The organism is Citrobacter sp. S46_ASV_140 (assembly GCF_018919545.1).
GTDB classification, from domain to species: Bacteria; Pseudomonadota; Gammaproteobacteria; order Enterobacterales; family Enterobacteriaceae; genus Citrobacter; species Citrobacter braakii.
On the sequence record NZ_JAHLRC010000016.1, the window covers coordinates 1 to 57,671 of the forward strand.

Below are 57,671 nucleotides of genomic sequence, written 5' to 3' on the forward strand. Positions count from 1 at the left end.
CATCCGGTTATTACCGGACATGAATGTGCTGGTATTATTGTTGAGGTGGGGAAAAACCTGACGGATAAATATAAGAAAGGTCAGCGTTTTGTGTTGCAACCCGCGATGGGATTGCCAAGTGGATATTCAGCAGGATACAGCTATGAATATTTTGGCGGCAATGCGACATATATGATTATCCCGGAAGTGGCGATTAACCTGGGATGCGTTTTGCCTTACCACGGCTCTTATTTTGCTGCCGCCTCATTGGCAGAACCGATGTGCTGCATTATTGGCGCGTATAACGCGAATTTTCACACCACGCCTTACATTTATGAGCATCGCATGGGGATTAAGCCAGGGGGGAACATTGCGCTTCTGGCCTGCGCCGGGCCGATGGGTATTGGTGCAATAGATTATGCCATTAACGGGAATATTCAGCCGTCGCGCGTGGTGGTGGTCGACATTGACGAAGCACGACTGGCGCAGGCTAAAAAACTGTTGCCCGTTGAGCGGGCGGCAGAAAAGGGGATTGAGCTCATCTATGTGAATACTACTGGCATGGATTCTCCGACAGCGATGCTGCGAGCGTTAACTCATGACGCAGGTTTTGATGATGTCTTTGTGTATGCGGCAGTGCCTGCAGTTGTTGAGATGGCTGATGATTTACTCGCGGAAGATGGTTGCCTGAATTTTTTTGCCGGTCCTACGGACAGTAACTTCAAAGTGCCGTTTAATTTTTATAACGTGCACTACAACAGCACTCACGTTGTCGGGACATCCGGTGGTTCAACGGATGATATGAAAGAGGCCATTGCGCTCAGTGCAACTGGCCAATTGCAACCGTCGTTTATGGTGACGCACATTGGCGGCCTTGATGCAGTTCCGGAAACTGTATTGAATTTACCGGCGATCCCCGGCGGTAAGAAGCTGATATATAACGGCGTTACCATGCCACTAACCGCCATTGCTGATTTTGCCGAGAAAGGGAAAACTGACCCATTATTCAAAGAACTGGCGCTGCTGGTGGAGGAGACGCACGGTATCTGGAATGAAAAGGCAGAAAAATACCTTTTGGCACACTTTGGCGTTGATATCGGGGAGGCGGCGATATGATGTCGCTGGCATGGCCGCTATTTCGTATCACGGAGCAGGCTGCACTGGCAGCCTGGCCGCAAACCGGGTGCGGCGATAAAAACAAGATTGATGGTCTGGCTGTGACGGCAATGCGGGAAGCATTGAACTGTATTGCCATTCGCGGACGCATCGTTATTGGCGAAGGGGAGATTGATCAAGCCCCGATGCTGTGGATTGGTGAGGAAGTGGGAACCGGCACCGGACCTGAGGTAGATATCGCCGTTGATCCTATCGAAGGAACCCGAATGGTGGCTATGGGGCAAAGCAATGCGCTGGCCGTCATGGCGTTTGCCCCTCGCGGTAGTTTGTTACACGCTCCTGATATGTACATGAAAAAACTGGTTGTTAATCGGTTTGCGAAAGGGGCGATTAATCTGGCGCTGCCGTTGGCAGATAATTTGCGTAATGTGGCAGAGGCATTGGGTAAACCGCTGGAGCGACTGCGGATGGTGACGCTGGATAAACCGCGCCTTCAACCTGCGATTGCCGAGGCGACACGGCTTGGCGTCAAGGTCTTTGCTCTGCCCGACGGCGACGTGGCCGCCAGCGTGCTGGCCTGTATGCAGGAGAATCCTTATGATCTGATGTATACCATTGGCGGCGCGCCTGAAGGGGTTATTTCAGCCTGTGCGGTTAAAGCGCTGGGGGGCGATATGCAGGCTGAACTGATTGATTTTTGCGAAGCGAAAGGAAATAACGCAGATAATCGTCTGATTGCGGCACAGGAACATCAGCGCTGCGCGGAAATGGGCGTTGAGATCAACCGGATCTACGCGCTGGACGAACTGGTAGGAGGAAATAAGATCCTCTTCAGCGCGACAGGGGTCACGGGCGGCGATCTTGTTAAAGGGATCCAACAGGTTGCGAATGGTGTGCGCACGCAAACTTTACTGATCGGCGGCGCGGATCGAACGTGTAATATAATAGACTCTCTGCATTCATGGTGATTTATCGAGAAACGAATGACGACGCTGACAGAAGACGATGTGCTTGAGCAACTGGATGCTCAAAATAATTTACTCTCGTTTATGACGACGGCACATAACATTTTGCTCCAGGGCATTAAGCGCTTTCTACCGTCGCTGTTCGTTAATAACGATGAAGAGATCGTGGAATATGCAGTGAAGCCGTTACTCGCCCAGAGTGGACCGCTTGACGATATCGACGTTGCGTTACGTCTGATTTATGCGTTGGGAAAAATGGATAAATGGCTTTATGCCGACATCACCCATTTCTCTCAGTTTTATCAGTACCTGAACGAGCAGGATAATATCCCCGGTTTTGCCGATGACATTACCTGGGATTTTGTCAGCAACGTGAACAGTATCACCCGCAACGCAACGCTCTACGGTGCGCTGGAGTCGATGAAATTTGCCGACTTTGCTGCGTGGTCCGAAGTGCGCTTTAGCGCAATGGTCAAGACGGCAATGACGCTGGCAGTGACGGCGATTTTAAAGGAATTAACGCCGTGAAAATCAAACTAACGGTGAATGGGCTACAGGTTGAAGCACATTACCGTGATGATGAGATAGAGAACGTCCACAAACCGTTATTACAACAGCTGGCAAAAATACACGCCACTCACCCGCAGCGACGAACGATCGTTTTTCTCAGCGCACCGCCTGGTACGGGTAAATCGACGCTGACCACCTTCTGGGAATATCTCTCCCGTCAGGATCCTGGCCTGCCGGAGATCCAGACGCTGCCGATGGATGGCTTCCATCACTACAACACCTGGCTGGATGCTCATAACCTGCGAGCATACAAAGGTGCGCCGGAAACCTTTGATGTGGATAAGCTTGCGCAGAATCTACGTCTGATAAGGGAAGGGGAGGGCACCTGGCCACAGTACGACCGGCAAAAACACGATCCGGTAGAAGCGGCCATAACAGTGAGCGCGCCGATTGTGATTGTGGAAGGCAACTGGTTATTACGCGATGATGAAAGGTGGCGGGCGTTAGCTGAGTTTTGTGATTACTCGCTGTTTATTCGTGCACCTGCCAACGCGCTCCGTACACGACTGGTAGGCCGTAAACTGGCGGGCGGACTATCACAAGCTGACGCTGAGGCGTTTTATGAGCGTACCGACGGACCGAATGTTCATCGGGTACTGGAAGCGAGTCTGCCAGGTGACCTGACGCTGGAGATGCTGGAATCTGGTGAATATCGGATAGCGTGAAGGCCAATTATTCCTGTTAAGGCGTAATGATTATTACGGCTTACTGGAATAATTTCCCCCGGTCTTAGCGGGAAAAGTGTGATGTACGTCAGATAACTGTTTTCTTTGGCTGGACAATCATTCCTTTTATTCCGCGTTTCGCTTATTCTAGCTGAAGCGTTTCAGTCGATTAAATGTTCGACAATTAACCAATTAGTCGCAGTTTGCGACAGGTAAGGTTTCCCTGAGCGATTTGCTGCATTACTCTGTCTGCCACATCGTTTCTGAGAAATCCTTGCAGGAGACCTATGACCGTACGCGTAGCGATTAATGGTTTCGGTCGCATCGGACGCAACGTGGTTCGTGCTTTGTATGAATCCGGGCGTCGGGCGGAAATCACCGTGGTGGCAATCAACGAACTGGCGGATGCTGCAGGCATGGCGCATTTGTTGAAATATGACACCAGCCATGGACGTTTTGCCTGGGATGTTCGTCAGGAACGTGACCAGCTCATCGTTGGCGATGACGCGATCCGCATTCTGCATGAGCGAACGCTCGATGCGCTTCCCTGGCGCGAACTGAGTGTCGATGTTGTGCTGGACTGTACGGGGGTTTTCGGCAACCGCGAACACGGCGAGGCGCATATTGCCGCTGGTGCAAAAAAAGTGCTCTTTTCACATCCTGGTAGTCACGACATCGACGCAACCGTTGTGTATGGCGTTAATCAGGATCAGCTGCGCGCTGAACACCGGATCGTTTCCAACGCCTCCTGCACCACGAATTGCATAATACCCGTCATTAAATTGCTGGATGATGCTTACGGCATTGAGTCTGGTACCGTCACCACGATCCACTCCGCGATGCACGATCAGCAGGTTATTGATGCCTATCATCCTGACCTGCGTCGCACGCGAGCGGCCAGCCAGTCTATTATTCCGGTTGATACCAAACTGGCGGCGGGAATCACGCGAATTTTCCCGCAGTTTAACGATCGTTTTGAAGCGATTGCGGTGCGTGTACCGACCATAAATGTGACGGCGATCGACTTAAGCGTGACGGTGAAAAAACCAGTAAAAGCCAGTGAAGTCAACCAGTTGCTGCAAAAAGCAGCACAAGGTGCATTTCATGGTATAGTTGACTATACGGAATTACCGTTGGTCTCTGTAGATTTTAACCACGACCCGCACAGCGCCATCGTTGATGGTACGCAAACGCGCGTGAGTGGCGCTCACCTGATCAAAACGCTGGTCTGGTGTGATAATGAATGGGGCTTTGCTAACCGTATGCTCGACACCACGTTAGCGATGGCTGCTATTGGTTTCAGGCTCGACGCTTGAGCGTCGACAAAACTTTATGAATCAACGAGAGGATTCACCATGTCTGTAATTAAGATGACCGATCTGGATCTGGCTGGTAAACGCGTTTTTATCCGTGCGGACCTGAACGTACCAGTTAAAGAAGGGAAAGTAACCAGCGATGCGCGTATCCGTGCTTCCCTGCCGACCATCGAACTGGCCCTGAAACAGGGTGCTAAAGTGATGGTAACTTCCCACCTGGGTCGTCCTACCGAAGGCGAGTACAACGAAGAATTCTCTCTGCTGCCGGTTGTTAACTACCTGAAAGACAAACTGTCTGCTCCGGTTCGCCTGGTAAAAGATTACCTGGACGGCGTTGAAGTCGCTGCCGGTGAACTGGTTGTTCTGGAAAACGTTCGCTTCAACAAAGGCGAGAAGAAAGACGACGAAGCACTGTCCAAAAAATACGCTGCGCTGTGTGACGTATTCGTAATGGACGCTTTCGGTACCGCTCACCGTGCGCAGGCTTCTACCCACGGTATCGGTAAATTCGCCGACGTAGCTTGCGCTGGTCCGCTGCTGGCTGCTGAGCTGGATGCGCTGGGTAAAGCGCTGAAAGAACCTGCTCGTCCGATGGTGGCTATCGTTGGTGGTTCTAAAGTTTCTACCAAACTGACCGTTCTGGACTCTCTGTCAAAAATCGCTGACCAGCTGATCGTTGGTGGTGGTATCGCGAACACCTTCGTTGCTGCTCAAGGCCACAACGTCGGCAAATCCCTGTACGAAGCTGACCTGGTTGATGAAGCTAAGCGTCTGCTGACGACTTGCGATATCCCGGTCCCGACTGACGTTCGCGTAGCGACTGAATTCTCTGAAACTGCACCGGCTACGCTTAAATCCGTTAGCGATGTAAAAGAAGACGAGCAGATCCTGGATATCGGCGACGCTTCTGCACAGCAGCTGGCTGACATCCTGAAGAATGCGAAAACCATTCTGTGGAACGGCCCGGTTGGCGTGTTCGAATTCCCGAACTTCCGCAAAGGTACTGAAATCGTTGCTAATGCTATCGCAGACAGCGAAGCATTCTCTATCGCAGGCGGCGGTGACACCCTGGCAGCAATCGACCTGTTCGGCATTGCTGACAAAATCTCCTACATCTCTACTGGCGGCGGCGCATTCCTCGAATTCGTGGAAGGCAAAGTACTGCCAGCAGTAGCCATGCTCGAAGAGCGTGCTAAAAAGTAAGACATTGATGGGCAGGGAAACCTGCCCAATTATTAGCGCGCTGTCGAGCGCGCCCCCTTTCCAAGGCCGAAGATACAGGACTCGCAACATGTCTAAAATTTTTGATTTCGTAAAACCAGGCGTAATCACTGGTGATGACGTACAGAAAGTTTTCCAGGTAGCTAAAGAAAACAACTTTGCTCTGCCAGCTGTTAACTGCGTTGGTACCGACTCCATCAACGCCGTTCTGGAAACCGCTGCAAAAGTTAAAGCGCCGGTCATCGTCCAGTTCTCCAACGGTGGTGCTTCTTTCATCGCGGGTAAAGGCGTGAAGTCTGACGTTCCTCAGGGCGCTGCAATCCTGGGTGCTATCTCTGGTGCGCATCACGTTCACCAGATGGCTGAACACTATGGTGTTCCGGTTATCCTGCACACTGACCACTGCGCGAAGAAACTGCTGCCGTGGATCGACGGTCTGCTGGACGCGGGTGAAAAACACTTCGCAGCAACGGGCAAACCGCTGTTCTCTTCTCACATGATCGACCTGTCTGAAGAGTCTCTGGAAGAGAACATCGAAATCTGCTCCAAATACCTGGCGCGCATGTCCAAAATGGGCATGACTCTGGAAATCGAACTGGGTTGCACCGGTGGTGAAGAAGATGGCGTGGACAACAGCCACATGGACGCTTCTGCACTGTACACCCAACCGGAAGACGTTGACTACGCATACACCGAGCTGAGCAAAATCAGCCCGCGTTTCACCATCGCAGCGTCCTTCGGTAACGTACACGGCGTTTACAAGCCGGGTAACGTAGTTCTGACCCCGACCATCCTGCGCGACTCTCAGGACTATGTTTCTAAGAAACATAACCTGCCGCATAACAGCCTGAACTTCGTCTTCCACGGCGGTTCCGGTTCTACTGCTCAGGAAATCAAAGACTCCGTAAGCTACGGCGTAGTGAAAATGAACATCGACACCGATACCCAATGGGCTACCTGGGAAGGCGTTCTGAACTACTACAAAGCAAACGAAGCTTACCTGCAGGGTCAGTTGGGCAACCCGAAAGGCGAAGATCAGCCGAACAAGAAATACTACGATCCGCGCGTATGGCTGCGTGCTGGTCAGGCAACCATGATCACCCGTCTGGAACAGGCTTTCAAAGAACTGAACGCGGTTGACGTTCTGTAATTTACGCCGTCCAACGTGACATGAGGCCCGCAAATGCGGGCCTTTTTTATTGCCATTTCAATGTGCTGCTGACAGAGAATTCTGTGATCTGTTTGGCAAAATCTGAGTTTATTGTTTACCCTTGTCAGGTTGCCAGTCCCGTTAGGGCGGCTTTATTTCTCCCGTTTGGGTAAGCAAAAAAGGAATATTGAATGGAAGATTTGAATGTTGTCGACAGCATAAACGGTGCGGGCACCTGGCTGGTCCGCAATCAGGAACTACTGTTGAGCTATGCCGTCAACATCGTTGCGGCTCTCGCGATTGTCATTATCGGTATGATCGTGGCGCGTATCGTATCAAACACCGTTAACCGCCTGATGCTGGCGCGTAAAATTGATGCCACCGTTGCCGACTTTCTTTCTGCACTGGTGCGCTACGGTATTATCGCTTTCACGCTGATTGCCGCGCTGGGTCGCGTTGGGGTGCAAACTGCCTCCGTGATCGCCGTTCTCGGTGCCGCAGGTTTAGCTGTCGGTCTGGCACTGCAAGGGTCGCTGTCCAACCTCGCCGCAGGCGTGCTGCTGGTGATGTTCCGTCCGTTCCGCGCGGGTGAATATGTAGACCTTGGCGGCGTTGCGGGAACCGTGCTTAACGTGCAGATTTTCTCCACAACTATGCGTACCGTAGACGGTAAGATTGTGGTGATCCCAAACGGTAAAATCATTGCCGGGAACATCATTAACTTCTCTCGCGAGCCGGTCCGTCGTAACGAATTTATTATCGGCGTGGCCTACGACTCCGATATCGATCAGGTGAAAAAAATCCTCACTGATATCATCCAGTCTGAAGATCGCATCCTAAAAGACCGTGAAATGACGGTACGCCTGAATGAGCTGGGCGCTTCCTCGATTAATTTCGTCGTACGCGTCTGGAGCAACAGCAGCGATCTGCAAAGCGTCTACTGGGATGTACTGGAGCGTATTAAGCGCGAGTTTGACGCCAACGGTATCAGCTTCCCGTACCCGCAGATGGATGTGAACTTTAAACGCGTGAAAGAGAACGCGACCGAGTAACTTCAGCTAAAAACGCCCGCCAGAGAGAGGCGGGCGTTGATTTATCTCGTCTTGTTAAGAATTGCGCTGACACCCTGCATCAGCTCGCCAACATCGTTTATTCCTTTACTTTCCTGTTGGGCAATCCATTCGGCCTGAACGTGCTGATACCCGGTAGCGGCTTGCCACGCATTCAGCTCGCTGTTGGTCAGGTAATGAACGTGTGCACCCTCTTTTGCCATCTTTTTCGCCATTGCGGTCAGGCTTGCGTCCTGCACTGCGCCAATACGCTTTTGCGTCATGGCGGCGGCCCGATTGATGGCTGCGCGATCTTTCACGTCCAGGCTATCCCAGACGTCTTTATTCATCACCAGAAGATAAACGTGTCCGAGCCAGAGCGAAGGGGAGAGCTGAATATAGGGGGCCGCCCGCTGGGCATGGATATCATCTCCGCTGTCGAGGTTAACCATCAGGCCGTCAAGCTGTCCGGTCTGAAGCGCATCGGTAATTTTTTCATTCCATGGCATGCTGACCGGCACGCCGCCCGCGTTGCGTAAAAATGATTGATGCCAAAAGCTGGCGGTCCGCCATTGGCTTGCATTCAGCTGTGCCAAATCGACGTTCGGCCTGGTAGTAAAAAATCCAACCGGATAGCCGAGGAAAAACTGAAGATTCACCAGATTGTTGTTTTCCAGCTCGCGACCAAACTGGCGATACTCGCGGAAAATCCGCTGAAAGGCGTTAACCTGCGCTTCACCACGACCCGGTCCGAGGGGGAAGCTCTTAAAAATCTGGTGTCGCGGCAGTTGTTCGGGCGTGTACTCAGGGACCACGATCCCCATATCCGCCACGCTGCCCTGGCCGATCGTTTTTAAGGCGTCATAGCTGGTGGACAGCTCGCCGTTCCAGTGAGCGTCGATTTTCAAACGTCCAAGCGACTCTTGTTCGATCGCGCGAAAAAAAGTCTCTTTTATGAGCCGGGTACGCATGTTGCCATATGGCTCGTGATCGGTATAGCGCAGCGTTCTGTCTGCGCTGGCGACAGTGGGCCACAAACTGGTAACTACCAGCGAGGCACAGAAGAGAAAAATGTTCGCGTTATGCTTCATACCCATTCCTTTGGTATAGACAGACTTATCTTTCAGCATACCTCGGGTAACGCACAATCGCTATTGTCAGAGACTGAATATGGAGGGGAGTGTGCGCGGTATTATTAATAATGCTAATTACTGATTAATATTATCCATTTCCTCTAATGAATCCCGCGCAGTATAGTCTGCCCACAAGACAATTATGTGAGATGCTTTACATGTTATCCTACTATTTTCAAGGGCTTGCGCTTGGTGCAGCCATGATACTTCCGCTTGGTCCACAAAATGCCTTCGTGATGAACCAGGGGATCCGTCGTCAGTATCACATCATGATTGCTTTACTCTGCGCTATCAGTGATTTAGTGCTGATTTGCGCGGGGATCTTCGGCGGTAGCGCCTTGCTGATGCAGTCGCCATGGCTGATGGCGCTGGTCACCTGTGGCGGGGTCGCATTTTTACTCTGGTACGGATTCGGTGCGCTAAAAACGGCGATGAGCAGTAATCTGGAACTGGCCAGCGCCGAGGTGATGAAGCAGGGGCGCTGGAAAATCATCGCCACTATGCTGGCGGTGACATGGCTCAACCCACATGTTTACCTGGATACCTTTGTGGTGCTCGGGAGTCTGGGGGGACAACTGGACGTTGAGCCTAAACGCTGGTTTGCACTGGGAACCGTCAGCGCTTCGTTCCTGTGGTTCTTCGGTCTGGCATTGCTGGCGGCCTGGCTGGCACCGCGTCTGCGAACTGCGAAAGCACAGCGCATCATCAATACGCTGGTAGGATTAGTGATGTGGTTTATCGCTTTTCAGCTGGCAAAAGAAGGTGTTGCGCACGTTCATGCGCTGTTCAACTAAGTGTTGTCTGATGGACAACGCAGCGAGATCGGCTAAGCTTGCCTGCATGTGCCCTGAGTTTTGGGGTAATTAATGAAACATGGAGGAACGACCGTGAAGTTCAAAATAATGGCCCTGGCGGCATTAGTCGGATTCAGCGCACTATCGGTACAGGCAAATGAGTTGCCAAATGGACCGCACATCGTGACTTCCGGAACGGCAAGCGTAGATGCAACACCAGACATCGCCACCCTGGCGATTGAAGTGAACGTTGCTGCAAAGGATGCGGCTTCCGCGAAGAAGCAGGCCGATGAGCGCGTGGCGCAATATCTGTCTTTCCTTGAACAGAACCAGATAGCGAAGAAAGACATTAGCGCTGCAAACTTGCGTACGCAGCCGGACTACGACTACCAGAACGGCAAAAGCATCCTCAAAGGTTATCGTGCAGTGCGCACCGTTGAAGTCACGCTGCGTCAGTTGGACAAACTCAACGCTCTGCTTGATGGCGCGCTGAAGGCCGGTCTGAATGAGATTCGTTCGGTATCGCTGGGCGTTGCCCAGCCGGATGCTTACAAAGACAAAGCGCGTAAAGCGGCGATTGATGATGCTGTTCATCAGGCTGAACAGCTGGCAGCGGGCTTTAATAGCAAACTGGGTCCCGTTTACAGTGTGCGTTACCACGTTTCCAATTATCAACCGAGCCCGATGGTACGGATGATGAAAGCAGATGCAGCGCCTGCAACCTCTGCTCAGGAAACCTACGAACAGCCGGTTATTCAGTTTGACGATCAGGTTGATGTCGTCTTCCAGATTGAGCCTACAGTAACCAATAAGTAGTCTTGATATAGGCGTAAGTCGCCATCCGGCAAGTTTTTAGCCTGATGGCGATGCTTACGCGTCTCATCAGGCCGACAAAACATTCCAGCCGGTTTTTCTGTGAGCAACTGTAAAAATGAGACCTCACATTCAGTCTTTTTTTTCGTGGTAATGAGGATAGGCCATAGCGATTTTTAAGGGGACGCTATGGATATTTTTATCTCGAAAAAGATGCGTAATTTCATTCTGCTGGCGCAAACCAATAACATCGCCAGAGCGGCAGAAAAAATACATATGACCGCATCGCCTTTCGGTAAAAGCATTGCTGCACTGGAAGATCAAATCGGCTATACGCTGTTTACCCGTAAAGATAACAACATCAGCCTGAATAAAGCCGGACAGGAGCTGTATCAGAAGCTGTTTCCTGTCTATCAGCGCCTCTCTGCCATTGATAACGAAATCCATAACGCCTCTTGTCGCTCGCGGGAAATCGTCATCGGTATCGATAATACTTATCCAACGATTATTTTTGACCAGTTGATTAGCCTTGGCGATAAATATGACGGCGTGACGGCCCAGGCCGTTGAATTCAGTGAGAATGGGGTGATTGATAATCTGTTCGACCGCAAACTGGATTTCATTATCTCGCCACAGCACGTTTCCCCCCGCGTACAGGAGTTGGAAAATCTGGCGATCAGCGAACTGCCTCCGCTACGTCTGGGGTTTCTCGTTTCCCGGCGCTACGAAGAGAAACAGCCGCAGGATCTGCTGCGCGAGCTACCCTGGCTGCAAATGCGCTTCCAGAATCGCGCCAACTTTGAGGCGATGCTGGATGCTTATATGCGGCCCTGCGGGATCAATCCGACAATTATCTACCGTCCGTACAGCTTTATGGCCAAGATTAGCGCGGTGGAGCGCGGGCAGTTTTTGACGGTGATTCCTCATTTTGCCTGGCGGCTGGTGAATCCGTCGACGCTAAAGTATTTCGACGCGCCCGGCAGCCCCATGTATATGCAGGAGTTTCTCTATTCTCTGAAAAATCATCGCTATACCGGCACCATGCTCCAGCATATTGCTGAAGATCGTGACGGTACGGCAAGTTAACCGAGCATCGATCCTGTCTCGAGAAGGTTGCGATGCAGATCGAACGCATGGCTGAGATCGTGATGGATATGCCCGCCGGGCGCTTTTTCCAGATAGCGGTGCAGGTAGTCCCGATAAAGGGGATGCGCACAGTTATCGATAATCGTGTGCGCCCGCTGCATCGGAGATAACCCACGCAGATCGGCAATCCCTTGTTCGGTCACGATCACTTTAACGCTATGTTCGCTGTGGTCGACATGGCTGCACATCGGCACGATGGTTGAGATTTTCCCGCCTTTGGCAATCGACGGCGCCATAAAGATAGACAGGTAGGCGTTGCGCTCGAAATCCCCGCTGCCGCCGATCCCGTTCATCAGGTTCACGCCCGCAACGTGCGTGGAATTGGCATGGCCGTAGATATCAAACTCAAGCCCAACGTTGAGCGCAATGACCCCCAGCCGACGGATGATTTCCGGGTTATTGGAGATCTCCTGCGGGCGCAGCACAATTCGGCTGGCGAAGAAGTCCATATTGTCGTAAATCTTCTGTAGCGACGGGGCTGAGATGGTCAGGCTGGAGGCGCTGGCACCGGTGATCTTGCCCGTTTCCAGCAGATGCACCACCGATTCCTGTAACACCTCTGAATACATCATAAAGGGCGGGATATCCGGATTCTCTCCCAGTCTCGCCATTACCGCGTTATTGATATTGCCCACGCCGCTTTGTAAGGGCAGAAACTCTGCTGGAATGCGTTTGTGCGCCATTTCTGCCAGTAGGAAAGTGACGACGTTATCGGCAATTTGTTGGCTGACCGGATTGGTTTTATCCGACGCATTCCCGGCATCGGGCTGGTCGGTATCCACCACCGCGACCACTTTACTGGGGTCTATCTGCACGCACTGACTGCCCACGCGATCCATGGTATGAAATATGGGCACGCTGTTACGCCGCGGCGGTGCGCCGGGTATTACGATGTCGGCAAACTCAGCCACGCGTGGATTATGGTAATGATTCAACTCGATAATCACCTTTTTCGCCCGCAGCAGCCAGGTGGGCGCATTGCCAATACCGCTGGAAAGCCAAATCCGGCCATCCGGCGCAATGGCGGAGGCTTCAATGACGGCAACATCGATTTCGCCAAAAAAGCCGTAATTAACCATCTGCGCGACTTCGCTCAAATGGAGATCGACAAACCTCACCTGGCCCTGGTTAATTTTCTCGCGCAGGCCAGATGAGGTTTGATAAGGCGCACGCCAGGAAACGGCATCCGCCGCGGATAGTGCATCATCAGCGGCGGCGCCAATTGACGCCCCGGTCAACAGGCGGATCTGAAAAGGCTGCCCGTCCTGATGCCGTTCGCAGGCGCGTTGGGCAATTGCGGTGGGTAACGCTTTTGGCGAACCCGCGGGGGTAAAGCCGCTGAACGCCACCATATCATCGTGCTGGATAATTTCTGCCGCCTGTTCGGCGCTCATCCGTTTCATGGCCGTCTCCTTCGTCGGGCGTGATTAATGGCCAACAAAATTAGGTTTACGTTTTTCCATAAACGCGTTCATCCCTTCCTGATAATCCTCGCTGTCGTACACCGCGCGGCGCATGCCCTGAATGCGCTCGAATTCGTCAGAGTTCATGGTGTGTGCTTCGCCCAACACGCGCAGTTCTTCTTTGATGACGGCGATTGCCAGCGGCGCTTTTTCCGAGATGTGATGCGCCATTTGCAGGGTGAAATCTTCCAGTTCCTCGGTTGGAACGACATGATTGAGGATCCCGACCGCCATGGCGCGTTGAGCGGTGATGGGCGAGGCGGTAAAAATCAGCTCCTTAACGATGTGAAAACCAGCGTCGCGGGTCAGGTTGTGGATGCCCACCAGGTTATAGGGCACGCCGAGGTTGACCGGGGTCATGGAGAAGGTAGACGTACTGGCTGCGATGATCAGATCGGAACTCATGATCATCTCAAACGCGCCGCCCCAGACGCTGCCTTCAACCATGGAGATCACCGGCTTCGGATATTTTTGGATCATACGAGTTATCTGACGCAGCGGATCGTCATAAGAGAGCGGATCGCGACGTCCGGTGGGGAGTTCATGAATATCATGCCCGGCAGAGAACACTTTGGCCCCGCTCGGGGCGCGCAGAATGATGCAGCGAATGTCCGGACGATTGAGGTCGTTCAGCGCCTGCATCAGATCGTCAATAAACACTTTGCTCAGGGCATTGAGCTTGCGGGCGTAATTGAACTCAATGACCGCGACTTTCTGGATGATGACCACGTTGACGTATTGATAAGACATAATGTTCTCTTTATTGAAAGTAATGATGCTGGATAAATTCGCTGATGTGCCGCAGGCCGGTGCGCGGCGAAAGATCATTGTTTTTGACGGCCAGCAGCGTCTGCTGGAAATACCGGTCGAAATCAGCCCGGGCAAACAGCAGATGCAGGGCTTCTTCTTCAGCCTGCTTGTGTAGCCATTCCACCGCCTGCTGCTGGCGGACTTTTTCCAGTCGACCGCTGGCGGTAAGGCACGTTTTAAAGTCGGTTATCGCCTGCCAAACCTCCTCAATGCCGCGTTTTTCCAGGGCGCTACAGGTCAGAACCTGCGGCTGCCACTCGTCATATTTGCGGCGCAGAATATGCAGGGCGGATTCGTACATATGGCGGGCGATGGCAACGCTGGTACGGTTATCACCGTCGTCCTTGTTGATGACGACCAGATCCGCCATCTCCATCAGGCCTTTTTTGATGCCCTGCAAATCGTCGCCACCGCCGGCGATTTGCAGTGAGAGAAAGCAATCCACCATGCCTGCGACTTCGGTTTCTGACTGCCCAACGCCGACGGTTTCCACAATCACCACGTTGAAGCCCGCCGCCTCGCACAGCAGCATTAATTCGCGGGCGCGCTGGCTGGCGCCGCCTAAATGACCGCTGGAAGGAACCGGACGTATAAACGCAGATTCTGCGCGAGCCAGTTCCGTCATGCGGGTTTTATCACCCAGAATGCTGCCGCCGCTGACCGGGCTGCTGGGATCGACGGCGATCACCGCTACCCGTAACCCGCGGCGAATCAACAGCATGCCGAATGCTTCCAGAAAGGTGCTTTTACCCGCGCCCGGCGTGCCGGTGATCCCCAGACGCAGGGCGTTACCGGTGAACGGCATAATCGCGTCCAGCAATTGCGTACTCAGCGGCTGGTGGCGCGGGTGATTGCTTTCGACCAGCGTCATCGCCTGGGCGAGCGTAGCCCGTTCACCGAGTCGCAAGCGGCGGACGGTATCCTCAAGCGTGGTGGCGTTAATCATGATGTTTACTGATACGGGTTAACACATCGCGGACGCTGTCGAGCATCGGCGTGCCTGGGCCATAAATGGCTGCCACGCCATGCTCGTGCAGGAAAGCGTAATCCTGTGGCGGAATAACCCCGCCGGCGACGACGCAAATGTCTTCGCGTCCCCAGCCTTTGAGCGCGGTGACCAGCTCAGGGATCAATGTCTTATGACCCGCCGCCAGCGATGATGCGCCAACGACATGCACATCGTTTTCTACCGCCAGACGGGCAATTTCCTCCGGTGTGGAGAACATCGGGCTGAGATCGACATCGAAGCCGAGATCGGAGTAGGCGCTGGCGATCACTTTTGCGCCGCGATCGTGGCCGTCCTGACCCATCTTGGCGATCAGAATACGCGGGCGGCGGCCATTTTCTGCGAGGAACTGTTCAGTTTGCGCAACAATGGCATCGAACTCATCGGCGGATTTGTCGGACTGGTGATAGCTTTGCGCAATCACCCCAGTAACACACTGGCTGGGAACCAGATAACGGTCAAAGGCGGCCTCGAGCGCATCGGAGATTTCGCCGAGCGTGGCGCGAACGCGGGCGGCGTTGACGGCGGCGGCCAGCAGATTTTCATTCTGTTGCGCAGCGTGGGTCAGCGCGGATAGCGCGGCTTTAACCGCATCATTGTCGCGGGTGGCGCGGATATGCTGCAGTGAGGCAATCTGCTCGTTGCGCACCTTCACGTTGTCGATCTCCAGCACCGACGTGTCGTCTTCTTTATCCAGCTTGTATTTGTTCACCCCGACGATAACGCGCTTACCCTGGTCGATCAGCGACTGTTCGCGCGCGGACGCTTCTTCGATCATCCGTTTAGGAAGTCCGGCTTCAATCGCCTTCGCCATGCCGCCTGCCTCATCAATCTGCTTGATGATCGTGCGCGCCTGCTTCACGATTTGATCGGTGAGTGATTCGACGTAATACGATCCGGCCAGCGGATCGACGGTGCGGCAGATCTCTGATTCTTCCTGAATGATGATCTGCGTATTACGCGCAATACGGGCGGAGAAATCGGTGGGCAGGCCGAGCGCTTCATCAAAAGCGTTGGTATGCAGAGACTGGGTGCCGCCAAGCGTAGCGCCGAGCGCCTCAATGGTGGTTCGTACCACGTTGTTGTACGGGTCCTGCTCGGTCAGGCTCCAGCCTGAGGTCTGGCAGTGGGTACGCAGAGCGAGAGATTTCGGGTTGGTCGCGCCAAAACTGCTGACCGCTTCGCTCCACAGATACCGTGCAGCGCGCAGCATGGCGACGTTCATAAACAGATCCATGCCGATGCCGAAGAAGAATGACAGGCGCGGGGCGAAGTCATCAATTTTCAGTCCGGCGGAAAGCGCGGCCTTGATGTATTCAATACCGTCTGCCAGCGTAAACGCCACCTGCTGTACGCAGTTTGCCCCGGCTTCACCCATGTGATAGCCGCTGATGCTGATGGTGTTAAAGCGCGGCATGTTGCCTGAGCACCAGGCGATGATGTCGGCGATAATGCGCATGGAGGGTTTTGGCGGATAAATGTAGGTGTTGCGGCACAAGTATTCTTTCAGAATATCGTTCTGAATGGTCCCGGTGAGCTGTTCCGGCGTCACGCCTTGCTCCTGCGCCGCGACGATATAAAACGCCAGTACCGGCAGCACCGCGCCGTTCATGGTCATCGATACCGACATCTTATCCAGCGGGATCTGGTCGAACAGCACCTTCATATCTTCGACGGTATCGATCGCCACGCCGGCTTTGCCGACGTCGCCCGCTACGCGCGGGTTGTCTGAGTCATAGCCACGATGAGTGGCAAGGTCAAAGGCGACGGAAAGCCCTTTTTGCCCAGCGGCGAGGTTACGGCGGTAAAAGGCGTTGGACTCTTTGGCGGTAGAGAAACCGGCGTATTGGCGAATCGTCCACGGCTGCGCGGTATACATAGTGGCGCGCGGGCCACGCACGTAAGGCGGCAGACCGGGCAGGGTGCCCGTGACTTCCAGATTATCGAGGTCCGCTTCGGTGTACAGCGGCTTGATGACAATCCCTTCCGCCGTCTGTCTTTCCAGCGACTCAACGGTTTTTTCCCGTCGACTGAGTTCTTTATTGGCGAGTGTTTGCCACTCCTGCACGTTTGCCATTTTTTGCTCCGTATTACGCAATAAGTTGAATCTTTGCGAATACGGTGTGCTTTTTCATTTGGCTTGTCGCCAGCAAAAAATAGCCAACAGGACGTCGTTTTTTGCCGTGTGGCGTGTTTTATTTTGTGATGTATTTCAAAGACGTGGCGGGAATAGCATGAAAAGAGGGGAAAGGCTTGCAGGCCGGATAAGGCGTGACGCCGCTATCCGGCCTCTGTTCGAGGAATTAATCCTGACGCAGTACGTTGTGGCCATAGGCCAGCAGCGCGTCGGTGACGTTGCGCATCATGCGGCTTTCTGGTGCAAAGCGGTGCCAGTACAGCATCCGACGCTGGAACAGGCCTGGCGTTAAGTCGATAAGCTCACCGCTTTCCAGCTCTTTCTCAATCTGTAAGTGTGGGATCATGCAGCAGGTTGTTCCCTGACGGGCTAACTGGACGAAGGCTTCAGACGAGTTAACGATATGGCACGGTACGCTGCCCGGCGGCAGGTCGAAGTTTTGTTGCAGGAACGCCTGGTGCATATCATCAAGATGGTCAAACGCGACCGCCGGGGCTTTCAGCAGGGCGGAACGGGTGACGCCGTTTGGGAAATAACGCTCGGCGAAAGGTTTAGAGCCAACAAACAGGTAGTCCAGCGCGCCCAGTTTATCCACCAGACAGCTTGGCAGCGCCTGATGTTGAATACTCACCGCACCGACTACTTCACCACGACGCAGACGTTCCTGGGTTCGGGTTTCATCTTCAACCTGCAGGTTCAGTCGAATCGGTGAATTAGCCAGTACCGGGGCCAGCGCCGGAAGTAACCAGGTCGCCAGACTGTCGGCGTTTACCGCCAGCGAAAGCAGAAGCGGCGTCGAGCCGGTTTGTTCATCGCCCAGCCACTCGTCTTCCAGCAGTTCAACCTGGCGCAGAAGCGCCAGTAGTTTCTGTCCCTGTTCCGTTGGGCGCGGCGGTACGGTACGCACCAGCAGCGGTTGTCCGAACATATTCTCAAGCTGTTTTATGCGCTGTGAAACCGCGGATTGCGTGATGCACAGCTTTTGCGCCGCGCGCTCAAATCCTCGTTCACGAATAACCGCATCCAGTGCTTGTAGTGTTCTGTAGTCCGGACGTTTCATTGCTTTGACGCACTCCTGAAATTTTTGCTTGTTCTGCACTATGACACAATTTTTGATTGGGTAAAGACGAAATCCGCCGCTTGCGAGCGGGTGTGGGGACATTTTTCTGCACAATGTTCTATAATGCGCGTGAATTTTCCCACCATATTCACACCACAGGCGAAACGATCATGACGCAGGATGAACTGAAAAAAGCAGTAGGATGGGCGGCACTTCAGTATGTACAGCCCGGCACCATTGTGGGCGTAGGTACAGGTTCAACAGCCGCACACTTTATTGATGCGCTGGGCACAATGAAAGGTCAGATTGAAGGTGCGGTATCCAGTTCGGACGCATCGACTGAAAAACTCAAAAGCCTTGGCATCCACGTGTTCGATCTTAACGAAGTGGATAGCCTCGGCGTATACGTTGACGGCGCGGATGAAATCAACGGTCACATGCAGATGATCAAGGGCGGCGGCGCAGCGTTGACCCGTGAAAAAATCATTGCTTCCGTGGCGAAGAAATTTATTTGCATCGCGGATGCGTCTAAAGAAGTCGATATTCTCGGCAACTTCCCGCTGCCGGTCGAAGTGATCCCAATGGCGCGCAGCGCTGTGGCTCGCCAGTTGGTGAAGCTGGGCGGTCGTCCTGAATACCGTCAGGGCGTCGTGACGGACAACGGCAACGTCATCCTCGATGTGCACGGTCTGGAGATCCTCGACGCCATCGCGCTGGAGAATGCCATCAATGCGATTCCAGGTGTGGTAACCGTCGGCCTGTTTGCCAACCGTGGTGCGGATGTCGCGCTGATCGGTACGCCTGACGGCGTGAAAACTATCGTAAAATGATCTGACGGGAGCGTCTTCTCCCGTTAAAAAAATTTTGGCAGGGCAAATTTGGTGACTTGTGTCACGTTTATAATATTGTCCTGCCGATCTCTCCAAAGAAAAAGTTATCGCCAGTATTTTCCTCTGACATTTCCCGTTGAATGACATTTCTTCAGCACGGCGACGCAAACGTTCATATTGCCGCAATATTATTTTTTGATATGTTGAAGAGACGGATGAAAATCCCACACACAACACATCAGTTTGAACAAAAAAGACAGGGTCGGGGAAATGGCAAAGGTATCACTGGAGAAAGATAAGATTAAATTTCTGCTGGTTGAAGGCGTGCACCAAAAAGCACTCGAAAGCCTTCGTGCAGCAGGTTATACCAACATCGAGTTTCACAAAGGTGCTCTGGACACTGAACAACTGAAAGAGTCCATCCGTGATGCCCACTTCATTGGCCTGCGATCCCGTACCCATCTGACTGAAGATGTGATTGACGCCGCAGAGAAACTGGTCGCGATTGGCTGCTTCTGCATTGGCACCAACCAGGTTGATCTAAGTGCAGCGGCAAAGCGCGGGATCCCTGTGTTTAACGCACCATTCTCTAACACACGTTCCGTTGCTGAGCTGGTGATTGGCGAACTGCTGCTACTGCTACGTGGCGTACCCGAAGCGAACGCCAAAGCGCACCGCGGCGTGTGGAATAAACTGGCTACCGGCTCTTTTGAAGCGCGTGGTAAAAAACTGGGGATCATCGGCTACGGCCACATTGGTACTCAGTTGGGCATTCTGGCGGAATCGCTCGGGATGCATGTCTTTTTCTATGATATTGAAAATAAACTCCCGCTTGGCAATGCCACGCAGGTACAGCATCTTTCCGACCTGCTCAATATGAGCGACGTGGTCAGTCTGCACGTGCCGGAAAATGCCTCCACCAAAAACCTGATGGGCGCGCGTGAGATTTCGCTGATGAAACCGGGGGCGCTGCTGATTAACGCCGCACGCGGTACGGTTGTTGATATTCCTGCGCTGTGCGACGCGTTAGCGACCAAACATCTGGCGGGGGCTGCAATCGACGTATTCCCAACCGAACCGGCAACTAACAGCGATCCTTTCACTTCGCCGCTGTGTGATTTCGATAACGTGATCCTGACGCCGCACATTGGTGGTTCAACGCTGGAAGCGCAGGAAAACATCGGTCTGGAAGTAGCTGGGAAACTGACCAAGTATTCCGACAACGGGTCTACGCTGTCTGCGGTAAACTTCCCGGAAGTTTCTCTGCCGCTGCACGGTGGTCGTCGTCTGATGCACATTCACGAAAACCGTCCGGGCGTACTGACGGCACTGAACCAGATTTTTGCCGAGCAGGGCGTCAACATTGCCGCGCAGTATCTGCAGACTTCAGCGCAGGTAGGTTATGTGGTTATCGATATTGAAGCGGATGAAGATGTGGCGGAGAAAGCGCTGCTGGCGATGAAAGCCCTTCCGGGAACCATTCGCGCTCGTCTGCTGTACTGATTTCCTCTACATGGGCAGGCGGTTGACTTGCCCATCTTTCCTCTGATTTCCCTGCCTCAAAATCTCTTTCTGTAACGCATACATTCTGTTTTCGAGCTTTGCCGCAGTTGGCAACTAAAGGCAGCATTGCGTGTTGTACAGCAATAAAAGGAATTTACGATAGGGGCGCAGCATAGCGCTGAAACGGGAAAGCCCCTACCGAAGCAGGGGCTCTAAAAAGGAAAGGGACGATGATGAGATACGTCATCATGCTGCTGATCCTGTTAATCATCGCTTGCCCAGCATATTAACAGAGAGTACGCAGGAGGGAGGTTCGCCTCCCTCACCCTTCACCGAGGAATTTAGGTCAAAAAAACGACGCTGTCAATCGGCAAAAAACGGCTACCACTCCCAGATTTTGGACGGCGTCACCACCGCTGGCAGCGGGATATCCCACTCTTCAACCGGCAATTTTTCTACTAACTGGCAGTCATGCGAGTAGCCCACGGGTTGGAGCTTATGCTGTTGCCAGTTTTGTAGCGTGCGGTCGTAAAATCCGCCGCCCATGCCCAGGCGTTGCCCGTCCTCATCAAATGCCACTAACGGCGTAATCAGTACGTCCAGCTTTGACAGCGGCAATACGTCGCGTACATCAAGCCGTGGTTCCTGGATCTTTAAGCGATTGGTCACCAGGTCGCTGCGCGGATGATAGTGCAGGAACAGTAAATTACCGGGACTGAAGGGATGAAGAACCGGAAGGTAAACGCGCTTGCCCGCTCGCCACAGCTGATCTATCAGCGGCTGGGTATCGAGTTCGCCATCGAACGAGAGAAATACCGCCACAGTATGCGCGAGTACAACAGGGGGAAAACTGAGCATTCGGGTCGCGGCTTGCTGACCGTAGTGTCGTTGCTGTTCAGAGGTCAGCGCGCGACGACGCTGTCGAATCAGTTGACGAATTTCTTGCCGGGATAAAGGGAGTTCAGAAAGTAGTGTCATGGCTGTTGCCAGGTAGAAGGGAATCTCCGAGATGCCGCCGCAGGCTGTAACCCTTGAACCCTTGGTTCAAGGTGAATGCGTCGTCACAGTTTTAAGGCTTCTCGGACGGGCCGAGCATGCTCACCAACCATGGAGCGCCACATTCTTGTGGTATGAAATATCGGCTCAGGGGACTGGCCCGCTTGCAAACATCTCAGAGAAATTTTGTCTTCACGGTCACTCTACCACAGTAAACCGAAAAGTGTTATTCAAAGTTTTGGCCCGTTTTTTCGGTTATGCGACCCTGATCAAGCAACGCCTGTTCGATGGTCTGTTGTAGCATCCGAATACGTTGTTCCATGCTCGCCGCGTACTCACGCGTCTTCGCTTTTTCCTGAGTTAATTCATAGCTGATGTTCAACGCGGCGATGAAAACCAACTGCTCAGTATTTGTGACTCTAGTGCGAACTTTCAGATCTTGCAATCGCTGATTGAGATCGTCCGCAGCCTGATTCAACGCATCCCTTTGTTCAGGCGGGCAATTCACTCGCAGTGAACGGCCAAATATTTGGATATCGACGGGTTGTGCAGACATGCCACCTTCCTGCTGATTGACTGCGCTGCCTTCGTCTCCAGACCTTGGGTCCGCGAAGGGGCGACACTATAGCTACCCTGGTATCAAGATACAAGCCCTTTTCTGGTCCACCAGGGCCCAAAGTGGTAGCATACCATGAATATTCCTCCCTTTGATGACGAATGCTTATGTCTATACAGAACGAAATGCCTGGCTACAACGACGTTAGCCAGTTTTTGAACCAACAAGGGGCTGGATTAACCCCGGCCGAAATGCACGGCTTGATCAGCGGGATGATTTGCGGCGGCAACAACGACAGCTCATGGCAGCCGCTGCTGCACGACCTGACTAACGAAGGTCTGGCCTTCGGTCACGAGCTGGCTCAGGCACTGATGAAAATGCACTCAGCCACCAGCGATGCCCTCGAGGACGACGGTTTCCTTTTTCAGCTTTATCTGCCTGAAGGCGACGACGTTAGCGTGTTTGATCGTGCCGATGCGCTGGCGGGGTGGGTAAACCACTTTTTGCTGGGCCTTGGCGTTACGCAGCCAAAGCTCGACAAAGTGACCGGTGAAACCGGTGAAGCGATTGACGACCTGCGCAATATCGCTCAGTTGGGATATGACGAAGACGAAGATCAGGAAGAGCTGGAAATGTCGCTCGAAGAGATTATCGAATACGTGCGCGTAGCCGCCTTGCTGTGTCATGACACGTTTACGCGTCAGCAGCCGACCGCGCCGGAAGTCCGTAAACCGACTCTGCACTAAGAACGAAACGCAAAGGAGAGTGTGATGAGCGAGATATCTCAGCAAGAATTCCAGCGTCGTCGCCAGGCTTTACTGGCACAAATGCAGCCCGGCAGCGCCGCGCTGATTTTTGCCGCGCCTGAAGCGACGCGCAGCGCGGACAGTGAATACCCGTACCGCCAAAGCAGTGATTTCTGGTACTTCACCGGTTTTAACGAACCGGAAGCCGTGCTGGTGCTGATTAAAAGTGATGACACTCATAACCACAGCGTTTTGTTTAATCGGGTTCGCGATCTGACGGCGGAGATCTGGTTTGGCCGCCGTCTGGGCCAGGATGCCGCACCGGCAAAACTCGGCGTTGACCGGGCGCTGGCCTTCAGTGAAATCAACCAACAACTGCACCTGTTGCTCAATGGCCTGGACGCGGTGTACCACGCGCAGGGCGAATATGCCTGGGCAGATGAGATAGTATGCACGGCGTTGGATAAACTGCGTAAAGGCTCCAGACAAAATCTGCACGCACCCGCCGCGATCATCGACTGGCGTCCAATGGTCCATGAAATGCGCCTGTTCAAATCACCAGAAGAAATTGCGGTCATGCGCCGTGCCGGAGAGATCAGTGCGCTGGCGCATACCCGCGCGATGGAAAAATGCCGTCCGGGAATGTTTGAATACCAGTTGGAAGGGGAGATTCACCACGAGTTTACTCGCCATGGCGCGCGTTACCCATCCTATAACACGATTGTCGGCAGCGGCGAAAACGGCTGTATTCTCCATTACACCGAAAATGAAAGTGAAATGCGCGATGGCGATCTGGTGTTGATTGACGCCGGGTGTGAATACAAAGGTTATGCGGGCGACATTACGCGTACCTTCCCGGTAAACGGCAAATTTTCCCCTGCTCAGCGTGAAATCTACGACATCGTACTGGAGTCATTAGAGACCAGTCTGCGCCTGTATCGCCCGGGGACGTCCATCCAGGAAGTCACCGGCGAAGTGGTGCGCATCATGATTACGGGTCTGGTGAAGCTTGGCATTTTGCACGGCGAGATCGACCAACTGATTACCGAAAATGCGCATCGCCCATTCTTTATGCATGGTCTTAGCCATTGGCTGGGACTGGATGTGCACGACGTTGGCGTTTATGGTCAGGACCGCTCACGTATTCTCGAGCCAGGAATGGTGCTCACCGTCGAACCGGGGCTGTATATCGCGCCGGACGCCGATGTGCCGCCTGCTTATCGTGGTATCGGCATTCGTATTGAAGATGACATCCTCATCACCGAGGACGGCAATGAGAACCTGACCGCCAGCGTGGTGAAGAAAGCGGATGACATTGAAGCCTTAATGGCTGCGGCGCGGCTGCAATGAGCGTGATTATCGTTGGCGGTGGTATGGTCGGTGCAACGCTGGCGCTGGCCATTTCTCAGCTCAGCCACGGGACTCTGCCTGTTCACCTGATAGAAGCGAGCGAACCTGAAACTGACCGCCATCCAGGGTTTGACGCCCGGGCGATCGCGCTGGCGGCAGGGACCTGCCAACAGCTGGCGCGAATTGGCGTATGGCAGGCGATTGCCGATTGCGCAACGGCGATCAAAACGGTTCACGTCAGCGATCGCGGCCATGCCGGATTTGTGACGCTGGATGCGCAGGAATACCGTATTCCGGCGCTGGGCCAGGTGGTGGAACTGCACGATGTCGGGCTGCGTTTGTTTGCGCTGCTGCGTAAAGCGCCGGGCATCACGCTACACTGCCCCGACCGTGTAGCCAGCGTGTCACGCACGCAGGAACGCGTTGAGGTTACGCTGGAAAATGGCGAGATGATCAATGGTCGCCTGTTGGTGGCCGCCGATGGCACGCGCTCCGCACTGGCTACCGCCTGCGGCGTTGACTGGCAGCAACAACCCTATGAACAACTGGCGGTGATTGCCAACGTCACGACCTCCGTTGCGCATGACGGGCGAGCGTTTGAACGTTTCACACAATATGGTCCGCTGGCAATGCTACCGATGTCTGATGGTCGCTGCTCGCTGGTGTGGTGCCATCCGCTGGAGCGGCGTGATGAGATTATGGCCTGGTCCGACGAACAATTTTGCCGCGAACTGCAAACTGCGTTTGGCTGGCGGTTGGGGCGTATTACCCAGGCCGGTAAACGCAACGCCTATCCGCTTTCATTAACCTCGGCGCAAAAAGCCATTATCCATCGTACTGTGCTGGTGGGGAACGCAGCACAGACGCTGCATCCCATTGCCGGACAAGGTTTCAACCTTGGTCTGCGCGATGTGATGAGCCTGGCTGAGACGTTGACGCAGGCGCAAAACTGCGCGGAAGATATCGGTGATTATGCGGTACTGGCACGCTATCAGCAGCGCCGCGAACGCGATCGCGAAACGACGATTGGTGTGACCAACAATTTGGTGTATTTGTTTGCCAATCGCTGGGCCCCGCTGATCGTTGGGCGTAATGTCGGGCTGATGGCGATGGAATTATTCACGCCTGCACGCGATGCGCTGGCGGAGCGGACCCTCGGTTGGGTTGCGCGATAGATATATCCTGTAGGCCGAATTAAAGAAGCTGGCCTGATTAGCGCAGCGCCATCAGGCAATGTCGCGGAAGTAATGCCGGATGGCGGATTTGCATTATCCGGCCTACGGTTTTTGATTGTCCTATTTTCAGGAGCAAACAGTGCAAAGTGTTGATGTAGCAATTGTTGGTGGCGGCATGGTGGGACTGGCGGTTGCCTGCGGCTTGCAGGGCAGCGGGTTGCGCGTTGCGGTGTTAGAACAACATGTTCCGCAGCCTTTGGCGGCGGATGCACCTCCTCAGCTTCGCGTATCGGCCATTAATGCCGCCAGTGAAAAACTGCTTAGCCGACTGGGCGTCTGGTCCGACATTGTTGCCCGTCGCGCTTGTTGCTACCACGGCATGGAAGTCTGGGACAAAGACAGCTTTGGGCGTATTGCGTTTGATGACCAGAGCATGGGCTACAGCCATTTAGGCCACATCGTTGAAAACTCAGAGATCCATTACGCACTCTGGCAAAAAGCGCAGCGTTCAGCGGACATTACGCTGATGGCGCCCGCTGAGTTACAGCAGGTAGCCTGGGGTGAGAATGAGGCATTTCTGTCCCTGAAAGATGGCGCAATGCTGACCGCTCGCCTGGTGGTCGGCGCCGATGGCGCTAACTCCTGGCTGCGCAACAAAGCGGATATTCCGCTCACTTTCTGGGATTACCGTCATCATGCGCTGGTGGCGACTATCCGTACGCAGGAAGCTCACGGCGCGGTTGCGCGGCAGGCGTTTCACGGTGAGGGGATCCTGGCGTTCCTGCCGCTCAGTGACCCGCACCTGTGCTCTATCGTCTGGTCGCTCTCGCCGCAGGAAGCAGAACGCATGCAGCAGGCAAGCGTTGATGAGTTTAATCAGGCGCTGAATATCGCTTTTGATAATCGCCTGGGGCTGTGCAGCCTTGAAAGCGAGCGTCAGGCGTTTCCGCTGACGGGACGCTATGCCCGTCAATTCGCTGCTCATCGTCTGGCGCTGGTGGGGGATGCGGCGCATACCATCCACCCGCTTGCGGGTCAGGGGGTTAACCTTGGCTTTATGGATGCGGCGGAGCTGATCGATGAGCTGAAGCGGCTACAGCGTCAGGGCAAAGATATTGGTCAGTATCTCTATTTGCGCCGCTACGAGCGCAGCCGTAAGCACAGCGCAGCGATGATGCTGGCCGGTATGCAGGGCTTTCGTGAACTGTTTGCTGGCGAGAATCCGGCGAAAAAACTGCTGCGTGATATTGGTCTGAAACTGGCCGATACCCTGCCAGGCGTAAAACCACAGCTCATCCGCCAGGCGATGGGACTGAACGATCTTCCTGAGTGGTTACGCTAGCGTCCGTAAGGACAATCTTAAGAGTTTGAGACCCGTCACACTTTCCACTCCCGGCCTGCGCGCCGGGGTGCTTCTCTCATTTGAAATAATCTAATTCCACGCCTTTTTTCGCATTAGTTTTTTTAATATTACGTTTTTTTCATAACGCCATTTTTGACAATTTTTCCACATTTAATGTTGGTTGGTGCTGTTAATTCCAGCTTGTATTTATTTTTTGTTCTGATTATTTGTCGTATGGGTGGGGTTTTGTTCTGCCGGTGATTTTGCTGTTTTTGGCCATAAGCTAATGTGATGGTTAATTTTGCCTTATGGTTTAGCGTCTGTTTCGGTGGTAAGTTCAGGACAAAGAGAACGTTTGCGTCGTGGCCCCTGGAGCGGCTGCGGTGCTGGGTTTCGTGGCGAAAATTTCACCGCGAAAGAGTTGGTAGCCCCGCTTATTCAACGAGGAAAAGATGGCTCAACAGACTCCTTTGTACGAACAACACACGCTATGTGGCGCGCGCATGGTAGATTTCCATGGCTGGATGATGCCACTGCATTACGGTTCTCAGCTTGATGAACACCATGCTGTTCGCACCGATGCCGGAATGTTTGATGTGTCACATATGACCATCGTCGACCTGCGCGGTAGCCGCACCCGGGAGTTCTTGCGTTATCTGCTGGCAAACGACGTCGCGAAGCTAACGAAGACGGGTAAAGCCCTCTACTCCGGTATGCTCAACGCGTCGGGCGGCGTGATAGATGACCTGATTGTCTACTACTTCACTGAAGATTTCTTCCGCCTCGTTGTAAACTCCGCCACCCGCGAAAAAGACCTCTCCTGGATTACCCAACACGCTGAACCTTACGCCATCGACATCACCGTTCGAGATGATCTGTCGCTGATTGCGGTGCAGGGCCCAAACGCGCAGGAAAAAGCAGCCACATTGTTTACTGACGAGCAGCGCCAGGCGGTAGAAGGCATGAAGCCGTTCTTCGGCGTTCAGGCGGGTGATTTGTTTATCGCAACCACCGGTTATACCGGCGAAGCAGGCTATGAAATTGCCATGCCGAGTGAAAAGGCGGCAGACTTCTGGCGTGCGCTGGTACAAGCAGGTGTCAAACCTTGCGGTCTTGGCGCGCGCGACACGCTGCGTCTGGAAGCCGGCATGAACCTGTACGGTCAGGAGATGGACGAAGGCATTTCTCCGCTGGCGGCCAACATGGGCTGGACCATTGCGTGGGAACCGACTGACCGCGACTTTATCGGTCGGGAAGCGCTGGAAATGCAGCGTGAAAAAGGCCACGAACAGTTGGTCGGACTGGTGATGACCGAGAAAGGCGTACTGCGTAATGAACTGCCGGTGCGTTTCACCGATGCTTCCGGCAATCAGCAGGAAGGCATTATCACCAGCGGGACATTCTCCCCAACCCTGGGTTACAGCATCGCGCTGGCGCGTGTCCCTGCGGGTATTGGTGAGACCGCGATCGTACAGATCCGTAACCGCGAAATGCCGGTAAAAGTGACTAAACCTGTTTTTGTGCGTAACGGCAAAGCCGTCGCGTAATTCATCCTTTTTTGGAGATTGATTGATGAGCAACGTACCTGCAGAACTGAAATACAGCAAAGAACACGAATGGCTGCGCAAAGAAGCTGACGGCTCTTACACCGTTGGGATCACCGAACATGCTCAGGAGCTGTTAGGTGACATGGTTTTCGTTGACCTGCCCGAAGTTGGCGCAACCGTCAGCGCGGGCGATGACTGCGCCGTTGCGGAATCCGTAAAAGCGGCATCCGATATTTATGCGCCAGTAGGCGGTGAGATTGTTGCGGTTAACGACGCGCTCAGCGACTCCCCGGAACTGGTCAACAGCGAGCCGTATGCAGGGGGCTGGATCTTCAAAATCAAAGCCAGCGATGAAAGCGAAATTGAATCGCTGCTGGATGCGACTGCATATGAAGCTTTGTTAGAAGACGAATAAATACGCTTCATTCTTCACGTTGCAGGTGTGTTGGCTTTCTTGCACACCTCAGTTACTTACTGATGTAAGCTCCTGGGGATGTGCTGCGTCGCCGCCTTCCTGCAACGCGAATTTTTCGCGTATTCAGGTAAGTAGAGACACCTACGATTCACTGCACGTTTCAGGAACCATCGCCCATGACACAGACGTTAAGCCAGCTTGAAAATAGCGGCGCTTTCATTGAACGCCACATCGGACCGGACGCCGCGCAGCAGCAAGAGATGCTGAATGCGGTTGGCGCAGAGTCGTTAAACGCGCTGATCGGCCAGATTGTGCCGAAAGACATTCAGCTCGCAACCCCGCCACAGGTGGGCGAGGCGGCGACCGAATACGCTGCGCTGGCTGAATTAAAAGCCATCGCCGGGCGTAACAAGCGCTTCACGTCCTACATTGGCATGGGCTACACCGCCGTGCAGCTGCCACCGGTTATCCTGCGTAACATGCTGGAAAACCCGGGTTGGTACACCGCCTACACCCCGTATCAACCGGAAGTCTCCCAGGGCCGTCTGGAAGCACTGCTGAACTTCCAGCAGGTGACGCTGGACCTGACCGGCCTGGACATGGCTTCCGCTTCTCTGCTGGATGAAGCTACTGCTGCAGCTGAAGCCATGGCGATGGCCAAACGCGTCAGCAAACTGAAAAACGCCAACCGTTTCTTTGTGGCGGCTGATGTTCATCCGCAAACGCTGGACGTAGTGCGTACTCGTGCGCAAACTTTTGGTTTTGACGTCATTGTTGATGACGCGGCAAAAGCATTGGATCATCAGGATGTGTTCGGCGTGCTGTTGCAGCAGGTTGGCACCACCGGTGAAGTGCACGACTACAGCGCCCTGATGGCTGAGCTGAAATCCCGTAAAATAGTGGTCAGCGTCGCTGCCGACTTTATGGCGCTGGTACTGCTGACTGCACCGGGCAAACAGGGCGCGGATATCGTTTTCGGCTCTGCGCAACGTTTCGGCGTACCGATGGGCTACGGCGGCCCGCACGCGGCATTCTTTGCCGCTAAAGATGAATTCAAACGCTCCATGCCAGGCCGTATTATCGGCGTCTCCAAAGATGCAGCGGGTAATACCGCCCTGCGTATGGCGATGCAGACTCGCGAACAGCATATCCGCCGCGAGAAAGCGAACTCCAACATTTGTACCTCGCAGGTTCTGCTGGCCAACATCGCCAGCCTGTATGCCGTTTATCATGGCCCGGTTGGCCTGAAACGTATCGCTAATCGCATCCATCGTTTGACCGATATTCTGGCAGCCGGTCTGCAACAGAAAGGATTGAAGCTGCGTCATGCGCACTACTTTGACACTTTGTGTGTTGAAGTGGCCGATAAGGCTGCGGTACTGGCGCGTGCTGAAGCGGCAGAAATCAACCTGCGTAGCGATATCCATAACGCGGTAGGTATTACGCTCGATGAAACCACCACCCGTGAAAACGTGGTGCAGTTGTTCAATGTTCTGCTGGGAGACAGCCACGGTCTGAACATCGAAACGCTGGACAAAGACGTGGCGCTCGACAGCCGTTCCATTCAGGACAGCATGCTGCGTGATGATGCGATCCTCAGCCATCCGGTGTTTAATCGCTATCACAGCGAAACCGAGATGATGCGTTACATGCACTCGCTGGAGCGCAAAGATCTGGCCCTGAACCAGGCAATGATCCCGCTGGGATCTTGCACCATGAAGCTGAACGCTGCCGCCGAGATGATCCCTATCACTTGGCCGGAATTCGCTGAACTGCATCCGTTCTGCCCGCCAGAGCAGGCAGAAGGTTATCACCAGATGATCGGCCAGCTTTCCGAATGGCTGGTAAAACTGACCGGTTATGACGCAGTCTGCATGCAGCCGAACTCCGGCGCGCAGGGCGAGTATGCGGGTCTGCTGGCGATTCGCCATTATCACGAAAGCCGTAACGAAGGCCATCGCGATATCTGTCTGATCCCGGCCTCTGCCCACGGTACCAACCCGGCCTCTGCACAGATGGCGGGTATGCAGGTAGTGGTTGTCGCCTGTGATAAAAACGGCAACATCGATCTTGGTGATCTGCGTGAAAAAGCGGCGCAGGCGGGTGAAAACCTCTCCTGCATCATGGTGACCTATCCCTCTACTCATGGCGTGTATGAAGAAACGATCCGTGAAGTGTGCGACGTTGTGCACCAGTTTGGCGGCCAGGTTTATCTTGATGGCGCGAACATGAATGCTCAGGTTGGGATCACCACACCGGGCTTTATCGGTGCCGATGTCTCACACCTTAACCTGCATAAAACATTCTGCATTCCGCACGGCGGCGGCGGCCCAGGTATGGGACCAATCGGTGTTAAATCGCATCTGGCGCCGTTCGTGCCGGGTCATAGCGTAGTACAGATTGAAGGGATGCTCACCCGTCAGGGCGCGGTTTCTGCGGCACCGTTCGGTAGCGCATCCATTCTGCCGATCAGCTGGATGTACATCCGTATGATGGGCGCAGAAGGTCTGAAGCAGGCAAGCCAGGTGGCGATCCTGAACGCTAACTACATTGCCAGCCGTCTGAAAGATGCCTATCCGGTGCTGTATACCGGTCGCGATGGTCGCGTGGCACATGAATGTATTCTCGACATTCGCCCACTGAAAGAAGAGACCGGCATCAGCGAACTGGATATTGCCAAGCGTCTGATCGATTACGGTTTCCATGCGCCGACCATGTCGTTCCCGGTAGCGGGTACGCTGATGGTGGAACCGACTGAATCGGAAAGCAAAGTGGAACTGGATCGCTTTATCAATGCGATGCTGGCAATTCGCGCTGAGATCGATCGCGTGAAAGCCGGTGAATGGTCGCTTACAGATAACCCGCTGGTTAACTCCCCGCACACGCAAAATGAGCTGGTCGCGGAGTGGAATCACGGTTACAGCCGCGAAATCGCCGTCTTCCCGGCGGGCGTAGCGAACAAATACTGGCCGACCGTGAAACGCCTTGATGACGTTTACGGTGACCGTAACCTGTTCTGCTCCTGCGTGCCGCTGAGCGATTATCAGTAATCGACTGATTCAGCTATCTTTTAAAGGCGCTTCGGCGCCTTTATTTTTGGGGAGAATAGTGATGGCTATAGCACTGGTTACGGGGGGCAGTCGCGGTATTGGCCGGGCAACCGCGCTGCAGTTAGCGCTAGAGGGTTACACGGTCGCCGTTAACTTTCATCACAATATTCGTGCGGCAACGGAGGTGGTGAACAATATCGCCGCTGCGGGAGGAAAGGCGTTTGCTCTGCGGGCCGATATCAGCGATGAAAGCCAGGTCGGGGCGATGTTTGAGTCCATTGACCGCGAGGGTGAGCCGCTGACTGCGCTGGTGAACAATGCCGGGATTTTGTTTGAACAGAGCACGGTGGAAAGCCTAACCGCTGAGCGTATTAATCGCGTCCTGGCGACGAATGTTACCGGCTATTTTCTGTGTTGTCGGGAAGCGGTAAAGCGCATGTCGTTTAAGCATGGCGGTCAGGGCGGGGCGATTGTGAATGTCTCTTCGGCGGCGTCACGGCTTGGCGCCCCGTTCGAATATGTTGATTATGCAGCCTCAAAAGGTGCGGTGGACACGCTTACCACCGGCCTCGCGTTGGAGGTTGCGGCGCAGGGGATACGCGTGAACTGCGTGCGACCCGGTCTTATCTACACGGAAATGCATGCGTCAGGCGGCGAGCCGGGAAGGGTGGATCGCGTGAAATCCATGTTGCCTATGCAGCGCGGCGGACAGCCGGAAGAGGTCGCGCAGGCGATTACCTGGCTGCTGAGTGAGAAGGCGTCTTACGTCACGGGCAGTTTTTTGGAGCTGGCCGGCGGGAAGTAATGCGTTGCTTGCCGGATGGCGGCGTAAATGTCTGCTCTGGTCTACAGGTACAGTTCCCGTAAACCCGATAAGCGCAGCGCCATCCGGCAAAAAATTACAGATTCTCGCCGTTGCTGGCAATCACTGCTTTATACCACTCAAAACTTTTCTTACGCGAACGCGACATATCGCCGGTGCCGTCGTCGTGTTTGTTCACGTAGATAAAACCGTAGCGTTTGCTGTACTGGCCGGTGGTGAACGAGACGCAGTCGATGCAGCCCCACGGCGTGTAGCCCATCAGATCTACGCCGTCATACGTTACCGCTTTCATCATCTCTTCGACGTGGGCGCGCAGATAGTCGATGCGGTAGTCATCGTGGATGCTGCCGTCTTCTTCAACTTTGTCGTAAGCGCCAAATCCGTTTTCAACGATAAACAATGGCTTCTGATAACGCTCGTACAGTTCGCATAAGGCGTAACGCAGGCCGACCGGATCAATCTGCCAGCCCCAGTCGGATGCTTTGACGTGCGGGTTCGGCACGCTGCCCTCAAAACCGGAAATAGCATCGCCGCTACCACCTTCCGCTTTTACCGCGTTGGTCATGTAGTAGCTAAATCCGAGATAGTCGCAGGTGCCTTCACGCAGGATTTGTTCATCGCCAGCTTCCATTCGAATATTGAATTCGCGGCGCTCCCACTCGTTCAGTACATAAGATGGATAGTAGCCGCGCAGTTGAACGTCGGTGAATACATAGCGTTCACGCATCGATTCCTGCGCGAACATCACATCTTCAGGCTTACAGGAGTACGGGTATAGCGGGACCATTGCCAGCATGCAGCCGACTTTCATTTCAGGGTTGATGCGACGTGCGGCTTTCACCGCCAGAGCGCTGGCCACGAACTGGTGGTGCAGCACCTGGTACATAGTCTCTTCCGGGTTTTCATGCTCGGTATACACCACGCCGGAGCAGCAATAGCCAAACAGCGGTGCACGCCAGTTACGCTGGTTGTTGATCTCGTTGAAGGTCATCCAGTATTTGACCTTGTGCTTGTAGCGCTCAAAGACCACTTCAGCAAAACGGACAAAGAAATCAACGACTTTACGATTGGTCCAGCTACCGTACTGTTGAACCAGGTGTAGCGGCATTTCGAAGTGGGAAAGGGTGATGACCGGTTCGATATTGTACTTCAGCAGTTCATCAAACATGTCGTCGTAGAATTTTAGCCCTTCTTCGTTTGGCTGGGTTTCGTCCCCTTTGGGGAAGATACGGGTCCAGGCAATTGACGTACGGAAGCATTTGAAGCCCATCTCGGCAAACAGCTTAATGTCTTCTTTGTAATGACCGTAAAAATCGACGGCTTCGTGGTTGGGGTAGTACTTACCTGGCACGACGTCCTGAGTGATTTCTCGCGGAACGCCGTGTGCCCCCCCGGTCAGTACGTCGCAAATGCTGGGCCCTTTGCCACCTTTATTCCAGCCGCCTTCAACCTGATGCGCCGCAACCGCGCCGCCCCATAAAAAATCGTTTGGTAAGGTAATTTTTTTCATCTGCGCTCAGTCTCAAATTAATACAATCTGATTTTGAGTCTAACAAAGGAAAGATAAATGTCACGATATAACAAAATAGCGTTAATGTGATTTGTTACATCAAAAAAACATATTGTTTTTTTACGCTATTCTTTTCGCCAGTTTGCGACCGAGTGATTCCAGAATATAAATAACGGGGATCTGCGTGGTTATATCGTATACCCCGGCAATGCGTGTCTGTGGAACGTGCCAGGAGAGATTAAAGTCGGCAAGCCTCGCGAGGCGCGAATGTTCATGGCTGGTGACCGACAGAACCTTACAGTTATGCAGACTGAACTGGCTGGCAAAGCGTAGGATCTCTTCGGTTTCTCCAGAAACGGAAAGCACGATCGCCAGTGCGTTTCTGGCCATATCATTAGTCACCGGGAAATAAGGGTCATCGATGTGGTTACTAAATTTTCCGACGTTTGAGAAAAAACGAGCGCCATATTTTGCCAGAGCTCCGGATGTTCCCGCCCCGACGAATATAATACGCTCGGAAGATAATATAATATCAACAGCCTGATCGAGTAGTTTGTCGAACTCGTCGTTATTAACGCCTTTAAAGAAGCTGATGATTTCGCTGGCACCGAAATTAGCCTGTTGCGGTTCATTCTGCTCTAAATATAATTTGAAGCGTACGCGAAATTCTGAGTAACCTTCACACTTAAGCTTGCGGCAAAAGCGCAGTACGGTGGTGGTGGAAACGCCCACGGCATCCGCCAGTTCACGAATGGTCATGTACATGACTTTGTCACGGTTTTTGATGACATAGTTGTAGACCAGCATCTCAAGATTGTTGAGACTGGCGATGGCAGCGTGGGAGAACATACTCACAATGGCAAAACTCACTCATCAGACTTCATCTACAGGGAATAATAACATGCAGCCAAATGACATCACTTTTTTTCAGCGTTTCCAGGATGACATTCTGGCCGGACGCAAAACCATTACGATTCGTGACGAGTCCGAATCACACTTCAAAGCCGGTGACATTCTACGGGTTGGGCGCTTCGAAGATGAGGGGTACTTCTGCACGATTGAGGTTGTTGGCACCTCAACCGTCACGCTGGATACGCTGACGGAGAAACATGCTCGCCAGGAAAATATGACGCTAGAAGAACTTAAACACGTGATTGCCGAGATTTACCCGGATCAAACACAATTTTATGTGATTGATTTTAAATGCCTTTGATTTTAACGGTACGCCTGTTAGCTGAATATTAAAATATAATATCATGATTTTTATGGATTATTATTTAGTTGGCAAATATTTTAGCTAACAGGTGTTCACTGGAACCATTCTCAGTTACGCTAGAGGAGCAATCACGATAGTGTTCGTTTCTCGGGAGTAAAATATGGTTCAGAAGCCATTAATTGCGCAGGGATATTCGCTGGCAGAGGAAATAGCCAATAGCATCAGTCACGGTATCGGGCTGGTGTTTGGGATTGTCGGACTGGTATTGTTGCTGGTTCAGGCAGTGGATACCAACGCCAGCGCCATGGCGATAACCAGCTATAGCCTGTATGGCGGCAGCATGATCCTGCTGTTCCTCGCCTCAACTTTATATCACGCGATCCCCCATCAAAGAGCGAAAGTCTGGCTGAAAAAGTTCGACCACTGCGCGATTTATCTGCTGATTGCCGGGACCTACACGCCATTTCTGCTGGTGGGGCTGGATTCGCCGCTGGCACGTGGACTGATGATTGTTATCTGGAGCCTGGCGCTGCTCGGTATTTTATTCAAACTGACCATTGCGCACCGGTTTAAGGTCCTGTCGCTGGTAACCTACCTGGCGATGGGCTGGCTATCGCTGATTGTGGTGTATCAACTGGCGGTTAAGCTGGCGGTGGGTGGTGTGACGTTGCTGGCAGTTGGTGGTGTGGTGTATTCGCTGGGCGTTATTTTTTACGTCTGTAAGCGCATTCCATACAACCACGCGATCTGGCACGGCTTTGTGCTGGGTGGCAGCGTTTGCCATTTCCTGGCGATCTACCTGTACGTGGGGCAGGCGTAATTATTATTACCCAGCGGTGCTGTGCTTACCGGGTCTTTAAAACGCGCGACCCGGTAAGATAAAGTCACCACCCGGCGATTTACTCTTCCAGCGAATACGGCAGCGGTACGATATGCAGCGTTTTTGCGTCGTCACGAACGCTGAACACACTGTCGGCTTCCATGTCGTTATTCATCACAACCTGCACCAGTACCTGTCCATCCGCCAGTTGCACCGCTGCGAGTACGGTGCCGGTACGACGCCAGTTCTCGCCCATTTTCAGCTCCAGGTCTTCACCTGCTTCCGGTACCCGACTGGCCGCACCTGCCAGCGTCCACATGGCACGTTTGTTGGCTCCGCGGAATTTTGCGCGAGCAACCATTTCCTGACCGGTATAACAGCCTTTTTTAAAGCTGATCCCGCCCAGAGCCTGCAGATTGGTGGCTTGCGGAATAAACTGTGCGCTGTTGGTAGTATCAATCACCGGAATACCTGCTTCGATATCCAGCGCCAGCCATTGTTGGCTGTTATTTAACTCCGCTTCACCGCGCAGCTTCTCTACCAGGGTTTCCGCCGTTGCAATATCAACGATCAGCAGGAAACGCTCAGCGGGATGTTCGAACCACAATATGGTGGAAGAACCCTCAGTAATGACCTGCTTATCGCTGTTTGGTAATTCGCTAAAGAGATTGGCCAGCGCTGCGCGCGCTTGGAATCCCGCGACGCCCAGCAGTACGCGCTCGTCGTCCGGGGCAATCGCCACCTTCGAGAAGACCGCATATTTTTTCAGTTCGGTGAGCTGCGCATCGCGCAGATTACGGCGCTCAAGCCATGCAAAACCGTCACCCTGGCGGAACAGACGCAGGGGGCTCCACATTTTACCTTTGGCGTCACAATGTGCTGCCAACACGTGCTGATGCTCGGTCATCTGGCTGACATCCGCTGTGACCTGACCCTGAATATACTTCTCACTGTCGACACCGGTGATGGTGGCGAGCGCCCATTCATCGAGCGTCATTAGCGTCAGAGGCAAGCGCGTTGACGCGAAAGGCTGGCGAGGAGGAAAAGATATAAAAGCCATAATTAATGTCCTGATTTGCTTAACGCAGTGATAATGACTAATGGTAAAAGAGCTATGGCCCATTGCAAGCGGTTTAAACAGGCTATTTGTGCCATATATTAAGCTTTGCGAGGAGACATCCAAAAATGCTGAATCCTTTGACTTAATGTGGTTTTATTTAGCGAGCACGCTTCCGTTTACTGATATTCCCGTAAATATGAGGGAAAAACACGTTACAATAGCGGGATACTTCGTTTTCGCGAGACAGGAAGAAGAACATGGATATTAACAACAAAGCACGTATTCATTGGGCATGCCGTCGCGGTATGCGTGAGCTGGACATCTCGATCATGCCGTTTTTCGAACATGAATATGACAGCTTAAGTGATGAAGAAAAACGTATCTTTATCCGTCTGCTAGAATGTGATGATCCAGACTTATTTAACTGGTTGATGAATCATGGGAAACCGGCTGATGCTCAGCTAGAGCAGATGGTGCGACTTATCCAGACACGGAATCGGGAACGTGGTCCAGTGGCAATCTGATTTACGCGTTTCATGGCGCGCGCAATGGCTTTCGCTGCTCATTCATGGGCTGGTGGCGGTATTTATTTTATTGATGCCCTGGCCATTGAGCTACACCCCATTATGGCTGGTTCTGCTCTCTCTGGTGGTGTTCGATAGCGTCCGTAGCCAGCGCCGAATCAATGCCTGTCAGGGCGAGATTCGGCTGTTGATGGACGGTCGTCTACGCTGGCAAGGGCAAGAGTGGACTATTGCTAGCGCACCCTGGATGGTCAAAACAGGCATGATGCTGCGTTTACGTTCCGATGCCGGAAAACGTCAGCATTTGTGGCTGGCGGCAGACAGTATGGATGACGCGGAGTGGCGGGATTTGCGGCGGTTAATACTGCAACAGGCGAAGCAGGGATAATGCTGATGAATGCCTGATGGCGTGCAGCGTTAAGGTCTACGGTTCGGTGCGGCATGTAGGCCGGATATGGCGTTTACGCCTACATCCGGCAAAATGGTTATCAGGACCAGTGTTCGGCCATTTCACCAAGGATTTGCTCGCACCAGGCCTGAATGCGTTCATCGCTGAGATCGTACTGGTTTGTTTCATCCAGTGCCAGGCCAACAAACAGCTGTCCATCGGCAATGACGGGCTTATCGCTGGTAAATTCATACCCTTCGGTTGGCCAGTAACCAACAAATTTTACGCCTTTGGTGACCAGTTTATCGTGCAGCATACCCAGCGCATCCAGGAACCATTCACCGTATCCCAACTGATCGCCCATACCGTAAAGCGCAACAATTTTGCCTTCCAGGTTGAGGTCGTCCAGTTGCTCCCAGACCGCTTCCCAGTCCTCTTGGATTTCACCGAAATCCCAGGTTGGGATGCCTAAAATGAGCACGTCATACTGCTCCATTAAGGTCGGGGAATCATCTTTGAGGTTGTGCAGTGTCACCAGTTCGGGACCCAGGATATCGCGGATTTTTTCTGCTGCCATTTCGGTATAGCAGGTGCTGGAACCGTAAAAAAGACCCATGTTCATGACGTAAACATCTCAATTCTGCTGTAGCGTTGCGGGTAGTGTAACAGAATCGCCGCATTCTCGGCACAATGAGGCATAATGCATCAAAAATGAGAGTGAAATAAGGGGCGCGAGTGGAACAGGATCTGGCGCGCATCGAGCAGTTTCTTGATGCCCTGTGGCTGGAACGAAATCTGGCGGAAAACACGCTAAGTGCGTATCGTCGCGATCTGACCATGCTTGTCGAATGGCTACATCACCGCGGCGCCTCGCTTGCGACCGCGCAGAGTGATGACCTGCAAGCATTGCTGGCTGAGCGGATGGATGGGGGATATAAAGCCACCAGTTCCGCACGCTTGCTCAGTGCAATGCGGCGTTTTTTTCAGCATCTGTACCGTGAAAAATATCGCGAAGATGACCCCAGCGCCTCGCTTGCATCACCTAAACTTCCGCAGCGTCTGCCCAAAGATCTCAGCGAAGCACAGGTCGAACGACTTCTGCAGGCGCCGCTGATAGAACAACCGCTGGAACTTCGCGACAAAGCCATGCTGGAAGTATTGTATGCCACAGGCCTGCGCGTGTCTGAACTGGTGGGGCTGACGATGAGTGACGTCAGCCTGCGTCAGGGCGTGGTTCGGGTGATCGGTAAAGGTAATAAAGAGCGCCTTGTCCCGTTAGGTGAGGAGGCGGTGTACTGGCTGGAAACGTACCTGGAGCATGGGCGTCCGTGGTTGCTCAACGGTGTATCAATAGATGTGCTGTTTCCCAGCCAGCGGGCGCAACAGATGACTCGCCAAACCTTTTGGCATCGTATCAAACACTATGCTGTGTTGGCTGGAATCGACAGCGAAAAGCTGTCCCCGCACGTCCTGCGGCATGCGTTTGCCACGCATCTGCTCAACCATGGCGCTGATCTGCGCGTGGTGCAGATGCTACTGGGGCATAGCGACCTCTCGACAACGCAGATTTATACTCATGTCGCAACGGAGCGCTTGCGGCAACTACATCAACAGCATCACCCGCGAGCGTGAGTGCTGACAGGAAAGGATAGGTTATGAAAAAACGTTTTATGATGTTCACCCTGCTGGCGACGGCGTTTTCCGGCATGGTACATGCAGACGATGCGGCGATTCGCCAGTCATTAGCGAAGCTGGGTGTTAAGAGTACCGAGATTCAGTCTGCTCCGGTTGCGGGCATGAAAACTGTACTGACCAATAGCGGCGTGTTGTACGTTACCGAAGACGGTAAACATATTATTCAGGGACCGATGTATGACGTGAGCGGTGCAAGCCCGGTAAACGTTACCAACCAACTGCTGATGAAGCATTTGAACGCGCTGGAAAACGAGATGATCGTCTACAAAGCGCCGCAGGAAAAACACGTCATTACCGTTTTCACCGACATCACCTGTGGCTACTGCCACAAGCTGCATGAAGAGATGAAAGACTACAATGCGTTAGGGATCACCGTACGCTATCTGGCCTTCCCTCGTCAGGGACTGGAAAGCCAGGCCGAGCAGGACATGAAATCTATCTGGTGTGCGAAGGACAAAAACAAAGCCTTTGACGACGCCATGGCTGGCAAAGATGTGAAGCCAGCGACCTGTAATGTGGACATCGCTAACCACTACGCGCTGGGCGTACAGTTTGGCGTCAGCGGTACGCCGGCGATTGTGCTGAGCAATGGCTATGTAGTGCCTGGCTATCAGGGCCCGAAAGAGATGAAAGAATTCCTCGACGCACATGCAAAACAAACCAGCGGTAAATAATTCGCGTGAAACAACAGATACAACTTCGTCGGCGTGAAGCCGACGAGACCGCCGAGCTACCTGCCGACTTGCCGCCATTGCTGCGCCGTTTATACGCCAGCCGTGGCGTGCGCAGCGCGCAGGAGCTTGAGCGTAGTGTGAAAGGCATGCTGCCGTGGCAGCATTTGAACGGTGTCGAAAAAGCGGTTGAAATCCTCTATAACGCTTTTCGCGAAGGAACCCGAATCATCGTGGTCGGCGATTTTGACGCCGATGGCGCGACCAGCACCGCGCTCAGCATTCTGGCGATGCGCGCGTTGGGCTGCAGTAACGTGGACTACCTGGTGCCTAATCGTTTTGAAGACGGTTATGGCTTAAGCCCGGAAGTCGTTGATCAGGCCCATGCCCGGGGCGCTCAGCTGATTGTCACCGTCGACAACGGCATCTCGTCCCACGCGGGTGTTGAACATGCCAGAACGCTGGGGATCCCGGTCGTTGTGACCGATCACCATCTGCCAGGGGACACGCTGCCGGGCGCTGAAGCGATCATCAATCCTAACCTGCACGATTGTGAATTCCCGTCTAAATCGCTGGCTGGCGTTGGCGTGGCCTTCTATCTGATGCTGGCGCTGCGCACCTTCCTGCGTGACAAAGGCTGGTTTGATGAACGAGGAATTGCGCCGCCGAACCTGGCGGATTTGCTCGATCTGGTTGCGCTTGGCACGGTGGCTGACGTGGTCCCGCTGGATGCCAATAACCGCATTCTGACGTGGCAAGGCTTAAGCCGTATTCGTGCCGGAAAGTGCCGCCCTGGTATAAAAGCGCTGCTGGAGATTTCCAATCGCGACCCACTCAAATTGGCTGCCAGTGATTTAGGTTTTGCCCTCGGGCCACGGCTGAATGCAGCGGGGCGTCTGGACGATATGTCCGTTGGCGTGGCGCTGTTGCTGTGCGACAACATTGGTGAAGCACGCATGCTGGCCAATGAGCTGGACGCACTCAACCAGACGCGCAAAGAGATCGAGCAGGGTATGCAGGCGGAAGCGCTGACTCTGTGTGAAAAGCTGGAGCGCAGTAGCGATACGCTACCGGGCGGTCTGGCGATGTACCATCCCGAGTGGCATCAGGGGGTGGTGGGGATTCTGGCATCGCGTATTAAAGAGCGCTTTCACCGTCCGGTAATTGCGTTTGCTCCGGCCGGTGACGGTACGCTGAAAGGCTCCGGGCGCTCGATTCAGGGGCTACACATGCGCGATGCGCTGGAGCGCCTGGACACTCTTCATCCAGGTATGATCCTCAAGTTTGGCGGTCACGCTATGGCGGCGGGTTTGTCGCTGGAAGAGGCGCAGTTTGAGCGTTTCCAGCAGCGTTTCGGCGAACTGGTAACCGAGTGGCTGGACCCCGCCTTACTGCAGGGCGAAGTGGTGTCTGACGGTGCTCTGAGCGCGGCGGAGATGACCATGGAGGTCGCGCAAATGCTGCGTGATGCCGGACCGTGGGGACAAATGTTCCCGGAACCACTGTTTGACGGGCATTTCCGTCTGCTCCAGCAGCGTCTGGTCGGTGAGCGTCATCTGAAGGTGATGGTGGAGCCCGTCGGTGGTGGACCGTTGCTGGACGGTATTGCGTTTAACGTTGATACCACCTGCTGGCCGGATAACGGTGTTCGCGAAGTTCAGCTTGCCTACAAACTGGATATTAATGAGTTTCGCGGCAACCGCAGCCTGCAGATTATAATCGATAATATCTGGCCACTTTAGCGTCACTTTACACAAAATCATTCAAGCTGCATCGAGGCGGCAAGTGGATGAGTCTCCATAAGCGTACGAGCAGTACGTGACTGGGGCGAAATCGCGCAGCCAACAAAGAGGCAGCTTGAAGGATGATGTGTATATTCGCTATAAAAAAGGGTGTGGATTAGTTACAATCCCGCTCTTATAACCGCATTTTGACTAGTCCAATAAAAGAAATCAGACAATGTTTGAAATTAATCCGGTAAATAACCGCATTCAGGACCTCACGGAGCGCTCTAACGTTCTTAGGGGGTATCTTTGACTATGATGCCAAGAAAGAGCGTCTGGAAGAAGTAAACGCCGAGCTGGAACAGCCGGACGTATGGAACGAACCCGAACGCGCGCAGGCGCTGGGTAAAGAGCGTTCCTCCCTTGAGGCCATCGTTGATACGCTTGATCAGATGAGCCAGGGCCTGGAAGATGTCTCCGGCCTGCTGGAACTGGCTGTAGAAGCCGACGACGAAGAAACCTTTAACGAAGCCGTAGCAGAACTTGATACGCTGGAAGATAAGCTGGCCCAGCTGGAATTCCGTCGTATGTTCTCCGGTGAATATGATAGCGCAGATTGCTATCTCGATATTCAGGCTGGCTCAGGCGGTACGGAAGCACAGGACTGGGCAAGCATGCTGATGCGTATGTACCTGCGTTGGGCTGAAGCGCGCGGCTTTAAGACTGAAATTATTGAAGAATCTGAAGGTGAAGTGGCGGGTATTAAATCCGTGACCATCAGAATTGCTGGCGAATATGCTTACGGTTGGCTGCGTACCGAAACCGGTGTACACCGCCTGGTGCGTAAAAGCCCGTTCGACTCCGGCGGTCGTCGCCATACGTCGTTCAGTTCAGCGTTTGTCTACCCGGAAGTTGACGATGATATTGATATCGATATCAACCCGGCGGACCTGCGTATTGACGTTTATCGCGCTTCTGGTGCGGGCGGTCAGCACGTTAACCGTACCGAATCTGCGGTGCGTATCACCCACATCCCGACCGGGATTGTGACGCAGTGTCAGAACGACCGTTCCCAGCACAAGAACAAAGACCAGGCCATGAAGCAGATGAAAGCGAAGCTTTATGAACTGGAAATGCAGAAGAAGAATGCCGAGAAACAGGCGATGGAAGATACTAAATCAGATATCGGCTGGGGTAGCCAGATTCGTTCTTATGTCCTTGATGACTCCCGCATTAAAGATCTGCGTACCGGGGTTGAAACCCGCAACACGCAGGCGGTGCTGGATGGCAGCCTGGATCAATTTATCGAAGCAAGTTTGAAAGCAGGGTTATGAGGAACCAACATGTCTGAACAACACGTACAGGGCGCTGACGCGGTAGCCGACCTTAACAATGAACTGAAAACGCGCCGTGAGAAGCTGGCGAGCCTGCGCGAGCAGGGGATCCCCTTCCCGAACGATTTCCGTCGCGATCATACCTCAGACCAACTGCATGCTGACTTCGACGCAAAAGAAAACGAAGAGCTGGAAGCGCTGAACATTGAGGTTTCCGTTGCTGGCCGTATGATGACCCGCCGTATTATGGGTAAAGCATCATTCGTTACGCTGCAGGATGTTGGCGGCCGCATTCAGCTGTACGTTGCTCGCGACGATCTGCCGGAAGGCGTCTACAACGAGCAGTTCAAAAAATGGGATCTGGGCGATATCCTCGGCGCGAAAGGTAAGTTGTTCAAGACCAAGACCGGTGAGCTGTCCATCCACTGTACCGAGCTACGTCTGCTGACGAAAGCGTTGCGCCCATTGCCGGATAAATTCCACGGTCTGCAGGATCAGGAAGCGCGCTATCGTCAACGCTACCTGGACCTCATTTCTAACGATGAATCCCGCAATACCTTTAAAGTGCGTTCACAGATTATGGCTGGTATCCGCCAGTTCATGGTTGGTCGTGGCTTTATGGAAGTAGAAACCCCGATGATGCAGGTGATCCCTGGCGGGGCGGCAGCGCGTCCGTTTATCACCCATCATAACGCGCTGGATCTGGACATGTACCTGCGTATCGCGCCGGAACTGTACCTCAAGCGCCTGGTGGTTGGCGGCTTCGAACGCGTATTCGAAATTAACCGTAACTTCCGTAACGAAGGCATCTCTGTTCGCCATAATCCAGAGTTCACCATGATGGAACTCTACATGGCTTATGCGGACTACAAAGATCTGATCGAACTGACCGAATCGCTGTTCCGTACGCTGGCGCAGAACGTTCTGGGAACGACTGAAGTGCCTTACGGCGAAGAAGTCTTTGACTTTGGTAAGCCGTTCGAAAAACTGACGATGCGCGAAGCGATTCAGAAATACCGTCCGGAAACCAACATGGCCGATCTGGATAACTTCGATTCTGCAAAAGCGATTGCGGAATCTATCGGCATCAAAGTTGAGAAGAGCTGGGGTCTGGGTCGTATCGTGACCGAGATCTTTGAAGAAGTTGCAGAAGCGCACCTGATTCAACCGACCTTCATTACCGAGTACCCGGCAGAAGTTTCTCCGCTGGCGCGTCGTAATGATGAAAATCCGGAAATCACCGATCGCTTCGAATTCTTCATTGGCGGACGTGAAATCGGTAACGGCTTCAGCGAGCTGAACGATGCAGAAGATCAGGCGCAGCGTTTCCAGGATCAGGTTAACGCCAAAGATGCAGGTGACGACGAAGCGATGTTCTACGACGAAGACTATGTTACCGCTCTGGAGCACGGTCTGCCGCCGACTGCGGGCCTGGGCATTGGTATCGACCGTATGGTTATGCTGTTCACAAACAGCCATACTATCCGCGACGTAATCCTGTTCCCGGCAATGCGCCCGGTTAAGTAAGATGTGAAATGCCGGATGGCGGCTGATGCCTTATCAGGCCTACGATGCGTTATGTAGGCCTGATGGGCGTAGCCCCGTCAGGCAATCAATTCCCGTTGGCAAACTTGCGCAGTAACTCTCGTGCCTTAACGTCTGAAACCTGCATTACCATCCACGGGCTAAAAGCCCACGGCGTCGCGTCAATCCCGCTCAATACATCCTCAAGATTGCTCCACTGGGAATCCATCACTTCATCTGGGTTTAGCTGTAGCTCACTGACGATATGTGCGGCATAAACCGGGCATACTTCGTTTTCCACTATTCCACTCGGATCCGTGGCGCAATAACGAAAATCAGCATACACGGGGCTGAGCGAGTCGATGTCTGCACCCAGCTCGAAGCTAGCCCGGCGGATAATAGCGGCTTCGGTGCTTTCACCCAACTGCGGGTGACCGCAGACAGAGTTGGTCCAGACGCCTGGCCAGGCTTTTTTGTGCAGCGAACGGCGGGTGACCAGCAGTTGACCCTGCTCGTTAAATATCCAGCATGAGAAAGCAGAGTGCAGGGGGGTTGTGGCGGTATGCGCCGCATACTTTTCCAGTGTTCCACAGGGCTGGCCCTGCTCATTCAATAAAATGACATGTTCCTGTCGCATAGCGTCCACCATCAATCTTAAGCATTCACATTATATGCTCTATTAAGTCAGAATGATTAACAGAGGGTGTGAAATGCCAGAGTCGACGCTTCGTTGCGCGATATGATTTGGCATCCGGTTTCTGGCTGCTATGATAAAGCGTCTGAAAATGTTGCGAGGTATTGTTTTGAGTGCAGGACGCCTGAAGAAAAATGGCCTGAGTATCGCGATGCTGCTGTGTGTCGGTCTGCTGTTAGCAGGCTGTTCCGGGAGCAGGTCGTCTGATACAGGAAGTTATTCCGGCTCCGTGTATACCGTGAAGCGGGGAGATACGCTATACCGTATTTCGCGCGCCACCGGGACCAGCGTAAAAGAGCTTGCACGCCTGAATAATATTTCACCGCCCTATACCATTGAAGTGGGGCAAAAGCTGAAGGTCAGCGGCGGCGCGAAAACCAGTTCAGGCTCTGGCAAAACAACGACGAAATCCTCAACCAAAACGGCGGCGGTCAGACCATCTTCGTCCGTACCGCAGTCCTCCTGGCCACCGGTCGGACAGCGTTGCTGGCAGTGGCCTGCCAGCGGTAAAGTGATTCTGCCTTATTCAACCGCGGACGGCGGCAATAAAGGCATTGATATCTCAGCTGCGCGCGGTACGCCGATTTATGCCGCCGGAGCCGGGAAGGTGGTTTATGTCGGTAATCAGCTACGGGGCTACGGTAATCTCATTATGATTAAGCACAGTGAGGACTACATCACTGCGTATGCGCATAATGACACGATGTTGGTGAACAACGGTCAAAACGTGAAAGCCGGGCAGAAGATCGCGACGATGGGCAGCTCGGATGCGACCACGGTGCGGCTGCATTTCCAGATCCGCTATCGGGCGACGGCTATCGATCCGCTGCGTTATTTGCCACCGCAGGGCAGTAAGCCAAAATGCTGACGGTGAATTAATCGCCAGTCAGTCAGTTAGTCCCTTGCCAAGAAGAGCGTAAGGTTTATAATCCCTTACGCACTCCAATGCGGGCGTAGTTCAATGGTAGAACGAGAGCTTCCCAAGCTCTATACGAGGGTTCGATTCCCTTCGCCCGCTCCACGACTTACTTCTCACAGACTCTCCTGATTCAATTATCCTTCGTAATCTCAATGTGTTTCTTTGTTTAACGGCCAGACAGACTCAATGCACGACTATGCAGGCTAAACCGATGGTGGGAGACGATAGGCGGGATTTTAATACCCCTTTCGGGAGATACCTCATATGAAACTAACTATCCACAGGGGCCAAAGAGAAATCTTTGACGCTCTCGGATAGTAGAGCCTTGTATATGCTGGTTAATCCTTTCAATTCGCGATACTGGTGTCTTAAATATCGCATTTCCCCCCGTGGTACAAAAAATCAACTATCAATCAATTGAATTTATTTAAGAAATTTTAAGAAGTATATTTGATTGTCTGTCTGAAAATATATCAACGTTAATACAGGTCACGTAGTTAATTGTTAGATTATAATTCCAAAGTTATCTTTATTTAACACGATATAAGATTGGTCATTCTTCATAAATAAGTAATGTAGTTTTTTTGTAGGTCAATTTTCTCTAATCGGCAGTAACAGGTTTTAAATGGTTTAGACTTGGTATGATTTTACCTGGATAAACATGGTGACATCTATTTTGTTAAAAACATCTTCAGGAGTTTAATTACTGCTGATAATTTCTTAAGGTGACTAGTTTTGTTCTCATTATCCGGTCACGAAATTATGTAGATACACAAAAATATACGAGTCAGTTTAGTACTTTGTACCATTTTGAATGCTTGCTATGCCGGGGGGCTCGTTAGCCTTGTGTATATTATGTCATTGTTGTTGAAAAATATAGCAAATATAGTTAGATAGACTTCAGTTGTACTGATTAAAATCTCACACGGTATAGCTAAGAATTTAAAGGTAGAGACATGGGTGACAATTCAGTCAGGCTACCTTTAACCCCAGTATGTATGCTGGTAATTTGTAAGAAAATGTTTCCTTGTGTTTTGAGAATTTTCTCATTTTGAATAAAAGATGAAAGTGCGGTTTCACAGGTAGTGCTAATAATACAACCAATAATCGTATTAAAATGCCGATATCCATTAGTAATTCAAATCTAAGAATGAGTGATTGATAGCTTTTAGCTATGAATGGCGAGGGGTTGATATCACATCCTTGTTGTGTAAAAGTTCATCTCATGTATTTAGCAATATTAATAAAATCAATTACTCGATTGTTAGGTATTTTTTAGAGGGTCGGTGTGCTTAAAAGTAGACACTTACCTTTCCATGGATGAAATAGAGTTTTTTGAGGTTATGGAGGCTTCATGAAGTATCAACATTTCTGGCCACCTAATGATATTTACTTTGGGGGTGGTGCCGCTAGTGTTATTGATGAAATGTCACTGATTACAAACGAAAGAAATTATTTATTCGTGAATCTTAATCAATATAGCTTACGTAGCACCTTGGTTTTTTTCTCACGGAATAAAAATATCAATAAAATCATAATCATCATTTCCAGCTCACGGTTGATGCCTTTGGCTCTTTTTTGGTTGGATAATATCAAAAATGTTATTGCTGTTTTCGATACCTCAACATCTGTGTCGGAGATGATTAAGAAAATAAGCCTATATCGACGAAATGGTGACAAGATAACGGCAGGGCGAAGGGAATGTAACTTTAAGATTAGCAACAAAGATATCATGAAGATGAAGTACTTCTTAACCGAAAGCGGTATGGAGGAGCTTCAGGATAGATTTATGAACTCGCCGTCAACATTGTATCGTTGGAGAAAAGAGATCGCCCTTAAATTCGGCGTGCGAGACCCTCGATATCTTCTATTGCCAGAATAAAATGCTATGCGTTTTCTCATTAAGAATTACAATTAAAGATCCGATCTTTAATTGTTGTTTTAGAACGGATACTGCATACGACCTCCATTTAACTAAAATTAGGAAATATAAAATTTCTAGCCTTGCTTAGACTAGAAACTGTCGTGATTTCGATAAGAATAGATACGCTGGCTAAGAACGTCAGGGGCGGTAGCGTTCCAGAAAACATCTGGGATTTATTTAAAGTTAATAATTATTAAATAAGGGACTTATCAGTAATGATCAGCAAAGATGATGTAAAAATTGCCATTATTGGACTCGGGTATGTTGGCTTACCATTGGCTGCTGAATTTGGGAAAATTCGTCAGGTGGTTGGTTTTGATGTTAATCATAAACGTATACTCGAGCTAAAAGAAGGGATCGATGTCAATCTCGAAACCACAGAAGAAGAGCTACGTGATGCTCGCCATCTGACGTTTACCTCATCAATTGATGAAATCAGAGAATGCAATTTTTACATCATTACCGTCCCGACGCCGATCAACGATTATAAGCAACCAGATCTCACCCCTTTGATTATGGCAAGTGAAACTGTTGGCAAAGTACTGAGGCCGGGGGATATCGTGGTGTATGAATCTACGGTATATCCAGGGTGTACTGAAGAAGAATGCGTGCCGATCCTTGAGCGTATGTCAGCGATGACATTTAACAAAGACTTCTTTGTCGGATATAGCCCAGAGCGCATCAATCCCGGCGATAAAAAATATCGTCTGACAACTATCAAGAAAATCACCTCTGGTTCAACTGCAGAAACGGCCTGTCTGGTTGATGAGATCTATCGACAGATCATCACGGCAGGAACGTACAAAACGGAAAGCATTAAGATCGCGGAAGCGGCAAAGGTGATTGAAAATACCCAACGCGATCTCAATATCGCGCTGGTAAATGAATTGGCGATTATCTTTAACCGATTAGAGATTGACACTGAAGCCGTACTGCGAGCAGCGGGAAGTAAATGGAACTTCCTGCCATTCCGTCCGGGACTGGTTGGTGGTCACTGCATTGGCGTCGATCCCTATTATCTGACTCATAAATCTCAGGGCATCGGTTACTATCCGGAAATTATCCTCGCGGGTCGTCGACTGAACGATAATATGGGTAACTATGTTTCGGGACAGTTGATCAAAGCCATGATCAAAAAAGGGATTAATGTTGAGGGTTCTAACGTTCTGATTCTGGGGTTCACCTTTAAAGAAAACTGCCCGGATATCAGGAATACCCGCATTATCGATGTTGTAAAAGAGTTGGGCAATTACAGCTGTAATGTTGATATTTTTGACCCTTGGGTGGATGCTGAGGAAGTCGAAGAGGAATACGGGATTATACCTGTATCGGAAATCAAGGCGGCTTCTTATGATGCCATTATTGTTGCCGTTGGCCATGAGCAGTTTAAGAAGATGGGGAGTACTGATATTCGTGGCTTTGGAAAAGATAAACATGTGCTTTATGATTTGAAATATATCCTTTCGCCTGAGCAGTCAGATGTGAGGTTATAATCATGACAGCCTATGATGAATTAAAAATACAACTCGTTCTTGAACCAAAACGTTGGCTTATTACTGGCGTAGCAGGTTTTATCGGCTCTGGATTATTAGAAGAACTACTCTATTTAAATCAAACAGTAATTGGGTTGGATAACTTTTCAACTGGCTATCAACATAATTTAGAGGATGTGCGTGCCGCTGTCAGTGAAGAACAATGGTCGCGGTTTACCTTTGTTCATGGGGATATCCGGTCGTTTGCCGATTGTCAGGCTGTTTGTGAGAATGTCGATTACGTTTTACATCAGGCCGCTCTGGGAAGCGTACCTCGTTCCTTGCAGGATCCTATCACGACAAATAGCGCTAACATTGATGGTTTTTTAAATATGTTGACGGCGGCGAGAGATGCACATGTATCTGGTTTCACCTATGCCGCAAGCAGTAGTACTTATGGTGACCATCCCGATTTACCTAAAATTGAGGAACGGATCGGCCGGCCATTAAGCCCGTATGCGGTTACAAAATACGTCAATGAATTGTACGCCGAGGTGTTTGCTCGCAGCTATGATTTTAACGCTATTGGCCTGCGCTACTTTAATGTATTTGGCCGCCGCCAAAACCCTAACGGAGCATACTCTGCAGTCATTCCTCGCTGGATACTATCGCTTCTTAAAGATGAACCAATTTATATCAATGGCGATGGTTCAACAAGCCGCGATTTTTGCTATATAGAAAATGTGATTCAGGCAAATTTATTATCAGCAACGACTAATGATTTAGCCTCAAAAAATAAAGTCTATAATGTGGCTGTTGGAGACAGAACTTCGCTAAATGAGCTTTATTATCTCATCCGCGATGGGTTGAATTTATGGCGGGACGAACAAATTAGTGCTGAACCAATTTATAAAGATTTTCGTGACGGTGACGTTAAGCATAGTCAGGCAGATATTACCAGAATAAAAACATTTCTTTCATATGAGCCTGAGTTTGATATCAAAGAAGGACTTAAGCAGACTCTAAAATGGTATATCGATAAACAGACTGCTTTGTATTCCTGAGTATAACTACTCACTTTCTTTTCACGTGGATGAATTTAATGAAATCGTCAGAGATGTTTACGCTTACCGCCATTGGTAGTTGCCGTATCGCGAGTCCGGTAAAAAGAGCTCAGCCTTATTTTAATTTTAAGGCTAATTTTAAGAAAATATATGGGTTTACGCATACGAGCAGCGAGGCATTACAGCAGGTCCGTTTTATTTTGGGATTGATAGATATTCCTGAAAAGGTCCGGCCTTTTATTTTTAGAACTGCTGTAAATTATTCAAAAACCGACGTTCATAGTCGTTCTGATTTCTATATTGTTGAGATTTCAAGTCAGAAGAAGATTATGGCCTATGGGTTGTGCTTACAACAAAATTATATAACTCGTCATTTTTATGAGTTTTTTAGCCAAACAGAGCGGGCGCGTGTGTACTGGTCGCTGGCCACGCAAGGGAATCAACACAAACTCCTGGCCTATCTCAAAGACGATCCCTGTTTTGCCGGAATGTCGGAAGACGATCGTGCCTTATTAAGTAATATTAATGTTGAGCAGATGGATGAGCATGCTATCGAACAGGATATGATGGAAATCATTCAGCTTCTTGGTCGCGATCGCGTTATGTTTATGACCCATGTTGATGCTGTGACTCGTGCTGGAACCGTCATTCAGTCCCGCAGTCGGTTGATTAAAAATGTCGAGACCATCGCCGCCAGGATGGATATTCCCTGCGTTAACCCGACAAATTTGATGGAAAAGTGGGGGCAGAAACGAGCCCTGGAAAAAAATGGCGACGATCTTACTCATTATACCGACATGTTTGGTGATGCGATCGTTGCGGCTATTTTTAAGGGAGTGATCAACAATACTAAGCATCATCTTGATGAGAGGCGGCAAGAGAAACAAGACCAAATACGTGAGATTACATTATCGATCACTAAGCTGCTTGCCGATGGCGACATTATTGCTGCATCACAGCAACTTTTTGCCGCATTAAGAAATCAGCAGCAAGAGCCCGTTCTGATCCAACTTCGGTCCGTAATCTTCAGCCGTTTAGGTTATTATGAACAGGCTTATCAGGATATTAGTGATGTTGAGAAAATTATCGGTACGACGGACAGTACATTACGTTGTCGGCTGAGGTCTCTGCATGGATTAGCGCGTTGGCGGGAAGCCTTATCGACGGCCGAGATGATGCTTTCCAATGAAATTGAAGATGAAGAAGTCCTTACCGTTGCCGCCGGCTCAGCCGATGCTTTACAGCTGTTTGATAAGTCATATCAATACTGGAAAAGTGTACTGTTATTGAATCCTGAAACCCAAAGCGGATGGGTTAATTTCCTGAGCAGCACGCAATATTTCAATGATGGCAACGCATTCTCCGAAGCTTTCCATGCCGGCATTCAATCGCAGCGCCTAAATGATGCGTTTATGGAAACAGCGTTATCTTTGGCAATCAAATTCAGTGATGAATTGATTTTCAAGCATGCGCTTGAGCAGTTACTCCGCCATGAGTCAGAATTTGCGCTGACGGTATTGTCGACGATTCATGATACCGGTCTCGTCATCCACGCAGCTTTCTGCATCAAGAATATGAGCTATCATCAGGCGCTTAGCACCTCGTATAAAGATAAACTCCACGACGTTTTTGTGGCATGGAACAATACCGCGCTGTCGCTACATTCGGTTGATGATTTTGTCTCACTGAGTACTTCGCTGGTGTACACCTTCTCTGCATTTATGGTTTATCCCCATGCACGTATTTCTCGCTTTAATAATGAAGTTAAAACGGCATGGCGCGAGAAATTAAGAGAAATGTATGAGCGTGAGGATTATGAAAATATCCTGGTAGGGGCGAAAATTGTGTGGCCACTTCTGGAGTTCGATCCTGTTAGCACCGTATATTGTGCAAGAACGCTGGTGAATCTTGGTGCCTGGAAGGATGCGTGCACGTTGGCCCACATGACCTTGATTCGTAACTCGAACATTACCAGCTTGCAGTCGATTATGTTACGCAGCATACGTCATATTAACGACATTCCGTTCCTCATTGATTTGATTGCTAACGTCATGAGCATTTCTCCATCATTCCAGAATGCCTCGATGAACGAGCTGTTTGAGAAAGAGTGTCGCAATGTTGCAACCAGAGCCCTTAAATATGTACGCCAGAAGAAAACTGAAGGGCGTCTGGATGAAGCATTGTCTGTATTGATTAGCCTGAAACGAATTGATCCTGATGTTTCTCGCCTGATGCGTGAATATAAGCAAATTATCAGATTATTTAATGAGTCACTGAAGGATGGCGGCAGCGCTATCGCATCTTATGAACATCTGGATTACGCGAAAAAATTACTCGTTTTTGATAGCGAAAATGCCTATGCCTTGAAATATGCCGCATTAAATGCAATGCATTTACGCGACTACACCCAGGCTTTGCAGTATTGGCAGCGACTGGAGAAAGTGAATGGGCCAACGGATCCGGTGACAAGGCAGATCTCGACCTGCATAACCGCATTACAAAAAAATACATCAGGGAAGTCGTAATGATTACGGAGGAAGAAAAGTTAGCTGCGCTAGGGAAAACGCTTTTAACATTGAAACAAGAGAGGAAGCTTGCGCAAGCTATTGCGTTAATTGACAGTGAATTACCGGCTGAGGCTTTAACTTCATTAGCGATGCTAAAAAAAGCAGAATTTCTTCATGATTTCAATGAAACGGCGCGTGCATACGCGCTCTACGAAACGCTGATTGCACAAAACAATGATGAAGCACGTTATGAGTATGCGCGGCGTTTATATAATACGGGGCTAGCCAAAGATGCGCAGCTAATTCTTAAAAAGGTTAGCACCGGTGTGCAGAAAAAATATAACAATTATTTAGGCAAAATAAATAAGATCTGCGATTTGCTTGAACGCCTTGAAGGGGAAGCGATCCCTGTGGGGACCAACACCCGTATTATTGCAATGAAGCATGCCATCTTGTTCTATCGAAATCGTCAGCCGCGGCAGCTTCCCGTCGGATCTTTTGGTCGCCTTGCGCTCTGTACAGGCTCGCTAGGTAGCGGCGGTGCAGAGCGTCAGATTTCCAGGCTGGCTATTGAGATCGCCAGAAAATATCGGCAACAGGGGAAAATTGGCGGCCTGAAAGTAGAAGAGCCGGTAGAGCTCATTATTCGCTCCCTGGCACCGGAACTCAGGCAAGACTTTTTCCTGAAAGAAGTGCTGGAAGAACAGGTCGAGGTGCTTGAAATCGCGAAGATTACCGGAAACTTCTTTGACGATGCGACAATAGAATCTCCGGAGTTGCGCTTATTGCTCTCTCATCTGCCGCCGGTGTGTAACTACGGTATCAAGCATCTGGTCCCCCACTTATGCGAGCGCAAGCTGGATTATCTCTCCGTTTGGCAGGATGGCGCTTGTCTGATGATTGCGCTTGCAGCGCTGATTGCTGGCGTGCCCAGAATTCAACTGGGATTACGTGGCTTACCACCGGTGGTGAGAAAGCGTCTGTTCAAGCCGGAATATGAGCCTCTTTACCAGGCGCTGGCGGTCGTGCCTGGCGTTGATTTTATGAGTAACAACCATTGTGTGACCCGCCATTATGCCGACTGGCTAAAGTTGGAGGCGAAGCACTTCCAGGTTGTATATAACGGCGTCTTACCGCCATCTACCGAACCTTCTTCTGAGGTGCCACATAAAATCTGGCAGCAGTTTACGCAAAAAACCCAGGATGCGGACACGACTATTGGTGGCGTTTTCCGCTTTGTAGGCGATAAGAACCCTTTTGCATGGATTGATTTTGCAGCACGCTATTTACAGCACCACCCCGCCACACGCTTTGTGCTGGTAGGCGATGGTGATTTGCGCGCTGAAGCGCAGAAACGCGCCGAACAGTTGGGGATTCTGGAGAGAATACTATTCGTTGGCGTCTCGCGTGACGTGGGGTATTGGCTGCAAAAAATGGACGTATTCATTTTGTTTTCGCGTTATGAAGGGCTACCCAATGTGCTCATTGAAGCACAAATGGTCGGGGTGCCGGTGATTTCAACCCCTGCAGGTGGATCGGCAGAATGCTTTATTGAGGGTGTTTCGGGTTTCATTCTTGATGATGCGCAGACGGTCAATCTTGACCAGGCTTGCCGCTATGCAGAACAGTTGGTCAATTTATGGCGCAGCAGAACCGGTATTTGCCAACAGACGCAGTCATTTTTACAAGAACGCTTCACCGTTGAACATATGGTGGGAACGTTTGTACAAACCATTGCCTCTCAGCCTCGTTAATTAATGGGCAGCATTTTTTCAGCTATTTCATTTATAAAATAAGTTATGAAAAAAATTATTATATTGTTAACGACGTTTTTTCTGCTTTCGGGATGCACTATTCCCAGGGCGGTATTTAAATCCAGCCTGATTAATCAGGACGATCCTCATTATCATCTGGTTGAAGTCACACCGACATTAAAACTGAGTGATGCCGATACTGTGCCGAAAACTATTGTCGATCCGGTCTTTGCCGAAAATAACTGGCACTGGACATCTTTGGCTAAAGGCGATGTGCTGCATATCACTATTTTATCCTCGGGCGGGGCGGGGTACTTATCCAATAACGCAAGCGGCGACCGGGCGGATTTTGAAAATATTCTTGTGACTGACGGTAATATCGTTCAGGTGCCTTATGCCGGGATAATCCCGGTTACCGGGCTGGATGTGACACAACTGGCTGAAGAGATCAGAAAGCGACTTTCGCGCGTTGTCCTGAATCCTCAGGTGCTGGTGACGCTTACCGCCCGCACTGGAGCCATGGTGACGGTCGAGGGCAGCGGGAAAACGGGTCGCTACCCTCTCGAACAGAGTATGAATCGTCTTAGTCATTTTTTGGCAACGGCGGCGGCAGTAGAAAATACCAGCGCAGACATGATGGAAGTTCACGTGACGCGCCAGCAGCATTATTTCAATGCGCGACTGTCAGATATTTATCAGTATCCCGGGTTGGATATTGTCTTACAGCCGGATGACCGTATCACTCTGCGTCAAGTGACCGAGTATGTTAATGTGCTCGGCGCGGCGGGTGTTCAGGGGAAACATGCTCTGGTTCAGCGTCATTCCAGCGTAGTGGATGCTTTGGCGCTGGCGAAAGGATTAAACGACAATCTTGCCGATCCGCAGGCGGTTTTTCTGTACAAGCATGACGAAGCGGAACAGGCGAAACAGCAGATGCGTAAGCTGAATATCTATCATGTCGATATGAGCCAACCTGACTCGGTGTTTTTAGCACAGGCCATGCGGGTGGAAGACGGCGATGTTATCTATATCTCGAACGCCTCTTTGACTGATTTCGCTAAGGTGAAAGCCGCATTCGATAGCTTTTTGATCCGCGGCTCTAATTCTTTCTAACGTCGCCATATGAATATTTTGAAAAATAATACTTATTATTTTATGAAACTCATTACCGTCTGTGAGTTAATCATTTTGTTAATGTCACGCGATATCAAAACACGCTATAACGGTAATTTGCTAAACTATATGATGGTGCTGGCCGTACCACTGGTATGGATAACCATTACCGTTATTTCTTTTCAATATTTAAATCGCACCGTGCCAATATTCACTGACGATATCAGCTTTGTTATTGCAGGTATATTACCGTATCTGTTATTTCGTTATACCATTACAGCAACCATGCGCACCCGTTCATTCTCCACATCGTTGGCGGTTGTCTCGCAGGTTAAGAAAAGACATGTGATTTTTGCTCTTGCCGCAGTCGAATTTGTTAATGCGGTTATCATTTATATTATTGTTTCATTAATTAACTTTCTTATCTTCTCCCGCTGGGAAGCCCAGAAACCGATCCTGATTTTTGAAGGGATGGTTATCGCATGGCTTCTGGGGTTATCGTTTGGTTACTTTTGTGACGCACTGTCTGAACGGTTTCCGCTGGTCTACAAAGCCGTTCCTGTGGTGCTAAGACCGATGTTTTTGATTTCAGCTGTCTTTTATACGGCGAATGAATTGCCCTATTCATTATTGAGCATATTCAGCTGGAACCCTCTACTTCATGCTAATGAGATAGTCAGAGAAGGAATGTTTGAGGGATATAACTCCTTGTACCTTGAACCTCTTTACCCTCTGGCATTTTCCGCAACGTTATTCCTCGCGGGCATCATTTTTCACCTGATTTGTGACACTGAAAATCACTGACTTTGGCTTCAGGAGAGACGCGTTCGTGTTCGGTTTATTAGGTTGTACACGCTATTTTGAGTCTGATAAGGGCCCGCGGGTGGTCCTTGATAAAACAGATTTTGTCATGGATTACCATGAGCATATCGGTATTCTGGCGGCCCCTGGTTCAGGCAAAACGACGCTAACCCGATTGCTGTGCGGTATAGATGCTCCTGATGAAGGGGATTTTATTGGGCTACGGGGTGA

52 protein-coding genes, 1 tRNA gene and 1 other RNA gene (1 of these 54 running past the window's edge) are annotated in these 57,671 nt (G+C 51.5%); 40 read left to right on the forward strand and 14 right to left on the reverse strand.

Annotation, left to right across the window (positions count from 1 at the left end):
- From KQJ19_RS06920 to KQJ19_RS06955, 8 genes are all read left to right on the forward strand, one after another.
- A partial coding sequence (locus KQJ19_RS06920) for a zinc-binding dehydrogenase (RefSeq protein WP_216403476.1) occupies positions 1 to 1,095 on the forward strand: 1,095 nt, incomplete at its 5' end.
- Positions 1,092 to 2,063, forward strand: coding sequence for a class II fructose-bisphosphatase (gene glpX / locus KQJ19_RS06925; RefSeq protein ID WP_216403477.1), 972 nt, complete (start codon positions 1,092 to 1,094; stop codon positions 2,061 to 2,063). The genes KQJ19_RS06920 and glpX, both read left to right, overlap by 4 nt.
- Positions 2,064 to 2,078: 15 nt before the next feature.
- The gene (locus tag KQJ19_RS06930; protein ID WP_016154381.1) at positions 2,079 to 2,588 is read left to right on the forward strand and encodes an MltR family transcriptional regulator; all 510 of its coding nucleotides are present in this window, start codon (positions 2,079 to 2,081) and stop codon (positions 2,586 to 2,588) included.
- Complete coding sequence (locus tag KQJ19_RS06935; RefSeq protein ID WP_216403478.1) at positions 2,585 to 3,295, forward strand: nucleoside/nucleotide kinase family protein; 711 nt, start codon at positions 2,585 to 2,587, stop codon at positions 3,293 to 3,295. Before KQJ19_RS06930 ends, KQJ19_RS06935 begins: the two co-directional genes overlap by 4 nt.
- 287 nt (positions 3,296 to 3,582) lie before the next feature.
- Positions 3,583 to 4,611: an erythrose-4-phosphate dehydrogenase gene (gene epd / locus KQJ19_RS06940; RefSeq protein ID WP_016154379.1), complete on the forward strand. Its 1,029-nt coding sequence runs from the start codon at positions 3,583 to 3,585 to the stop codon at positions 4,609 to 4,611.
- A 39-nt stretch (positions 4,612 to 4,650) separates the two neighbouring features.
- Positions 4,651 to 5,814 carry a phosphoglycerate kinase gene (gene pgk / locus KQJ19_RS06945; RefSeq protein ID WP_003027032.1) on the forward strand — a complete coding sequence of 388 codons (1,164 nt, stop codon included), beginning with the start codon at positions 4,651 to 4,653 and terminating at the stop codon, positions 5,812 to 5,814.
- An 88-nt stretch (positions 5,815 to 5,902) separates the two neighbouring features.
- Positions 5,903 to 6,982, forward strand: a complete 1,080-nt coding sequence (gene fbaA, locus KQJ19_RS06950; RefSeq protein WP_003027029.1) for a class II fructose-bisphosphate aldolase — start codon at positions 5,903 to 5,905, stop codon at positions 6,980 to 6,982.
- A 191-nt stretch (positions 6,983 to 7,173) separates the two neighbouring features.
- On the forward strand, positions 7,174 to 8,034 hold the full coding sequence (locus tag KQJ19_RS06955) for a small-conductance mechanosensitive channel MscS (RefSeq protein WP_019077645.1): 861 nt from the start codon (positions 7,174 to 7,176) through the stop codon (positions 8,032 to 8,034).
- A 41-nt stretch (positions 8,035 to 8,075) separates the two neighbouring features.
- Here KQJ19_RS06955 and dctP read toward each other — a convergent pair whose 3' ends face one another.
- On the reverse strand, positions 8,076 to 9,122 hold the full coding sequence (gene dctP / locus KQJ19_RS06960; protein ID WP_216403479.1) for a TRAP transporter substrate-binding protein DctP: 1,047 nt from the start codon (positions 9,120 to 9,122) through the stop codon (positions 8,076 to 8,078).
- A gap of 200 nt (positions 9,123 to 9,322) precedes the next feature.
- Here dctP and argO point away from each other — a divergent pair, with 200 nt between their 5' ends.
- The 3 genes from argO to KQJ19_RS06975 all read left to right on the forward strand — a co-directional run bounded on the left by argO (position 9,323) and on the right by KQJ19_RS06975 (position 11,857).
- Positions 9,323 to 9,958, forward strand: coding sequence for an arginine exporter ArgO (argO, locus tag KQJ19_RS06965; protein ID WP_216403480.1), 636 nt, complete (start codon positions 9,323 to 9,325; stop codon positions 9,956 to 9,958).
- Between the two features lie 93 nt (positions 9,959 to 10,051).
- Positions 10,052 to 10,774: an oxidative stress defense protein gene (locus tag KQJ19_RS06970; RefSeq protein ID WP_029139653.1), complete on the forward strand. Its 723-nt coding sequence runs from the start codon at positions 10,052 to 10,054 to the stop codon at positions 10,772 to 10,774.
- A 186-nt stretch (positions 10,775 to 10,960) separates the two neighbouring features.
- Positions 10,961 to 11,857: a LysR family transcriptional regulator gene (locus tag KQJ19_RS06975; RefSeq protein ID WP_046274941.1), complete on the forward strand. Its 897-nt coding sequence runs from the start codon at positions 10,961 to 10,963 to the stop codon at positions 11,855 to 11,857.
- On the opposite strand, the gene KQJ19_RS06980 is transcribed toward KQJ19_RS06975, so the two are convergent.
- The 5 genes from KQJ19_RS06980 to argP form a co-directional block, all read right to left on the reverse strand.
- Positions 11,854 to 13,320 (reverse strand): acetyl-CoA hydrolase/transferase family protein, encoded by a 1,467-nt coding sequence (locus KQJ19_RS06980; RefSeq protein WP_103766653.1) that lies wholly within the window; start codon positions 13,318 to 13,320, stop codon positions 11,854 to 11,856. The genes KQJ19_RS06975 and KQJ19_RS06980 overlap by 4 nt on opposite strands.
- Positions 13,321 to 13,344: 24 nt before the next feature.
- A complete protein-coding gene (scpB, locus tag KQJ19_RS06985; RefSeq protein WP_016154367.1) occupies positions 13,345 to 14,130 on the reverse strand; it encodes a methylmalonyl-CoA decarboxylase in 786 nt (261 codons plus the stop codon).
- 10 nt (positions 14,131 to 14,140) lie between these two features.
- Positions 14,141 to 15,136 (reverse strand): methylmalonyl Co-A mutase-associated GTPase MeaB, encoded by a 996-nt coding sequence (gene meaB, locus KQJ19_RS06990; protein WP_200079807.1) that lies wholly within the window; start codon positions 15,134 to 15,136, stop codon positions 14,141 to 14,143.
- Positions 15,129 to 17,273 carry a methylmalonyl-CoA mutase gene (gene scpA / locus KQJ19_RS06995; protein WP_153690041.1) on the reverse strand — a complete coding sequence of 715 codons (2,145 nt, stop codon included), beginning with the start codon at positions 17,271 to 17,273 and terminating at the stop codon, positions 15,129 to 15,131. The genes meaB and scpA overlap by 8 nt, the downstream gene beginning before the upstream one ends.
- A 226-nt stretch (positions 17,274 to 17,499) precedes the next feature.
- Complete coding sequence (gene argP, locus KQJ19_RS07000; RefSeq protein ID WP_003825477.1) at positions 17,500 to 18,393, reverse strand: DNA-binding transcriptional regulator ArgP; 894 nt, start codon at positions 18,391 to 18,393, stop codon at positions 17,500 to 17,502.
- Between the two features lie 170 nt (positions 18,394 to 18,563).
- Here argP and rpiA point away from each other — a divergent pair, with 170 nt between their 5' ends.
- Both rpiA and serA read left to right on the forward strand, forming a co-directional pair.
- A complete protein-coding gene (gene rpiA, locus KQJ19_RS07005; RefSeq protein WP_016154364.1) occupies positions 18,564 to 19,223 on the forward strand; it encodes a ribose-5-phosphate isomerase RpiA in 660 nt (219 codons plus the stop codon).
- A gap of 270 nt (positions 19,224 to 19,493) precedes the next feature.
- A complete protein-coding gene (gene serA, locus KQJ19_RS07010) occupies positions 19,494 to 20,726 on the forward strand; it encodes a phosphoglycerate dehydrogenase (protein WP_016154363.1) in 1,233 nt (410 codons plus the stop codon).
- Positions 20,727 to 21,107: 381 nt separating this feature from the next.
- Here serA and KQJ19_RS07015 read toward each other — a convergent pair whose 3' ends face one another.
- The 3 genes from KQJ19_RS07015 to zapA all read right to left on the reverse strand — a co-directional run bounded on the left by KQJ19_RS07015 (position 21,108) and on the right by zapA (position 22,278).
- Entirely contained in the window at positions 21,108 to 21,704 is a 597-nt protein-coding gene (locus KQJ19_RS07015; RefSeq protein WP_216403481.1) for a 5-formyltetrahydrofolate cyclo-ligase, read from the reverse strand.
- Between the two features lie 19 nt (positions 21,705 to 21,723).
- Positions 21,724 to 21,907: non-coding RNA, 6S RNA (gene ssrS, locus KQJ19_RS07020), on the reverse strand.
- A gap of 41 nt (positions 21,908 to 21,948) precedes the next feature.
- Positions 21,949 to 22,278: a cell division protein ZapA gene (zapA, locus tag KQJ19_RS07025; RefSeq protein ID WP_003026980.1), complete on the reverse strand. Its 330-nt coding sequence runs from the start codon at positions 22,276 to 22,278 to the stop codon at positions 21,949 to 21,951.
- Between the two features lie 167 nt (positions 22,279 to 22,445).
- Between zapA and KQJ19_RS07030 the strand changes: the two genes are divergently transcribed.
- From KQJ19_RS07030 to KQJ19_RS07065, 8 genes are all read left to right on the forward strand, one after another.
- Entirely contained in the window at positions 22,446 to 23,024 is a 579-nt protein-coding gene (locus KQJ19_RS07030) for a YecA family protein (protein WP_016157420.1), read from the forward strand.
- A gap of 24 nt (positions 23,025 to 23,048) precedes the next feature.
- Entirely contained in the window at positions 23,049 to 24,374 is a 1,326-nt protein-coding gene (pepP, locus tag KQJ19_RS07035; protein ID WP_075847442.1) for a Xaa-Pro aminopeptidase, read from the forward strand.
- On the forward strand, positions 24,371 to 25,549 hold the full coding sequence (ubiH, locus tag KQJ19_RS07040) for a 2-octaprenyl-6-methoxyphenyl hydroxylase (RefSeq protein WP_200047150.1): 1,179 nt from the start codon (positions 24,371 to 24,373) through the stop codon (positions 25,547 to 25,549). Before pepP ends, ubiH begins: the two co-directional genes overlap by 4 nt.
- Positions 25,550 to 25,688: 139 nt before the next feature.
- Entirely contained in the window at positions 25,689 to 26,891 is a 1,203-nt protein-coding gene (gene ubiI, locus KQJ19_RS07045) for an FAD-dependent 2-octaprenylphenol hydroxylase (protein WP_016154357.1), read from the forward strand.
- 452 nt (positions 26,892 to 27,343) lie between these two features.
- A complete protein-coding gene (gene gcvT / locus KQJ19_RS07050; protein WP_047499315.1) occupies positions 27,344 to 28,438 on the forward strand; it encodes a glycine cleavage system aminomethyltransferase GcvT in 1,095 nt (364 codons plus the stop codon).
- 25 nt (positions 28,439 to 28,463) lie between these two features.
- The gene (gene gcvH / locus KQJ19_RS07055) at positions 28,464 to 28,853 is read left to right on the forward strand and encodes a glycine cleavage system protein GcvH (RefSeq protein WP_003026965.1); all 390 of its coding nucleotides are present in this window, start codon (positions 28,464 to 28,466) and stop codon (positions 28,851 to 28,853) included.
- A gap of 176 nt (positions 28,854 to 29,029) precedes the next feature.
- Complete coding sequence (gcvP, locus tag KQJ19_RS07060) at positions 29,030 to 31,903, forward strand: aminomethyl-transferring glycine dehydrogenase (protein WP_019077632.1); 2,874 nt, start codon at positions 29,030 to 29,032, stop codon at positions 31,901 to 31,903.
- A gap of 61 nt (positions 31,904 to 31,964) precedes the next feature.
- On the forward strand, positions 31,965 to 32,708 hold the full coding sequence (locus KQJ19_RS07065) for an SDR family oxidoreductase (protein WP_016154354.1): 744 nt from the start codon (positions 31,965 to 31,967) through the stop codon (positions 32,706 to 32,708).
- A gap of 94 nt (positions 32,709 to 32,802) precedes the next feature.
- Here KQJ19_RS07065 and bglA read toward each other — a convergent pair whose 3' ends face one another.
- On the reverse strand, positions 32,803 to 34,236 hold the full coding sequence (bglA, locus tag KQJ19_RS07070) for a 6-phospho-beta-glucosidase BglA (protein WP_216403482.1): 1,434 nt from the start codon (positions 34,234 to 34,236) through the stop codon (positions 32,803 to 32,805).
- A 120-nt stretch (positions 34,237 to 34,356) separates the two neighbouring features.
- On the reverse strand, positions 34,357 to 35,085 hold the full coding sequence (locus tag KQJ19_RS07075) for a MurR/RpiR family transcriptional regulator (protein WP_049282170.1): 729 nt from the start codon (positions 35,083 to 35,085) through the stop codon (positions 34,357 to 34,359).
- Between the two features lie 52 nt (positions 35,086 to 35,137).
- On the opposite strand from KQJ19_RS07075, the gene yqfB reads away from it, so the two are divergent.
- Positions 35,138 to 35,449: a N(4)-acetylcytidine aminohydrolase gene (gene yqfB, locus KQJ19_RS07080; protein ID WP_016154352.1), complete on the forward strand. Its 312-nt coding sequence runs from the start codon at positions 35,138 to 35,140 to the stop codon at positions 35,447 to 35,449.
- 163 nt (positions 35,450 to 35,612) lie between these two features.
- On the forward strand, positions 35,613 to 36,272 hold the full coding sequence (locus KQJ19_RS07085; RefSeq protein ID WP_016154351.1) for a hemolysin III family protein: 660 nt from the start codon (positions 35,613 to 35,615) through the stop codon (positions 36,270 to 36,272).
- 79 nt (positions 36,273 to 36,351) lie between these two features.
- Here KQJ19_RS07085 and ygfZ read toward each other — a convergent pair whose 3' ends face one another.
- Positions 36,352 to 37,332, reverse strand: coding sequence for a tRNA-modifying protein YgfZ (ygfZ, locus tag KQJ19_RS07090; protein ID WP_216403483.1), 981 nt, complete (start codon positions 37,330 to 37,332; stop codon positions 36,352 to 36,354).
- Between the two features lie 257 nt (positions 37,333 to 37,589).
- Between ygfZ and sdhE the strand changes: the two genes are divergently transcribed.
- Both sdhE and KQJ19_RS07100 read left to right on the forward strand, forming a co-directional pair.
- Positions 37,590 to 37,856, forward strand: a complete 267-nt coding sequence (gene sdhE / locus KQJ19_RS07095) for an FAD assembly factor SdhE (RefSeq protein ID WP_016154349.1) — start codon at positions 37,590 to 37,592, stop codon at positions 37,854 to 37,856.
- A complete protein-coding gene (locus KQJ19_RS07100; protein WP_016154348.1) occupies positions 37,837 to 38,244 on the forward strand; it encodes a protein YgfX in 408 nt (135 codons plus the stop codon). The genes sdhE and KQJ19_RS07100 overlap by 20 nt, the downstream gene beginning before the upstream one ends.
- 100 nt (positions 38,245 to 38,344) lie before the next feature.
- Here the strand turns inward: KQJ19_RS07100 and fldB are convergent, their stop codons facing one another.
- The gene (gene fldB / locus KQJ19_RS07105) at positions 38,345 to 38,866 is read right to left on the reverse strand and encodes a flavodoxin FldB (protein WP_016154347.1); all 522 of its coding nucleotides are present in this window, start codon (positions 38,864 to 38,866) and stop codon (positions 38,345 to 38,347) included.
- 113 nt (positions 38,867 to 38,979) lie between these two features.
- Between fldB and xerD the strand changes: the two genes are divergently transcribed.
- The 5 genes from xerD (at position 38,980) to lysS (ending at position 45,195) form a co-directional block, all read left to right on the forward strand.
- A complete protein-coding gene (xerD, locus tag KQJ19_RS07110; protein WP_016154346.1) occupies positions 38,980 to 39,876 on the forward strand; it encodes a site-specific tyrosine recombinase XerD in 897 nt (298 codons plus the stop codon).
- A 23-nt stretch (positions 39,877 to 39,899) separates the two neighbouring features.
- On the forward strand, positions 39,900 to 40,613 hold the full coding sequence (gene dsbC / locus KQJ19_RS07115) for a bifunctional protein-disulfide isomerase/oxidoreductase DsbC (RefSeq protein WP_047357820.1): 714 nt from the start codon (positions 39,900 to 39,902) through the stop codon (positions 40,611 to 40,613).
- Positions 40,614 to 40,618: 5 nt separating this feature from the next.
- The gene (recJ, locus tag KQJ19_RS07120; protein ID WP_216403484.1) at positions 40,619 to 42,352 is read left to right on the forward strand and encodes a single-stranded-DNA-specific exonuclease RecJ; all 1,734 of its coding nucleotides are present in this window, start codon (positions 40,619 to 40,621) and stop codon (positions 42,350 to 42,352) included.
- Between the two features lie 217 nt (positions 42,353 to 42,569).
- A protein-coding gene (prfB, locus tag KQJ19_RS07125; protein ID WP_100250065.1) for a peptide chain release factor 2 occupies positions 42,570 to 43,668 on the forward strand; the annotation gives its coding sequence in 2 pieces (ribosomal slippage) (positions 42,570 to 42,644 and positions 42,646 to 43,668; 1,098 coding nt in all).
- A gap of 9 nt (positions 43,669 to 43,677) precedes the next feature.
- Positions 43,678 to 45,195: a lysine--tRNA ligase gene (gene lysS / locus KQJ19_RS07130; RefSeq protein WP_005123357.1), complete on the forward strand. Its 1,518-nt coding sequence runs from the start codon at positions 43,678 to 43,680 to the stop codon at positions 45,193 to 45,195.
- Positions 45,196 to 45,280: 85 nt separating this feature from the next.
- On the opposite strand, the gene idi is transcribed toward lysS, so the two are convergent.
- The gene (gene idi / locus KQJ19_RS07135) at positions 45,281 to 45,829 is read right to left on the reverse strand and encodes an isopentenyl-diphosphate Delta-isomerase (RefSeq protein ID WP_049282175.1); all 549 of its coding nucleotides are present in this window, start codon (positions 45,827 to 45,829) and stop codon (positions 45,281 to 45,283) included.
- Between the two features lie 166 nt (positions 45,830 to 45,995).
- On the opposite strand from idi, the gene actS reads away from it, so the two are divergent.
- From actS to vexC, 10 genes are all read left to right on the forward strand, one after another.
- The gene (actS, locus tag KQJ19_RS07140; RefSeq protein ID WP_216403485.1) at positions 45,996 to 46,754 is read left to right on the forward strand and encodes an amidase activator ActS; all 759 of its coding nucleotides are present in this window, start codon (positions 45,996 to 45,998) and stop codon (positions 46,752 to 46,754) included.
- Between the two features lie 79 nt (positions 46,755 to 46,833).
- Positions 46,834 to 46,907: transfer RNA gene (locus KQJ19_RS07145), tRNA-Gly, on the forward strand.
- Between the two features lie 1,252 nt (positions 46,908 to 48,159).
- Positions 48,160 to 48,687 carry a Vi polysaccharide biosynthesis protein TviA gene (locus KQJ19_RS07150; protein ID WP_047499323.1) on the forward strand — a complete coding sequence of 176 codons (528 nt, stop codon included), beginning with the start codon at positions 48,160 to 48,162 and terminating at the stop codon, positions 48,685 to 48,687.
- A gap of 257 nt (positions 48,688 to 48,944) precedes the next feature.
- Complete coding sequence (tviB, locus tag KQJ19_RS07155; protein ID WP_016157409.1) at positions 48,945 to 50,222, forward strand: Vi polysaccharide biosynthesis UDP-N-acetylglucosamine C-6 dehydrogenase TviB; 1,278 nt, start codon at positions 48,945 to 48,947, stop codon at positions 50,220 to 50,222.
- Between the two features lie 2 nt (positions 50,223 to 50,224).
- The gene (tviC, locus tag KQJ19_RS07160; protein ID WP_047499325.1) at positions 50,225 to 51,265 is read left to right on the forward strand and encodes a Vi polysaccharide biosynthesis UDP-N-acetylglucosaminuronic acid C-4 epimerase TviC; all 1,041 of its coding nucleotides are present in this window, start codon (positions 50,225 to 50,227) and stop codon (positions 51,263 to 51,265) included.
- 29 nt (positions 51,266 to 51,294) lie between these two features.
- Positions 51,295 to 53,790: a Vi polysaccharide biosynthesis protein TviD gene (tviD, locus tag KQJ19_RS07165; protein WP_216403486.1), complete on the forward strand. Its 2,496-nt coding sequence runs from the start codon at positions 51,295 to 51,297 to the stop codon at positions 53,788 to 53,790.
- On the forward strand, positions 53,790 to 55,526 hold the full coding sequence (gene tviE, locus KQJ19_RS07170) for a Vi polysaccharide biosynthesis glycosyltransferase TviE (RefSeq protein WP_216403489.1): 1,737 nt from the start codon (positions 53,790 to 53,792) through the stop codon (positions 55,524 to 55,526). The genes tviD and tviE overlap by 1 nt, the downstream gene beginning before the upstream one ends.
- A 45-nt stretch (positions 55,527 to 55,571) precedes the next feature.
- Positions 55,572 to 56,639 (forward strand): Vi polysaccharide ABC transporter protein VexA, encoded by a 1,068-nt coding sequence (gene vexA, locus KQJ19_RS07175; RefSeq protein WP_016154313.1) that lies wholly within the window; start codon positions 55,572 to 55,574, stop codon positions 56,637 to 56,639.
- Between the two features lie 9 nt (positions 56,640 to 56,648).
- Positions 56,649 to 57,443, forward strand: coding sequence for a Vi polysaccharide ABC transporter inner membrane protein VexB (vexB, locus tag KQJ19_RS07180; RefSeq protein WP_047499331.1), 795 nt, complete (start codon positions 56,649 to 56,651; stop codon positions 57,441 to 57,443).
- 25 nt (positions 57,444 to 57,468) lie between these two features.
- Positions 57,469 to 57,671 carry the 5' end (the start) of a Vi polysaccharide ABC transporter ATP-binding protein VexC gene (vexC, locus tag KQJ19_RS07185; RefSeq protein WP_216403487.1) on the forward strand. It continues 493 nt past the right edge of the window, so only the first 203 of its 696 coding nucleotides appear in the window; its start codon is at positions 57,469 to 57,471; its stop codon lies off the right edge, out of view.

Bases quoted from the DNA above. Each gene is read 5' to 3' on its own strand.
- tviC (WP_047499325.1), top strand. From the start codon at position 50,225: ATGACAGCCTATGATGAATTAAAAATACAACTCGTTCTTGAACCAAAA.
- scpB (WP_016154367.1), bottom strand. From the start codon at position 14,130: ATGTCTTATCAATACGTCAACGTGGTCATCATCCAGAAAGTCGCGGTC.
- KQJ19_RS07085 (WP_016154351.1), top strand. From the start codon at position 35,613: ATGGTTCAGAAGCCATTAATTGCGCAGGGATATTCGCTGGCAGAGGAA.
- sdhE (WP_016154349.1), top strand. From the start codon at position 37,590: ATGGATATTAACAACAAAGCACGTATTCATTGGGCATGCCGTCGCGGT.
- KQJ19_RS07075 (WP_049282170.1), bottom strand. From the start codon at position 35,085: ATGTTCTCCCACGCTGCCATCGCCAGTCTCAACAATCTTGAGATGCTG.
- KQJ19_RS06930 (WP_016154381.1), top strand. From the start codon at position 2,079: ATGACGACGCTGACAGAAGACGATGTGCTTGAGCAACTGGATGCTCAA.
- glpX (WP_216403477.1), top strand. From the start codon at position 1,092: ATGATGTCGCTGGCATGGCCGCTATTTCGTATCACGGAGCAGGCTGCA.
- pgk (WP_003027032.1), top strand. From the start codon at position 4,651: ATGTCTGTAATTAAGATGACCGATCTGGATCTGGCTGGTAAACGCGTT.
- tviD (WP_216403486.1), top strand. From the start codon at position 51,295: ATGAATTTAATGAAATCGTCAGAGATGTTTACGCTTACCGCCATTGGT.
- KQJ19_RS06955 (WP_019077645.1), top strand. From the start codon at position 7,174: ATGGAAGATTTGAATGTTGTCGACAGCATAAACGGTGCGGGCACCTGG.
- yqfB (WP_016154352.1), top strand. From the start codon at position 35,138: ATGCAGCCAAATGACATCACTTTTTTTCAGCGTTTCCAGGATGACATT.
- KQJ19_RS07030 (WP_016157420.1), top strand. From the start codon at position 22,446: ATGTCTATACAGAACGAAATGCCTGGCTACAACGACGTTAGCCAGTTT.
- vexB (WP_047499331.1), top strand. From the start codon at position 56,649: ATGAATATTTTGAAAAATAATACTTATTATTTTATGAAACTCATTACC.
- lysS (WP_005123357.1), top strand. From the start codon at position 43,678: ATGTCTGAACAACACGTACAGGGCGCTGACGCGGTAGCCGACCTTAAC.
- argP (WP_003825477.1), bottom strand. From the start codon at position 18,393: ATGAAACGTCCGGACTACAGAACACTACAAGCACTGGATGCGGTTATT.
- KQJ19_RS07015 (WP_216403481.1), bottom strand. From the start codon at position 21,704: ATGACACTACTTTCTGAACTCCCTTTATCCCGGCAAGAAATTCGTCAA.
- fbaA (WP_003027029.1), top strand. From the start codon at position 5,903: ATGTCTAAAATTTTTGATTTCGTAAAACCAGGCGTAATCACTGGTGAT.
- tviB (WP_016157409.1), top strand. From the start codon at position 48,945: ATGATCAGCAAAGATGATGTAAAAATTGCCATTATTGGACTCGGGTAT.
- dsbC (WP_047357820.1), top strand. From the start codon at position 39,900: ATGAAAAAACGTTTTATGATGTTCACCCTGCTGGCGACGGCGTTTTCC.
- zapA (WP_003026980.1), bottom strand. From the start codon at position 22,278: ATGTCTGCACAACCCGTCGATATCCAAATATTTGGCCGTTCACTGCGA.
- KQJ19_RS06975 (WP_046274941.1), top strand. From the start codon at position 10,961: ATGGATATTTTTATCTCGAAAAAGATGCGTAATTTCATTCTGCTGGCG.
- pepP (WP_075847442.1), top strand. From the start codon at position 23,049: ATGAGCGAGATATCTCAGCAAGAATTCCAGCGTCGTCGCCAGGCTTTA.
- epd (WP_016154379.1), top strand. From the start codon at position 3,583: ATGACCGTACGCGTAGCGATTAATGGTTTCGGTCGCATCGGACGCAAC.
- rpiA (WP_016154364.1), top strand. From the start codon at position 18,564: ATGACGCAGGATGAACTGAAAAAAGCAGTAGGATGGGCGGCACTTCAG.
- gcvH (WP_003026965.1), top strand. From the start codon at position 28,464: ATGAGCAACGTACCTGCAGAACTGAAATACAGCAAAGAACACGAATGG.
- bglA (WP_216403482.1), bottom strand. From the start codon at position 34,236: ATGAAAAAAATTACCTTACCAAACGATTTTTTATGGGGCGGCGCGGTT.
- ygfZ (WP_216403483.1), bottom strand. From the start codon at position 37,332: ATGGCTTTTATATCTTTTCCTCCTCGCCAGCCTTTCGCGTCAACGCGC.
- serA (WP_016154363.1), top strand. From the start codon at position 19,494: ATGGCAAAGGTATCACTGGAGAAAGATAAGATTAAATTTCTGCTGGTT.
- KQJ19_RS06980 (WP_103766653.1), bottom strand. From the start codon at position 13,320: ATGAAACGGATGAGCGCCGAACAGGCGGCAGAAATTATCCAGCACGAT.
- meaB (WP_200079807.1), bottom strand. From the start codon at position 15,136: ATGATTAACGCCACCACGCTTGAGGATACCGTCCGCCGCTTGCGACTC.
- gcvT (WP_047499315.1), top strand. From the start codon at position 27,344: ATGGCTCAACAGACTCCTTTGTACGAACAACACACGCTATGTGGCGCG.
- KQJ19_RS07150 (WP_047499323.1), top strand. From the start codon at position 48,160: ATGAAGTATCAACATTTCTGGCCACCTAATGATATTTACTTTGGGGGT.
- scpA (WP_153690041.1), bottom strand. From the start codon at position 17,273: ATGGCAAACGTGCAGGAGTGGCAAACACTCGCCAATAAAGAACTCAGT.
- fldB (WP_016154347.1), bottom strand. From the start codon at position 38,866: ATGAACATGGGTCTTTTTTACGGTTCCAGCACCTGCTATACCGAAATG.
- tviE (WP_216403489.1), top strand. From the start codon at position 53,790: ATGATTACGGAGGAAGAAAAGTTAGCTGCGCTAGGGAAAACGCTTTTA.
- KQJ19_RS07065 (WP_016154354.1), top strand. From the start codon at position 31,965: ATGGCTATAGCACTGGTTACGGGGGGCAGTCGCGGTATTGGCCGGGCA.
- dctP (WP_216403479.1), bottom strand. From the start codon at position 9,122: ATGAAGCATAACGCGAACATTTTTCTCTTCTGTGCCTCGCTGGTAGTT.
- ubiH (WP_200047150.1), top strand. From the start codon at position 24,371: ATGAGCGTGATTATCGTTGGCGGTGGTATGGTCGGTGCAACGCTGGCG.
- argO (WP_216403480.1), top strand. From the start codon at position 9,323: ATGTTATCCTACTATTTTCAAGGGCTTGCGCTTGGTGCAGCCATGATA.
- idi (WP_049282175.1), bottom strand. From the start codon at position 45,829: ATGCGACAGGAACATGTCATTTTATTGAATGAGCAGGGCCAGCCCTGT.
- vexA (WP_016154313.1), top strand. From the start codon at position 55,572: ATGAAAAAAATTATTATATTGTTAACGACGTTTTTTCTGCTTTCGGGA.
- gcvP (WP_019077632.1), top strand. From the start codon at position 29,030: ATGACACAGACGTTAAGCCAGCTTGAAAATAGCGGCGCTTTCATTGAA.